Annotated in this window: 47 protein-coding genes and 1 tRNA gene (1 of these 48 running past the window's edge); 28 read left to right on the forward strand and 20 right to left on the reverse strand. The window is 40.2% G+C overall.

The features are described from left to right. Window positions 1-276 precede the first annotated feature (276 nt). The gene (locus tag ACSX1H_RS04460; RefSeq protein WP_439182494.1) at window positions 277-474 is read right to left on the reverse strand and encodes a hypothetical protein; all 198 of its coding nucleotides are present in this window, start codon (window positions 472-474) and stop codon (window positions 277-279) included. 196 nt (window positions 475-670) lie between these two features. Here ACSX1H_RS04460 and ACSX1H_RS04465 point away from each other — a divergent pair, with 196 nt between their 5' ends. From ACSX1H_RS04465 to ACSX1H_RS04480, 4 genes are all read left to right on the forward strand, one after another. After that, window positions 671-1,426 carry a hypothetical protein gene (locus ACSX1H_RS04465; RefSeq protein ID WP_439182496.1) on the forward strand — a complete coding sequence of 252 codons (756 nt, stop codon included), beginning with the start codon at window positions 671-673 and terminating at the stop codon, window positions 1,424-1,426. Window positions 1,427-1,484: 58 nt separating this feature from the next. Then, window positions 1,485-1,676, forward strand: coding sequence for a hypothetical protein (locus ACSX1H_RS04470; protein ID WP_439182498.1), 192 nt, complete (start codon window positions 1,485-1,487; stop codon window positions 1,674-1,676). Window positions 1,677-1,894: 218 nt separating this feature from the next. After that, the gene (locus tag ACSX1H_RS04475; RefSeq protein ID WP_439182500.1) at window positions 1,895-2,368 is read left to right on the forward strand and encodes a hypothetical protein; all 474 of its coding nucleotides are present in this window, start codon (window positions 1,895-1,897) and stop codon (window positions 2,366-2,368) included. Between the two features lie 334 nt (window positions 2,369-2,702). Beyond that, a complete protein-coding gene (locus ACSX1H_RS04480) occupies window positions 2,703-3,158 on the forward strand; it encodes a DUF5675 family protein (protein ID WP_439182501.1) in 456 nt (151 codons plus the stop codon). A gap of 747 nt (window positions 3,159-3,905) precedes the next feature. Here ACSX1H_RS04480 and ACSX1H_RS04485 read toward each other — a convergent pair. After that, entirely contained in the window at window positions 3,906-4,064 is a 159-nt protein-coding gene (locus tag ACSX1H_RS04485) for a CotD family spore coat protein (protein WP_439182751.1), read from the reverse strand. Here ACSX1H_RS04485 and ACSX1H_RS04490 point away from each other — a divergent pair. The 3 genes from ACSX1H_RS04490 to ACSX1H_RS04500 are packed head-to-tail and all read left to right on the forward strand — an operon-like array spanning window position 4,041 to window position 6,208. Further along, window positions 4,041-4,481, forward strand: a complete 441-nt coding sequence (locus ACSX1H_RS04490) for a helix-turn-helix transcriptional regulator (protein WP_439182503.1) — start codon at window positions 4,041-4,043, stop codon at window positions 4,479-4,481. The two genes, ACSX1H_RS04485 and ACSX1H_RS04490, sit on opposite strands and share 24 nt — an antisense overlap. Further along, on the forward strand, window positions 4,474-4,926 hold the full coding sequence (locus ACSX1H_RS04495; protein ID WP_439182505.1) for a hypothetical protein: 453 nt from the start codon (window positions 4,474-4,476) through the stop codon (window positions 4,924-4,926). Before ACSX1H_RS04490 ends, ACSX1H_RS04495 begins: the two co-directional genes overlap by 8 nt. Before the next feature lie 10 nt (window positions 4,927-4,936). Beyond that, window positions 4,937-6,208, forward strand: a complete 1,272-nt coding sequence (locus tag ACSX1H_RS04500; RefSeq protein WP_439182507.1) for a DUF6161 domain-containing protein — start codon at window positions 4,937-4,939, stop codon at window positions 6,206-6,208. Window positions 6,209-6,744: 536 nt separating this feature from the next. Here the strand turns inward: ACSX1H_RS04500 and ACSX1H_RS04505 are convergent. Further along, window positions 6,745-7,581: an alpha/beta hydrolase gene (locus ACSX1H_RS04505; protein WP_439182509.1), complete on the reverse strand. Its 837-nt coding sequence runs from the start codon at window positions 7,579-7,581 to the stop codon at window positions 6,745-6,747. A 15-nt stretch (window positions 7,582-7,596) separates the two neighbouring features. Then, window positions 7,597-9,093: a S10 family peptidase gene (locus ACSX1H_RS04510; RefSeq protein ID WP_439182511.1), complete on the reverse strand. Its 1,497-nt coding sequence runs from the start codon at window positions 9,091-9,093 to the stop codon at window positions 7,597-7,599. 1,118 nt (window positions 9,094-10,211) lie between these two features. Here ACSX1H_RS04510 and ACSX1H_RS04515 point away from each other — a divergent pair. Together ACSX1H_RS04515 and ACSX1H_RS04520 are read left to right on the forward strand one after the other, a co-directional pair. Next, window positions 10,212-10,340 carry a hypothetical protein gene (locus tag ACSX1H_RS04515; RefSeq protein ID WP_439182513.1) on the forward strand — a complete coding sequence of 43 codons (129 nt, stop codon included), beginning with the start codon at window positions 10,212-10,214 and terminating at the stop codon, window positions 10,338-10,340. Between the two features lie 114 nt (window positions 10,341-10,454). Then, window positions 10,455-10,847 carry a hypothetical protein gene (locus tag ACSX1H_RS04520; protein WP_439182515.1) on the forward strand — a complete coding sequence of 131 codons (393 nt, stop codon included), beginning with the start codon at window positions 10,455-10,457 and terminating at the stop codon, window positions 10,845-10,847. A 116-nt stretch (window positions 10,848-10,963) separates the two neighbouring features. On the opposite strand, the gene ACSX1H_RS04525 is transcribed toward ACSX1H_RS04520, so the two are convergent. The 9 genes from ACSX1H_RS04525 to ACSX1H_RS04565 all read right to left on the reverse strand — a co-directional run bounded on the left by ACSX1H_RS04525 (window position 10,964) and on the right by ACSX1H_RS04565 (window position 22,219). Next, window positions 10,964-11,479 carry a hypothetical protein gene (locus tag ACSX1H_RS04525; RefSeq protein ID WP_439182517.1) on the reverse strand — a complete coding sequence of 172 codons (516 nt, stop codon included), beginning with the start codon at window positions 11,477-11,479 and terminating at the stop codon, window positions 10,964-10,966. Continuing rightward, window positions 11,479-12,192: a DUF3800 domain-containing protein gene (locus ACSX1H_RS04530; protein ID WP_439182518.1), complete on the reverse strand. Its 714-nt coding sequence runs from the start codon at window positions 12,190-12,192 to the stop codon at window positions 11,479-11,481. The genes ACSX1H_RS04525 and ACSX1H_RS04530 overlap by 1 nt, the downstream gene beginning before the upstream one ends. Before the next feature lie 21 nt (window positions 12,193-12,213). Beyond that, window positions 12,214-12,726, reverse strand: coding sequence for a hypothetical protein (locus tag ACSX1H_RS04535; RefSeq protein WP_439182520.1), 513 nt, complete (start codon window positions 12,724-12,726; stop codon window positions 12,214-12,216). Window positions 12,727-13,026: 300 nt separating this feature from the next. Continuing rightward, window positions 13,027-15,918 carry a type I restriction endonuclease subunit R gene (locus tag ACSX1H_RS04540; protein ID WP_439182522.1) on the reverse strand — a complete coding sequence of 964 codons (2,892 nt, stop codon included), beginning with the start codon at window positions 15,916-15,918 and terminating at the stop codon, window positions 13,027-13,029. Between the two features lie 6 nt (window positions 15,919-15,924). Next, window positions 15,925-17,676 (reverse strand): FRG domain-containing protein, encoded by a 1,752-nt coding sequence (locus ACSX1H_RS04545; RefSeq protein ID WP_439182524.1) that lies wholly within the window; start codon window positions 17,674-17,676, stop codon window positions 15,925-15,927. A 1-nt stretch (window position 17,677) separates the two neighbouring features. Continuing rightward, window positions 17,678-18,943: a restriction endonuclease subunit S gene (locus ACSX1H_RS04550; RefSeq protein WP_439182526.1), complete on the reverse strand. Its 1,266-nt coding sequence runs from the start codon at window positions 18,941-18,943 to the stop codon at window positions 17,678-17,680. Continuing rightward, window positions 18,933-20,525, reverse strand: a complete 1,593-nt coding sequence (locus tag ACSX1H_RS04555) for a type I restriction-modification system subunit M (protein WP_439182527.1) — start codon at window positions 20,523-20,525, stop codon at window positions 18,933-18,935. The genes ACSX1H_RS04550 and ACSX1H_RS04555 overlap by 11 nt, the downstream gene beginning before the upstream one ends. Before the next feature lie 60 nt (window positions 20,526-20,585). Then, entirely contained in the window at window positions 20,586-21,281 is a 696-nt protein-coding gene (locus tag ACSX1H_RS04560) for a hypothetical protein (RefSeq protein WP_439182529.1), read from the reverse strand. Window positions 21,282-21,310: 29 nt separating this feature from the next. Then, window positions 21,311-22,219 (reverse strand): restriction endonuclease, encoded by a 909-nt coding sequence (locus tag ACSX1H_RS04565; RefSeq protein WP_439182531.1) that lies wholly within the window; start codon window positions 22,217-22,219, stop codon window positions 21,311-21,313. A gap of 494 nt (window positions 22,220-22,713) precedes the next feature. Here ACSX1H_RS04565 and ACSX1H_RS04570 point away from each other — a divergent pair, with 494 nt between their 5' ends. Then, window positions 22,714-23,118: a DUF1761 family protein gene (locus ACSX1H_RS04570; RefSeq protein WP_439182533.1), complete on the forward strand. Its 405-nt coding sequence runs from the start codon at window positions 22,714-22,716 to the stop codon at window positions 23,116-23,118. Window positions 23,119-23,535: 417 nt separating this feature from the next. Beyond that, the gene (locus tag ACSX1H_RS04575; protein WP_143302924.1) at window positions 23,536-23,670 is read left to right on the forward strand and encodes a zinc ribbon-containing protein; all 135 of its coding nucleotides are present in this window, start codon (window positions 23,536-23,538) and stop codon (window positions 23,668-23,670) included. Between the two features lie 147 nt (window positions 23,671-23,817). Here the strand turns inward: ACSX1H_RS04575 and ACSX1H_RS04580 are convergent, their stop codons facing one another. The 6 genes from ACSX1H_RS04580 to ACSX1H_RS04605 all read right to left on the reverse strand — a co-directional run bounded on the left by ACSX1H_RS04580 (window position 23,818) and on the right by ACSX1H_RS04605 (window position 29,291). Then, window positions 23,818-24,468: an AAA family ATPase gene (locus ACSX1H_RS04580; RefSeq protein ID WP_439182535.1), complete on the reverse strand. Its 651-nt coding sequence runs from the start codon at window positions 24,466-24,468 to the stop codon at window positions 23,818-23,820. A 364-nt stretch (window positions 24,469-24,832) separates the two neighbouring features. Continuing rightward, entirely contained in the window at window positions 24,833-25,606 is a 774-nt protein-coding gene (locus ACSX1H_RS04585; protein WP_439182536.1) for a hypothetical protein, read from the reverse strand. Between the two features lie 321 nt (window positions 25,607-25,927). Then, the gene (locus ACSX1H_RS04590) at window positions 25,928-26,200 is read right to left on the reverse strand and encodes a helix-turn-helix domain-containing protein (protein WP_439182537.1); all 273 of its coding nucleotides are present in this window, start codon (window positions 26,198-26,200) and stop codon (window positions 25,928-25,930) included. Window positions 26,201-26,328: 128 nt separating this feature from the next. Then, window positions 26,329-27,507: a hypothetical protein gene (locus ACSX1H_RS04595; RefSeq protein WP_439182538.1), complete on the reverse strand. Its 1,179-nt coding sequence runs from the start codon at window positions 27,505-27,507 to the stop codon at window positions 26,329-26,331. 146 nt (window positions 27,508-27,653) lie between these two features. Beyond that, window positions 27,654-28,910 carry a site-specific integrase gene (locus tag ACSX1H_RS04600; protein WP_439182539.1) on the reverse strand — a complete coding sequence of 419 codons (1,257 nt, stop codon included), beginning with the start codon at window positions 28,908-28,910 and terminating at the stop codon, window positions 27,654-27,656. A gap of 306 nt (window positions 28,911-29,216) precedes the next feature. After that, window positions 29,217-29,291, reverse strand: a tRNA-Pro gene (locus ACSX1H_RS04605). Window positions 29,292-29,465: 174 nt separating this feature from the next. Here ACSX1H_RS04605 and ACSX1H_RS04610 point away from each other — a divergent pair. The 7 genes from ACSX1H_RS04610 to ACSX1H_RS04640 all read left to right on the forward strand — a co-directional run bounded on the left by ACSX1H_RS04610 (window position 29,466) and on the right by ACSX1H_RS04640 (window position 37,016). After that, the gene (locus ACSX1H_RS04610; protein WP_439182541.1) at window positions 29,466-30,038 is read left to right on the forward strand and encodes an RNA polymerase sigma-70 factor; all 573 of its coding nucleotides are present in this window, start codon (window positions 29,466-29,468) and stop codon (window positions 30,036-30,038) included. Between the two features lie 88 nt (window positions 30,039-30,126). Next, window positions 30,127-30,300 (forward strand): hypothetical protein, encoded by a 174-nt coding sequence (locus ACSX1H_RS04615; RefSeq protein ID WP_439182543.1) that lies wholly within the window; start codon window positions 30,127-30,129, stop codon window positions 30,298-30,300. A gap of 60 nt (window positions 30,301-30,360) precedes the next feature. Continuing rightward, window positions 30,361-31,338 carry a FecR family protein gene (locus ACSX1H_RS04620; RefSeq protein WP_439182544.1) on the forward strand — a complete coding sequence of 326 codons (978 nt, stop codon included), beginning with the start codon at window positions 30,361-30,363 and terminating at the stop codon, window positions 31,336-31,338. Between the two features lie 22 nt (window positions 31,339-31,360). Continuing rightward, window positions 31,361-34,024, forward strand: coding sequence for a TonB-dependent receptor (locus ACSX1H_RS04625; RefSeq protein WP_439182545.1), 2,664 nt, complete (start codon window positions 31,361-31,363; stop codon window positions 34,022-34,024). A gap of 4 nt (window positions 34,025-34,028) precedes the next feature. Beyond that, window positions 34,029-34,958, forward strand: coding sequence for a DUF4249 domain-containing protein (locus ACSX1H_RS04630; RefSeq protein ID WP_439182547.1), 930 nt, complete (start codon window positions 34,029-34,031; stop codon window positions 34,956-34,958). Window positions 34,959-35,114: 156 nt separating this feature from the next. After that, window positions 35,115-36,116, forward strand: a complete 1,002-nt coding sequence (gene trxB / locus ACSX1H_RS04635) for a thioredoxin-disulfide reductase (protein ID WP_439182548.1) — start codon at window positions 35,115-35,117, stop codon at window positions 36,114-36,116. 177 nt (window positions 36,117-36,293) lie between these two features. Next, the gene (locus tag ACSX1H_RS04640) at window positions 36,294-37,016 is read left to right on the forward strand and encodes a FadR/GntR family transcriptional regulator (RefSeq protein ID WP_439182549.1); all 723 of its coding nucleotides are present in this window, start codon (window positions 36,294-36,296) and stop codon (window positions 37,014-37,016) included. A gap of 66 nt (window positions 37,017-37,082) precedes the next feature. Here the strand turns inward: ACSX1H_RS04640 and ACSX1H_RS04645 are convergent, their stop codons facing one another. Further along, the gene (locus ACSX1H_RS04645) at window positions 37,083-38,312 is read right to left on the reverse strand and encodes an exo-beta-N-acetylmuramidase NamZ family protein (protein ID WP_439182550.1); all 1,230 of its coding nucleotides are present in this window, start codon (window positions 38,310-38,312) and stop codon (window positions 37,083-37,085) included. Between the two features lie 561 nt (window positions 38,313-38,873). On the opposite strand from ACSX1H_RS04645, the gene ACSX1H_RS04650 reads away from it, so the two are divergent. The 10 genes from ACSX1H_RS04650 to ACSX1H_RS04695 form a co-directional block, all read left to right on the forward strand. Continuing rightward, window positions 38,874-40,031 carry a C40 family peptidase gene (locus ACSX1H_RS04650; RefSeq protein WP_439182551.1) on the forward strand — a complete coding sequence of 386 codons (1,158 nt, stop codon included), beginning with the start codon at window positions 38,874-38,876 and terminating at the stop codon, window positions 40,029-40,031. A 10-nt stretch (window positions 40,032-40,041) separates the two neighbouring features. Further along, window positions 40,042-41,196 carry a dipeptide epimerase gene (locus tag ACSX1H_RS04655; RefSeq protein WP_439182552.1) on the forward strand — a complete coding sequence of 385 codons (1,155 nt, stop codon included), beginning with the start codon at window positions 40,042-40,044 and terminating at the stop codon, window positions 41,194-41,196. A gap of 53 nt (window positions 41,197-41,249) precedes the next feature. Then, a complete protein-coding gene (locus ACSX1H_RS04660; RefSeq protein WP_439182554.1) occupies window positions 41,250-43,157 on the forward strand; it encodes a glycoside hydrolase family 10-like protein in 1,908 nt (635 codons plus the stop codon). A 76-nt stretch (window positions 43,158-43,233) separates the two neighbouring features. After that, window positions 43,234-46,062, forward strand: a complete 2,829-nt coding sequence (locus ACSX1H_RS04665) for an FAD-binding and (Fe-S)-binding domain-containing protein (RefSeq protein ID WP_439182556.1) — start codon at window positions 43,234-43,236, stop codon at window positions 46,060-46,062. A 34-nt stretch (window positions 46,063-46,096) separates the two neighbouring features. Further along, complete coding sequence (locus ACSX1H_RS04670; protein WP_439182558.1) at window positions 46,097-47,950, forward strand: outer membrane protein assembly factor BamB family protein; 1,854 nt, start codon at window positions 46,097-46,099, stop codon at window positions 47,948-47,950. 277 nt (window positions 47,951-48,227) lie between these two features. After that, window positions 48,228-51,326, forward strand: a complete 3,099-nt coding sequence (locus tag ACSX1H_RS04675; protein ID WP_439182560.1) for a SusC/RagA family TonB-linked outer membrane protein — start codon at window positions 48,228-48,230, stop codon at window positions 51,324-51,326. A 10-nt stretch (window positions 51,327-51,336) separates the two neighbouring features. Then, window positions 51,337-53,004: a SusD/RagB family nutrient-binding outer membrane lipoprotein gene (locus tag ACSX1H_RS04680; protein ID WP_439182562.1), complete on the forward strand. Its 1,668-nt coding sequence runs from the start codon at window positions 51,337-51,339 to the stop codon at window positions 53,002-53,004. Window positions 53,005-53,044: 40 nt separating this feature from the next. Next, complete coding sequence (locus tag ACSX1H_RS04685; protein ID WP_439182563.1) at window positions 53,045-53,893, forward strand: hypothetical protein; 849 nt, start codon at window positions 53,045-53,047, stop codon at window positions 53,891-53,893. Window positions 53,894-53,918: 25 nt separating this feature from the next. Further along, window positions 53,919-55,541: a PKD domain-containing protein gene (locus ACSX1H_RS04690; protein ID WP_439182565.1), complete on the forward strand. Its 1,623-nt coding sequence runs from the start codon at window positions 53,919-53,921 to the stop codon at window positions 55,539-55,541. Between the two features lie 17 nt (window positions 55,542-55,558). Beyond that, window positions 55,559-57,671 carry the 5' portion of a phosphodiester glycosidase family protein gene (locus tag ACSX1H_RS04695; protein ID WP_439182567.1) on the forward strand. The gene runs 344 nt beyond the window's last position, so 2,113 of the gene's 2,457 nt are visible here — the first part of the coding sequence; its start codon is at window positions 55,559-55,561; its stop codon lies off the right edge, out of view.

Raw genomic sequence — 57,671 nt, forward strand, 5'->3', positions numbered from 1 at the left:
AAGCGATTCCCGAAAAGCTCCCGATTCAAATGATTGAATTTGAATGCGTTTGATATCCGTTGATACTAACAAAGTTACGAAAATAATTTCCACGATTTGCATCAAAATTGACTAAAAATAATGAGTAGCAATAAGGAAAATCACGTTAAATACTGATTTCTCTGCTTAAGGATGCGTAAGGATGATAATCAAAGGTGATAGCGAGATACATCAAATAGATTCAAATAGGTTGAGATGAAGGAACAGTGCTACCGTTGGAAAAGGGTGAGGGCGTGATTAATCAACTAAATATTCACGGACGAGCCGGGCATCTATGCCTGTATAAAAGGCAAACTCCTCGGTTGTTATGAACTGGTGTTCTTGTTTGCCCAATGCTTTTTTAATATTATTCAGCATACGCCTGCTTGTTTTTTCGCTTTTCCCAGTGATGCGTTGCACATCTTTTGGGTAGATGCATAAACGGGTTAGCTTCATAGATTTTATACTTTTTTACTACTATATCTATACTTCATCATTGCTTGAAGTGTACTTCTAATATACTAAAACAAGTGCTGATTTATGTGATGTTTTCCGGACAAAAGTGCCCTTGTGAGACAAGGCGGACAGCGTTATTTGAATTGCTACATATGGGATTGTACTTTGAGCTTATTAACCCATAAAACATGATGTTATGGCAAGGCAAAAAGGAGTGATTAAGCTGGAAGGGCGCGTTGGTGATTTATCATTTTACAAGAGTGGAGGTCAGTATATGGCGCGTGAAAAAGGAGGCGTGGACGGAGAGCGCATTAAGAAGGACCCGGCCTATGCACGTACGCGTGAGAATGGCGCTGAGTTTGGCCGCGCCGGGAAAGCCGGTAAGGAGTTGCGAAATGCTTTGAATGAAGTATTGGTGCGGGGGTCGGATAATCGGGTTTCAAACCGGTTGGCTGCAGCTATGCTGAAAGCGATACAGGCTGATGCGACTAACCGGCGCGGAGAGCGCACGGTGCTGGATGGTAACCTATCCTTACTGAAAGGTTTTGAGTTTAATGCGGCCGCTCCGTTGGAAACAATCTTGAAACTGAGCCACACAGTTGCTTTTGACCGGGCCGCTGGTACGACGCAGCTGGCTATTGATGCGTTCAATCCGAGTGAAGAGGTGCCACAGGTGGAAGGTGCTACGCATGTGCGTTTTATTCTGGCAACGGCAGCGGTTGATTTTGGTAACCAGAGCTATGAAGTGGATGTGGTGGATGGTGCCGATGTTGAGCTGAGCGCTCTTGAGCAGGCGGCTATCAGCATTGATAGTGCTATCTCCGCAGATTCACCTCATCCGGTGTTTATTGTGGTTGGGGTGGAGTACTACCAGGCGGTGAATGGGCATATGTATCCTATCCAAACAAAGACACATAACCCAATGGCGATTGTGGAGGTGGATAAAGTTTAGGCAGTAGTTGTTAGCCAGTAGGCAGAAGTGATTTACAACTTAATTAAAAGACAGGATTATGAGTGAGGCTTCATTGAATGGTAGCGGACGAGTGGGATTTCTTGGTGGTACAATAATTAGTCTACTGAATGGGATTTCATTTGAAGGAGTTATTGAGACTGTTTTCTATACGTTTCTGGGTACGATCGTGAGTTTTGGTGTATCGTGGCTGCTGAAGTATTTCATGAAGAATCATTTGAAGGGTAGATAGTTGAGGAGTTGATAGTTTAAGGGTTGAGGAGTTGAACTGGTGAATTGATTAACTAGTAGGCGAGCCAGACAAGGGCTGTGTTTGTGATGAAATTTATTGGTTGGCAGAAACGGCTGTTGATAATGTGTGTTGATGGGCCCTTGAATTTTGAATTCAAGGGCCTTTTTTGTGATCGCGAATTGAGCTAATAAAAATGAATTATAACGAATCATTGGGTAATGAAGTTTTTTGAGAAGATGCAGGCATTGTTGGGGAATGGCCTTTTTAAGGATGTGGGCGACCTCATCGACCGGTTTGTGACGACTGGAGCTGAGAAGCAACAGCTGCAAACGGAACTGATGGAGCTGCAACACCGGCATGAAATGGAGGTGGTGAAACTATCTCTGGAGGCGGAGCAGGAATTTAATCAGCGGGTGAAGGAGCTGGAAGGAACGGCTAAAGACCTGCATGAGTCGGGTTGGTTGGGTAAGGTGGTGCTGTTTATGCGGGGTGCTCAGCGGCCTTTGTGGGGCTATTTTGTGGCGTATATGGATTACATGGTGTTTGCCGGGAATTGGTCATTGAAAGGCAATGAAAAACTGGAATCGGCATTGTGGGTCATTAATTTTCTGGTGTTGGGATTCTTGTTTGGCGAACGGGCGGTTAAGAATGTAGCGCCGCTGGTGAGTGAGATGATGAGTAAAAAGAAGTGAGGTTATAACATGCTGCTGTCTTACCAGACAGGTTTTCATTTTTGGCATTGCTCCAAAAACGAAACAAAAAAAGCTAGTCAAATCGATGGGCTTGCGCGCTTTGCCTGCTTGACATTAAATCTATCAAAGTAAGGTCTCGTTCCGCGACAAAGGTCAAGCCCCTTTGATGTATTAATAGGTCAATCAGTCATTCACGCCTCCAATGGCTCTTGCGATTTGACCGGCCACCGCGCGAGAGACTGGCATTGAGAGGGTTCTCCAGCTCCCGCCATGGCGGGACACGTGCGTTGCTGAGGTCAAAGAATGAATTAGTTAATGGGTAAAAATTAGGAATATGGAATTAAAGGTTTTGAGATATAGTAGTTCTAAGGAGAGTACTTTGGGGCTGTTATTTATTGATGGGGTGTTTGCTTGTTATACTTTGGAGGATGAGCACCGGGCTGTTAAGGTAATAGGTGAAACACGTATACCGGCCGGTCGCTACAGAGTTGAGCTGCGCACGTTTGGCGGGCACCATTGGCGGTATCTAAAAAAGTATGGGCCAGAGTTTCATAAAGGCATGCTGCAGGTGATGGATGTGCCTGGCTTTACCGATATTCTACTTCATATTGGTAATGACGATGATGATACGGCCGGCTGTTTATTGGTTGGTGACACGGCGAATAATAACCAGGAGAAAGCGGGTTTTATTGGCAATAGTACGGTGGCCTATAACCGGTTTTATCCGCTTGTGCGGGATGCTATTTTGAGGGGTGATGAGGTGATATTAGAGGTGCGCGATAGGGTATAGGGATGATAGAGGATTTGCGCACCAGCCAGGGTAATATATCTTAATTACCCACCGTTTGGTGAAATGGTTTTGACTTCCGAAATCAGGACTGCTATTGGCAGACTCATTACCCGGTTTTTCCAAAAAGGTTTCATCAGTACAATTTATAAGAATTACACTATGGTTCTTAATAAAAATTCTTTTAATTATTTATTTTTATGAAATCATTAAACGATAATTAGAATGTTTTTTAGAATCAGGAATTTTTATATGAATTAATCACATAGAGTGGAACAAAATCATGCAAAAAACGTTAAAAATAAACCTGTAAGTTGATTTTATGAGAATAGTATGTATATTTGGTGAAAATCTAACTGCAGTAAAATACCATGAGGAACAGCCTGATGAATTAGAACGTTTATTTGATTTGTGGGCTGACCCTGATTATTTATCAACATTCTTCGAAGAGAATGAAGCAGATTTAGGATATTATAATTTAACAATCGACAATGCAATTTCTGATACAATTGAAGAAGCTCAATTACTTAGTGATACATTATTCGACGCAGTTCAAAATGAGCCCATTGAACTAGATGTCCTATTTCGGAACCTGGATAATAACGAAGTCCGCATTCTTTCTTTATCAAAACAAAAAGCCCGTAGAAGGTGGTTAAGATTATATGCAATTAGAATTGATTCCAATGTTTACATGATTACAGGAGGTGCTATCAAATTATGCGAAAAGATGGACGATAGACCCAATACAGCTCAAGAGTTAGTCAAACTCGAAAAGTGTAAACAGTATTTACAGCAAAACGATGTATTCGACATCGATTCATTTAAAGAAATGCTAAATGAATAAGACTTTGAGCTTTTAGTAACATTAGTAGTAACATTAGTAGTATGAGTAAAGCAAACTTGGAAAATTTCAAAAAGCTAATCAGTGATGATAAATCTGGCTGGTTAGAAAAAGCCAAATGGCGCAAAGAAAATAGAGCCTGGTTAGATAAGTCAGCTAAAATAGCTGTGCGCATTTTGAGCGAAATACGTGCTCAGAAACCGGTGAACGGCATGACACAGAAAAAGCTGGCCGAGGCAATGAACGTTACTCCACAATACATTAATAAAGTAGTGAAGGGTAAAGAAAATATGACCCTTGAAACCATTGCTAAAATTGAACAAGTATTGGGTATTAGCCTCATGGAAGTGCCTACTGGCAAAACAACCCTCAGTGTAAAAGCGGCTTCAATTGATAAAGTTGACAGAAATACGGCTGTTACAGTGGCGACTAAAGTGATTAAACTAAATACAGGATTCACAACCCCAACAGGTACCAATGGATAATAAAAACAACGAGGTAAGCTTTGCACTGGCCAAAGTGACAACAGAGCAGTTTGCCACATTCGAAGATAACTTTTGCCCTGATAGTGACATACAGCTAAAGTTAGACTTCCGCTTTAATGCCAGTATTGAAAATCATCTGGTAGGGGTATTTGCGGCCTTTACATTCGCATGCAATGAAAAACCATTTATGACAATTGAAGCAGGTTGTCACTTTGAAATCAATACTGAATCTTGGGAAAACTTATTCGATAGCGAAAGTAAACAACTCACCATTCCCAAAGGTATGATTCAACACTTGGCAGTAATTACAGTAGGCACTGCACGTGGCATACTGCATGCCAAAACTGAGAACACAAAATTCAACCAGTTTCACCTGCCCACAGTTAATTTGGCCGAAATTATTACAGAAGACCAGGTCTTTGAATTGACCGATAACAATAATTGACCCGTAATCAATGACCCTTAAAGAACTCAAGGCTGCTTTAGCTCAGGCTCAAGCTCCATCATGGTACGAGAACCTAACGCTAAATCTGAATTTCAATACTATTGGCATAACACATAACCTGCAAGGTTTTACGGCCATCTACCTGTTCTTTCAGACTCAAAAAAAAGGGTGGGAAGCTTTGGGAGATAAAATACCCACTGTGTTAATTGATTCATCCTCCTTCTTTAAGGATACTCTGAATAATCTTGAACAATTCATCTCATATGCTCAAAGTTATTCCGATAGTCAGCTCACTGGAGTTTGGAATAATGTTCAAAGAAATATTAATTCTAAACAGCCACAACGTATTTTTACTTATAACTGTCCAGAAACAGAGTTTCTAATTAAACTTGACCTGGAGCAACCTGAACATATTCAGGAAGTTTTCAACTTTATCGTTGCCTATAAAACCGGGCATGGCATTTCTCCTACAACGCCTAAAAACTTCGCTTCCTACGCTATCGCCTACGAGTTCATCCAAAAAGACACTTCTAAAATCACCGAACGCCGCAATGCCGAAAAAGCATCCATCACTCGGCTTCGTAATGACTTTAGTAAATACCTGTCCGAATCAGAACAGCAGCTTAACGACTACTTAAAAGCCTCGCAGGAAAAAAGCGAAAACTACGCCAAGGCCATCGATACAACCAAAGAATCTAAAGAAACCGTTTTCAATAATTGGTTTGAGGAAGCCAAGGAGAACCATAAAAACTTCGTTAAAGAGACCGGTGATAATAAAGAGGTCCTTGAAAAAACCTACAAGGAACTACTCAGCTTAAAAGCCCCTGCTGATTATTGGGAAAACAGGGCTACAACACTAAAAAAACAAGGACAAAAAACATTAGTAGCATTGGTTGCCTTAGTCGTTTTGGGTGCGGGACTTTTGTTTACTCTATTACTACTATTACCGGGGGAAACACTTGATAAAATATTTCAAACAACCGGGACAGCCATTCGGTGGTCCATCATTTTTATCACCTTTATTTCATTCCTGGCCTATGGCATTGGCTTGCTGGCCAAAGTAACCTTTAGTGCCTTTCACTTGGCACGCGATGCCGAGGAACGCAAACAATTAACCTACCTATACCTCTCCCTAAAGCACGATGGCAATGTCGATGATAAAGACCGTCAGCTTATTCTACAATCCCTGTTCAGCAGAGCCGACACAGGCCTTTTAAAAGACGATGCATCACCAACCATGCCGGGGGCCAATGGGTTTATTAATAAGATCATCTCACAATAGTATAGGTTTGAGTTGAATTAGTTATAATACATCTAGACTTAAACCCTTAAACCACCTTTTTTTCAGACTGACAAAATCAGTCAAGGTTGAGGGGCGGTAAGCTGCGCTTACTTGCGAATTAAAGGAATTGAGAATGCGAATTGACGAATATAAAGTAAAGAATCAGCGTTGAGCGATGAGTGTTGAGGGGGTAAGTAAAAAGCGATAATTAGAAAGATTTGGAGCCCCGAACCCGCAGGGCCTGACCTTTACTATTTGGCAGGCTGGGAGATTTTTGTTTAAGGATTGAAGGATAGGCAGAGGGCAGAAGATATACTGAATAGGTATTAAGGGCAAGCGCCTGCGATTAGCGTAGGGATGGAAGCGCAATGAGCGAATGAAGTTGACGTAGCGGGACGCTACGCCTAACGAATGAGTGGTTTTGCGCAGGAATGGCGGGTCGAGCCGACTGCGAGTGGAGCAAGGGTGGCAGGATGAGCGAGAGAGACAGGACGTAGCGGGACACTATGTTCCGCTCATTAAACATTGACAGGTAACTAATTATCGGCGAACACAAATTTTATTCCTTTAGTTAGTGCGGCAGGGTACATGGAGTAATGGGTTTCATTTTCGATTATGGCTGTTTGGAAGATAAAGCCGGAATAGTTCCGTTCATTGATGACCTTATTAAAGTCATGCCATGGCTCTGTTATTATTTGGTAATCTAAACTACCTATTGCCGAAAATACGCAGGAGTTAAGTTCTTTATTGCGCGATGCGTATCGGGCTTCTTGTTCAAAAACATCGCGATTGTTCCATTGTAAGGCCGGTCCGGCAATTATATAGTTCTTAAACAAAGAAGGTTTGGCGAAAAGAATATTCGTACAAATGAGGCCACCAAAGGAAATACCAATTAGTGTTTGATTAGTACAGGACAGTTTATATTCATCTTTAATAAATGGAAGTAATTCATCTTCTATGAATCGGATAAACTGAACCCCACTACCAGCTAATGGCCATTGCCCAAAAACATTAGAAGAATCTTTGCAGACAGTATAGTCTCTGGAGCGTTTTTGCCACCATGTAGCTTCAGAACTGCCATAACTGATGCCAATCAGCGCTACAGGTGGTATCTCCTGGCACCAGTTCAGCCATCGGACAATATCATAGGTCATGCCGAATGTCATGTCTGCATCTAAAAGTACTAAAATAGGTAAGGAGTCAAGGGGTGTTGGAGTATCGGGGATGTAAGCTTCAATCAGGAAGCTGTCTTTAACCGCCTCAGACATCAACCAGGTTGTTTGGGTGTTCTTGAGACTCACAGGGCTTTTTTGTCCATACGACCAGGAGCAAAAAAGGCTTATCAAAAGGAGTGTAAGCAGGGACTGTTTCATGATCTACTGATTCAATTAATAGGATAGCTTAATAAATTGATTTAAATCTTCACTCAGCTTTTGTAGCTGGGTTTGGTCGATGTACATCATATGACCAGCCTCATAGTATTTGATGGTGACGTTGTCTTTGGTATTCTCTTCAAATTGGATATGGTCAAAACAATAGGTGGTTACAGAGAAGGGGGTGGCACCATCATAGTAAGCTGCAGCAACAAAAATCTTAAGAAAAGGATTCTTAATCAGTGCTCTACTGATGTCTTCTCCCAAATAGATAGGACGACCTTCAAATCTTCCACTTTTCCAGTGTGCTGATATAGAGCTGTTAAAGGTAATGTATTGACGTTCGTCGAGGTAATTGAGGTCTGTTTTAAGGTATTGGTAAAAAGTGGTGGAGTATGGGCCGTCCATAATTGTGATACTCGGGTCGTACAAGGCATCACTTGTCCAATTGTCTGTTGGGTTAATTGGTCTTGTTAATCGTGAGTCATACCTTCCCATTCGCAGTCCATCTTTTTCAAGAAGTTTGTCGTAGAACATTTTAGTACTAATACGCAAATTCTTACTTTTTAGGTATTCGACATCTAAACCGGTTAATTCAGATAACCTTACTGCCAAGTTATCAAGTTCTGTTTGGGATAGATTATTTCCTTTTATTATTGCCAGGGCTAGTTCATTTTGAGCAAATGCTTCTGATTTTTTGATGGTTGAAAACAGGTCTGGCATTAAATCATCATTTAATTTATTATGGAACCAGGCCGTTGCGGTGTAAAATGGTAAGATGGTCATATATGGTAGCTCATTACCCGGGGAGTCCCAGGTGAGTATATCATTTGTAAACGGGGAAATAAGCATGATGCCATTAATATACACGTTGTATTCGTTCTGCAGAAAGGATGTTACTACGCACGCTCGAAAGCCACCATAGCTTTCTCCAATGATTAATTTAGGTGAGTTAAAGCGATTGTTTTTAGATAAATATAAGCGAATGAACTCGGCCGTGGCCTGCATATCTTCATCAATTCCATAAAATGCCTCCTCAGTAATTGATTTATCCGCCACGCTAAATCCAGTACCGACGGGGTCGATGAAAACTAAATCGGTATTTGGCAGTACAGAATAGATGTTATCGACTAAGTGATAGGGTGGAGGCAGTAGATCACCATTTTTGCTCATCTCCACTCTTTTGGGGCCCAGAATACCCAGGTTTAATCCTAAAGAGGCAGCCCCAGGTCCCCCGTTGAAAGCAAAGGTAACCGGGCGGTTGGCTGTGCTATCGTCTAGTGTGTAGGCGACATAAAATATGGAAGCCAGGGGGTTTTGCTTTTTATCCTTGAGGATAATGGTGCCTGCTGTTGCGGTGTAGTTGTGTGCCGAATTGTCAATAATCAGTTTGTGTTTGGTTTTAATAGTTTGCTCCTTTAGCTCTGGGCTTCTTTTGTCTTCTTGCGCCAGAACTAACGAAAGGCAAAATGAAATAGACAGCGCAAGTAAAGTCCGTGTTACAGTTTTCATGGCAGTATGTTTTAATTGAATGCGAATGAGACTAACAGGGACGAGGCAACAAAATTACGAGGCTATATAAGAGTTGTCAATGCCGAAATTAACTTTGGTGCCCAGCAAGGCCGCACAAGCAGCTATAGTTTGATTTATTTGAAATTAGGGACAGGTGCCTACAGCAAGCGTTTGGATGGAAGCGCAATGAGCGAATGAAGTTGACGTAGCGGGACGCTACGCCTAACGAATGAGTGGTTTGCGGTGGAATGACGGGTCGAGCCGACTGCGAGTGGAGCAAGGGTGGCAGGATGAGAGCGACCAACGGAAGCGGAAAGTGCCATAGCTTGGTAGTGGAGGCACGGAACGAACAAGCCGAGGGCTGGCGGATTTTTTGCCATGAGACGGAGTGAATACGGCGCGTGCGTTTGGGAACTAAGGGGCATGAGAAATTAGAGGAGAGAGATGAGTAGTGAGTAATCCGATGGTTTACAGCTTAGCTATGAGAATGTGGATTGGGTTATATGGTGTTGAAAAGTTGAGGAGTTTAGCGGTTGAAATGGGAACCGAATGCGCCTTATGCGGGTGACGAAGTGGCAGTTTTATGGATGTGAGCTATGAGTAATGAGATGATGTGCAGCTTGGTAATGGAATGAGTAACTGTTGAATTGTGGAATTGTGGAATTGAAAGAAAATGAGTTGAAGCATTGATGGTGATGAAATGTGGAAACTGCTACTGCAGGCACAAGGGAGCGACGAGTGAACGGAGGCCAAAGCAAAAAATGTGACCCCGTAAGGGCTTTGCCCACGGGGCGCAGCAGCCCGATGCCCGCCGCGACTAGCAGGCGAGCCAAACACTGGCAGCGGTTGTGGTGAGGGTTTATTGGAAGAACAGACGTAGCGAGACGCTACGCCCAACGAAGTGGCGGAACGCAAGGCTGTGAAGACAATGTGCCTGAGACACAAGGAGAGCTGCCGTGAGGAAGCCCGTTGGAACTGCAAAGGGCGTGACTGGCTCATTTTTATTTGGATGGGTAATGGGAGAATAATAGCATTGGAACGCGAGGGGACTCGCGCACCAGCATAGGGATTTGGCGAACTGTCGATTTGTGAATTTGAAAAAGGAATAACCATTACCCATGAATAAAAATGACTTTAGTGAGCAGCGCTATTTGAATGCCTTTAAAGCAGACAATGAAAATAGGGCTGCGAAAGCCTGGCACGATACTTTGCTGACGAGGGCTGACGAACACCGATGGACCGGTTGACTCAAAGAGTTACTTAGAATGTGATGGTGATATATAAAGTTCGTAAACGCTTTATTTTCATGTTATAAACATTTTTGTACTGAGATTATAATTCGAAGCATAACTGCATCGAACATGTTTACTGATTCTGGCGGAAAGATAACGACCATTGTGGAGAGTGAATTCGGTGGCGATGAAAGCTCTCCAAATCTATTGGATGCAGAAGAGGATTTTGCTGAAACAAGCAACGAAAATCAGGATAAGGAGCAATTTGAGTTAAGCGAGTATGAAAAAGGCATCCTGGATGAGGTTGTGAGGGAGATGCATTCGGCCACACCACGTCAAATACGCATTTACTATTACCGATATTTGCTCGCAAAGAATATCCTGAGTAAGCTGGAAAAGGAACCTTTAAATGAAAAGGAAGTAGAATATTTAAGCAGGGCACTCAATGGACGTGATAAACTGGAAGGTGTGCCCAAGAATGAACGAATTGAGCAGGTTGTTGATTTGGTTGTGACCTATTAAGGTTTAAAAATAAACCAAGAGTATTTACAAAAGTGTAAAAATATACTACATTTGTGATGTCATTGCTCAGTTGAGTAAAGGACTTGGTTGGCCGCATTACCGTAAATGCGGTTTTTTTATGCGCATTGGTTTCGTTCTTTATTAAGGTAATAGTTGAGGTTTTTATCATCTACACAAAAGCCAGTAATCAAAAAGTAATCGGGTAAGACCTCCTCCAGTATAACCATGTATTTCTTCGCTTTATACCAGAAATACTCGCGTATTGTATCATCACTTTCCTGAAATTTAAAGCATGAAATGCGCTCGTCGTTTCTGTTTTCCAAAATTGGTTTAATCCAATGGATGCGGTTGGCTCTATCGGCTCTGAAAGAACGCTTTTTACCACGTCTGAGATTTTCAGTACGGGTGACGATATGGACAAATTTTTCAAAATAGCGAGAAAAGTGAGCTGGCAAACCATCTTTTCGAGGATTGTAAATATGGCGTTTAACCACTAGTTTTTTACCATCGATTTCAAAGGTATTATCAATGAAATGGTTTTGAAAAACTGCATGCAGTTCATCTAATTTATCTTCCTCATCCTGTGTTAATGAATCGAAGTATGGTTCCAAAGCATCAAGCACGTCTTTCATTACAGGATTTTTTTGCGTGGTTGATGGTCGAATATATTGAATTTTTCCTCCCAAGGTTCGGTGCCCTCATCCAGTTGATAGCCGGACTTATGTTCGAGGTATCTGATGATATCTACTTTAACCGGACTGGCATTGTCAACCAGATGTTGGTCACGTGATTTATAGGTTACTGCACCAATGAAGAAATCTGCCAGCTGGATGAACACCGATTCGTGAGAGCGAATATGTTGGAAGAGCTCAAATGGCGTATCACCATAATGTCTGTTACTAAATACTTCGTGTATTTTTCTCAGTTTATCACGGCCTCTGGTATCTTTTATGTCCAGGAAAACGCGATACCGATCCCATGAGGGCGTGAACCATTCATTATTCAGGAGGAAATAGATGAGCTTATAGTAGAAGTTATCGTGACTTCCCTGGTTAAATTGTTCGTGGTTGAGGTTGTTTTTGTATTTAACGACTACCGTCCGAAAAGCTAATGGCTTTTCAAAGAAGAAATCAATCAGTTCGTGGTAAAACTCTTTTTTTGTGTTGCTGCAGGTGTTCCATTTAAATTCATGGGGTATGCCGTGCTTTTCTTTTAAGGTAATCAATTCACTTTTAAGATCACTGTATTGATTGTGAGGTACCTTAATGAAGCCGATGCTCATGACACTGGAATGGTCATGCTGTAAGTGGCAGCTTTCGTCGATGAATATATCGTAATGGTTCATTTGTTTAAATGATAAAAACTATTAATCCTCTTTCTTTGACAATTTATCAATTTGTTCCTTGAGTTTTTTAATCTGGTCGTCTTTATTAATTAGTTCATACTTTAACTCCAACTCGTTCCAAGTATGAAAAGCTTGGATTTGATTGGCAATGGCAATTAGAGGGCCTATACTAATTATGATGCGATACGAAGATTTACAATCGTAGGCTGTTTCATCAAAGATTTTACTAAATAGTTGTGTTTCGGAATAATAGGAGCGAACTTCTCCTGCGATATCAATTAACTGAAATCCGATAAGATAGAAATCACTACCTATTAAGGGATTCTCAATTGTAATATTCTTGAACTTCCAGGAGCCAAACGTTAATGTGTCGGATTGTTCATTTTGAATAAATTCTACATTGTATATCTTCTTATTATTTTCATTCTTTTTGAGTGTGATCCAAAAGATGAACTGAGCATTTGCTTTTAATGCTGATTCTTTATTTTCATACTCCCTGATATCGCCATTGCTAAAGGCTGCAAATATTGCCATGGGTTTTTATAATTTTGGGATTGGTTGTTATTTAACCAATCTAGTTATAATTACTGTTACATAATTAATACTAAAGCCGTATGGACTCCCGTTTTGACACGGGACAAGTCTTTACTTTTTGTCATTGCCACAAAAAGTAAACAAAAAACTCTAGTCAAAAAAAAGCTTCATCCCGCCGCCCAACGCGCGCTCGCCTTTTTGACAGTCCAACGCTCCAGAGCTGTGTATTTTGAACTAATTTTTCTACTGACTTCAAATTTAACTACTAGCTTCAATACTTACATGAAATACATGTTTCTTTTACGGTCTTGTTATCCCATTAATAAAGGTTTCTACAAAACCGATTATCTTATCTGTAACCCGTTCAGCTACTGTTTTGCGTTCTTTTAATGATGGCCGTTTATTCATCATGTCAATGATATCATCACGGAGCGGTTTCTTTTCGGTAAACATGTAGTTGCCAATTACCTCCTGCAATTTTTCGGCATCCAGGTTTTCTTCCTTACTCAGGTTTTCGATGGCCAAGAGGCGCTCCTTGCTCCAGTAGTTTTCGAATTCATCCTGAATATCATCGACATCCTCAATGAGAGGCAGGTTCTCCTGGATAAAGCGCTCTATCAACTCACGCTTGCTACGCATCCTGGCGTCACCGGTCATGATTTCAATGATAGACTGTTTTTGTTTCTGTTGCTCTTCTTCAGGTGCATCTTTCAATTTGGCCAGCAACTTGAGTATATAGGCGACGTTTATTTCATCGCGGTGAATGAGTTCCAACTCAAAATCGATATCTCCCAAGATGGATACTTTTTCCTTTTGATGGGCTGATTTAGCTTTATCGTATAAGTCGAGGTACTTGCTTTTGTAATCTTCGAAGCTTTGTTCTGGCATGGACAGGTCATCGAACTTAAATTCAGTAAAGGTGACCAGTACATTTTTCAGGCGCATCAGTTCGCGGAATGCTTTAATGAACTCCAATTCTTTTTCCTCATCCTGCAAGTCATTGACGCTATTAACGGTTGGCGCAATTTTGAGCAGGTCAATAAATGCCGTATTGAATTTAGCCACATACTCTTCGTAGGGCTGCATGATGATTTCATCTTTGGCATTGATGTTGGAAAACAGCGAAATGGCTTCATCCGTGGCTTTTTTCAGGTTACGGAATGATACGATGTTACCCTGTGATTTCAGCTCGTTTAAAATACGGTTGGTACGTGAATAAGCCTGAATCAGACCGTGATATTTGAGGTTCTTATCGACATAGAGGGTATTTAGGGTTTTGCTATCAAAACCGGTTAAGAACATGTTGACCACCAACAATACATCAATCTGCTTGTGTTTAACGCGCTTAGCGATGTCATTGTAATAGTTATAGAAACTTTCACTGTTCTTAGTAGTGAATTTTGTTTTAAATTGCTTGTTATAATCCTGGATAAAACTTTCCAGATGGTCCCTGGTATGCTGCGTGTTGTACTTTGCTTTTGGTTCGGCCGCTATGCGTGGATTGTTATCCATATCATCGAGGAACTCATCATCGATGAAATTACCCATGGCGTCCTTATCGTCCTCATTCGCGGTATAGGAAAATATAGTAGCCACATTTAAGTTATGCAGACCCTGTTCTTTTTTCTGCTGGAACAACTTGTAATACTCAACTACCGGTGTAAATCCTGTTTCGTGTTCTACCTGAGAAACTGCAAAAATACTTGTAAACTCGCGGTTGTGCGTTTTACGACTGTGGTTATTGATTATGTAATCGACAATGTTATTGAGGCGTTGCGGGGCATTCATCACTTCGGCCTTATCAATGGCTTCTACATTGATGTCAAAGATTTCATCCTTCTTTTTAAAGGTTCTGATGTACTCTACCGAGAACTTCAACACATTTTCATCGCGGATGGCATCGGTAATAACGTATTCATGCAGCTTTTTATCAAACAGCATCTTGGTTGTTCGCTTTCCAAACTCATTGGTTCCGGCATTTTTTTCGAAAATAGGCGTACCAGTAAAACCAAACATCTGGCATTTGGTGAAGAAGTTCTTAATGTCGTCGTGCGTTTTGCCAAACTGAGAGCGGTGGCACTCGTCGAAGATGAACACAATGCGCTTGTCCTTTTGTGTTTCCATTTTGGACAAGTAGCGCTTTTTACTGATAGCGGTATTGAGCTTTTGAATGGTGGTTACAATCAACTTATTGTCACCTGTCATTTGCTTGACCAGGGTATTGGTGTTGTTGGTGCCATCGATGCTACCTTTGCTAAAGGCGTTAAACTCTTTGGTAGTTTGATAATCGAGGTCTTTACGGTCGACCACAAACACCACCTTGTGCACTTTTGGGTAGTTGGTAAGTATCTGCGCCGTTTTAAAGGAGGTGAGTGTTTTTCCGGAACCGGTGGTGTGCCAGATGTAGCCAAATTTGGTGGTGGTTTGCACCCGTTCAATGATGGCCTCCACGGCATAAAACTGATAGGGGCGGAGCACCATCAGTATCTTGTCGGACTCGTGAATGACAATGTATTTACAAATCATCTTGGAGATGTGACAAGGCTCCAGAAATACATTAGTAAAATCGACCAGTTGGGTGATGAGCTGGTTGTTGACATCGGTCCAGTAAAAGGTTTGTTTAAAGGAACGGGCTTTCAAGGGACTATTGGCGTAGTATTTGGTATTGACCCCGTTGCTGATGACAAAAATCTGGATGAACTGAAAAAGACCATGACCTGCCCAATAGGAATGCCGCTCGTAACGATTGGTTTGGTTAAAAGCTTCTTTTAGCTCCAGGCCACGGCGTTTGAGTTCAATCTGTACGAGGGGCAACCCGTTGATTAGGATGGTGACATCGTAACGGTTTTTGTATTTGCCTTCCATGGTTACCTGCTGTGTGACCTGGAACTGGTTTTGACACCAATGGATTTGATTGATAAGCTCAATGGTTTTTGCTTCACCTTTATCATTGGTGTAGGGCACCCGGTCGCGCAGTATTTTGGCTCGCTCAAATACATTGCCTTTGTTGATGTAGTTGAGTATTTGCTTAAAGTCGTTATCAGAAAGCTCTGTTTTGTTGTGGACTTCTAACTGTGACTTCAGGTTGGTCAATAGGTCACTTTCATCGTTAATGACAACATTTTTATAACCCAATTTAATTAATTGGGCTAACAGATTGTTTTCTAATACTTGTTCGGGTTGGGTTGTCATAATCTGCTAGGACAATATAAACTGATTCAACAAATCCTTTAATTCAATTCTATACCTTTCTCTCTCCATAAGTGGAGGTTGCTCCTCTAGTACATTCAATAATTTGTAATCAGGAAAATCTCTATTCCTCAAGTAGAAGTCGATTACAGATTCAGTTTCTAACTTATTTAACGAATGGAATGACACCATCTTGTTGAATTTCTTTACTCTGTCGTTAGTCCAAAAGTCTTCATATGCAGGTATATCAGGTACTATATTAGATAAGTTACTAGTTTCAGGAGTAGCAATTTTCTCCGGTTCTTTCTTTAAGTCGGAAAGGCGTCGATACTTGTGAGAAATATAGCTGCTTATGTGTGATAGGTCTGGATATACTGAGCCAGCATGAATATTAAGCGTTTCTAACTGCTCAAGAAGGGCAGCTTTACTTTCAGCATCAATAATAATGTACTTTTCAGGTAAGTCATTAATCTTCTCTTTAATTCCATTGCCAGTCCCTATGAAGATAAAATCACCACTTTGATTATTAATTCTTTGGTTCTTAGCGACTCCTTTCAGGTAGCTAATACCTTTTAGAAACTCACTATCGTAAGTTTCATTCTTATAAATCGCTTCCAGGGCATTTAATCTGTTATCCTCAAAATTCAGGAATTTCATTTCATCATTAGGTGAAAAGGTAAAGACAATTCCATCAGACTCTTTGCGTTCCATGTTATTGCAAGCAAAAAATATGGCTACCAAAGGATTTCGTGTGATATCCAGTAAGCGTGTAGGCATGCCGTAGTGTTGCATGGTGATAAGACGGTCGTATACTCCGATGTCATTTTTGAAAGCTTCGGGTTTTAATGAGAGAATATCGTAGTACATATCAGCCTCATATTTCAGATATTTAGGCTCTCTTGTTATACTAGCATTTAGTATCCATGATGATACGGCCTGACCACGGTAATACTCTCCGGCATCATCTTTACTCATAATATCAAGTAACTCTCTTAGCTCTTCTTTTTCTGCACCACCATCCTTTGAGAAAATAAAATGGATTTTTGACTTGTACTTTTTATGAATATAAAGTGAATCGATTTTCTTTCTGAGTGATTGATTATCCTTGCCAGATTGATGTTTGATGATATCTAAACTAGTTGTAATCTCTTGGTATTGTGTCGGTAAGCTATTTCGGAATTCGGAGTATTCTTTATTGTGAATGCTATGACCATTAATTATAACGTACTGAATATAGGTAATGAGGTAATTGTTTCTCTGTATAGGGATGACCTTTTCAAGGTGTTTGATTTCAGTCTCTAACTGCTTAATTTCCTCATTATAAAGCTCATCCTTTTTCTTTAAGCTCGGCTTTTTATAATTGTTGTTTAAAGTCTTTTTATGCTGTTGAAGTTGTTTAGATAAAAGCTCATAAAAAGTGAATTCCTTTATGTATTCATACCTTTGGCTTTGGTCTTTCTTATTTTTATTATCGAAGAGTTTAGCAATATTTTTTATTGTCAGATCACTACGGTGTGAGTACCTGTTTACATAGAAGATGATATCTTCCGAATCAAAAAAGCTATTGCCTAATTCGTTGATATTATCCTTTAGCTCACCACTTAATGTAAAATGAGCAAACTCAAGATTCCCTTCTACCCTAAAATACTCTTCTGACCAGTAAAAGTACTTACGTGGAATGCCCTCTATTTTTAGTAAAGAGTCGAAAAAAACCTGAAAACTTCTATTGATATGTAGCTGTAATTCATCAAAATCTTTCATACTATACAAACATCTTTTGCAATAAGCCTTTTTTAAAGGTTACCGTTTCATCAATTTGATGGCCTACTTTTTCAATGGATTTATCTATTGAATAAAGGAAGTTGGCGATTTTCTTTTGTTCAGGTTTAGAAGGTATTTCCATTTCAATTTCAGCTAACCTTTTGGTTGAAATGCCTAAAACTTTTGTCCCCTGCGCAATACGCATTATGGCTAGCCTCACTCTAAACACTTTCATTAAGTGCCCCGCAAAGCCGATATATATATTATTGTTTTTTTGTCTTGCTAGAAAAGTATGTAGTCCTGCTAATACTTTTTCGGAATTAAGGTTTACTACCTCAATTGCTTTACCAATATCTGCATAATCTTCAGACGCATCAGCAATAATTAAATCACCCTCTTTTAGATAACAATCGGCAGCAATTCTATCTATGTTTTCTTCATTATTTACAAATGGTACCTTTTCTTTTGTGACATCAAAATGGGAATCGAATCGCGTATGAATATCACCGTAATGTACATTCTTTACTCTTCCTGACTCATAGTTTAATTTATCTCTTGAAAATGAATTAGTTGTTTTAAATGAATAAATACTTCCAAACTTCTTCTCCTCCCATTCAGGAAAATCATTGCCGTTATCATCTTTAAAGCGGATGGTTTGTGAAAAGAGTTTTTGCATTATGCCTTTTTTGTAGCGCTCCAGTTCGGCTTTCTTTTTTTGGAGCAGGGTAATGCGTTTATCAACTGAGGTGAGGAAGTTGGCTATTTTGGTTTGTTCGTTGGGTGAGGGAATATTTAGTTTAAGTGTTTTTAACTGGTTACCATATAAATGAACTACAGAATTACCTTGTGCCAAACTTGCAATTTCTGTTCTTTTAGTATTGTTCAAATAATAGGAAAGGAACACACCATTAATTGGTGATTTTATGATATTTAAATCCCCACCTAGTGCGACTCCCTCTTTTAAAACACAGGATGCAGTTGCAATATCAATTTGAGTTTCTCCAGAGGCGGGGATAATTACATCGTTAGATTCACTTAAAACCAACTCATTTACGTCAACATTAGTTTTAGAAACAACCTCGTTAATTACTTCAGAATATACAGTATACAGCTCTCCATATCTAATACATTCGACTACTCCGTTTTCATTTATATCTGACTTAGAGATACCTTTCCCTTTACTAAAAGTCGCAATAGAGCCAAGTTTTTTGGAATTCAAACTCCCCTCAAACTCCGGAAAACGCAGTTTAGGCACATTATTCTCCATCTTCTTTCACTTTAAAAGGTGGAACAATGCCTAGCTCGTTACAAAAGCCGATAATCTCTTGGTTTACGTCTTCCAGGTCGTTATCATAAGCTATCAAACGCTCTGCGACTTCTTTTAAGTCGATTTCTTCTTCCTCTTCGAAGGTATCGACATAGCGGGGGATGTTCAGGTTGTAGTCGTTTTCGGCTATTTCCTGTAAAGTGCCAATGTGGCAGTATTTATCCACTTCCTTTCTCTCGCGATAGGTGCTGATGATTAAGTCAACATCTTCATCGCGCAACTCGTTTTGGTTACCGTTTTTAATATAATGGTCATCACCACTTGCATCGATGAACACCACGTTGTCATCGGCTTCTCTGCATTTCTTAAACACCAAAATACAGGTTGGTATGGAAGTGCCGTAGAAAATATTGGCCGGCAAACCAATGACTGCATCCAGGTAGTTACGGTCTTCTATCAGATACCTACGAATCACTCCTTCGGCCGCTCCCCGGAATAATACGCCGTGAGGCAGTACAGTCGCCATGGTGCCGTTATCGGCCAGCTGGTGTATCATGTGTTGCACAAAAGCATAGTCGGCCTTGGTTTTAGGGGCCAGCTTACCGTATTGACTAAAGCGCTCGTCCGTATCATTTAGTGGGTTATCACCACTTTTCCAATGGGCTGAGAAGGGCGGGTTAGCTACTACCGCTTCAAAACGTTTATCTAAATGCTGGGGGTTTTCGAGCGTGTCCTCTTGCTGGATGTCGAACTCACGAAAATGCACATCGTGCAATATCATGTTCATACGTGCCAGGTTGTAGGTGGTGCGGTTGAGCTCCTGTCCGTAAAACTCACTCACATCTTTTACTTCCTTGGCTACGCGTAGCAACAAAGAACCAGAACCACAGGTTGGGTCGTAGACGGATTTTAGTTTAGTCTTACCGGTGGTCACAATCTTAGCCAATATCTTACTCACCTGCTGCGGGGTATAGAATTCCCCGGCAGATTTACCGGCACCCGCTGCAAACTTGCCAATAAGGTACTCGTAGGCATCCCCCAGTACATCGGAGTCAACTTGTTTGAGTTTGAAATCGATTTTGTCGAGATGATTGAGGATTTTAACGATTACTTCGTTTCTGGCTCCAACGGTCCGACCAATTTTGGTAGAGGTCAGGTCCAGGTCTTCAAACAAAGCATTGAAGTCTTCTTCTGATTCGGTACCCATGGTGCTCTGCTCAATGTGGTTCATCACCGCCTGCAGGTCTTCTATGATGTAGTTGCTTTCGCTCTCGGTATCGGCGTTTCCTTTTTTGGCCAGTTCGGAAAATAACTCTTTGGGTTGCAGGAAGTAGCCCAACTTCAGAAGGGATTCTTCTTTGATGGCTTCCAATGTTTCGGCATCGGTCACATCTTTATAATCCGTTATTTTTTCGCCTTCCAACAGTTCGTTGGCGTATAAATATTGCTTCTCACTCAGGTATTTGTAAAAGATAAAACCGAGAATGTAATCGCGGTAATCGTCTGCACTAATCTTTCCCCTCAATAGGTTGGCGATGCCCCATAATTGGGCTTCCAATTGTTTCTTTTGGTCTTCGGACATATGTTAAGTTGTTCTTTATTTTTGTTTATTGCTCAAAGATAATTAGTGTTAAGGAATGGGCTAGCTCAAGTCAGATAAAGAGTTCCTTCTATTCGTGAAATATTCTTCTACCTCCATTTTAAGGTTTTCTCCAATGCAAATGTCAGTATCATCTATATTTACAGCAGCGCTATAAGAAATATTTACTAAGCTCACTACTCCTATAGAATAAAATATCCAATTGTAATTATTTATTATTGGAGAAATATTAGAAAACCAACCTTCATAATGTAAACTCATTATTGCTAAAACAATACAAGTAAAATAAGCAGTATATAATTCGTCACTTTCTTTCTTTTTTGATTGAAAAATCTGACATAGCCCTAAAAGCTGTTCGTTATTATTGATTAAAGCAAATTCTTCAAGCCTATTCTTTGAAATTAGATGTTTTTGTGATAAATCCTTTCTGCTCGAATGCCAGTGCAGCTTTTTTGTAAGAGTTACTAGAAATATCCTTAAAACTAGATGCACAAATTTGACAGACAGTATAAATACAAAGAAATAAAATATAAAACTAACTATATCATAGAACATTAAAAATGAAAATGCCTCCTCTAATTTTATTTCGTTTAATCTTGGAAGAGCAGTTCCAAATTGCTTGATGATAAAAACATCAATAAAAAGTAGAGCTATCAGAGTGCTAAGCCAAAACTTTGCTTTTAAAAAAGCAAAGTTATCGATGAAAAATATCTTATTAATAAGCGATTTTGTATCCATGTAACCCGTCATTGAATCAAGCTATGTATTTAACTCTCAAAATAATCTGAGTCAATTTCTTTATAAACAAAGGTCTCTTTAGGTGAGATGCCAATGTTGTATTCAATCATTAACTCAGCCAGGCGTTTGCCATCAATAAGGATGAGCGTTCGGTCAATCTTATCAGCGAACTCCTTAGCTGAAGGTGGAAAATCGGAGGTGGTTATGAAGACCCCTTTGCGAGCGTTATGGGCTAGCATGGCACCGGCAAAGTCGCGTACTTCTTTAATGGGGACTGTATTAGCATAGCGCTTGGCCTGGATGTAGATTTTATCCAATCCCAGGCGGTCTTCATTGATGATGCCGTCAATGCCACCATCGGTTGATTTTTTAGTGACCTGAGCGGCTTCGGCACGATTACCACCGTAGCCAATGGCCTGGAGTAAATCTAATACCAGTTCTTCAAATTTATAAGGATCGACCTTGATGAGTTGGTCCGCTAACTGCCTAATCAGCATTCGATTTATTTGCTGATAGGCTTCTTCAAAATTTTCTTTAGGGGTTTGACTATCTGATTCTACAGATTTTACATTACTTTCTCCATTATTCTTTACATTGGTACCTACAAACTCATTAAAAGAGTCATATTGTCTCAGAAATGCAGCGTCAATTTTAGAAGGATTTGCATTTAAAACTTCCATGCCGAGATTGGTAATTTGCACAAAACCTCGTTTTTCTGATTGTAACAAACCGGCCTTTTTGAGGTAGGTATTGGCCCAGCCAACCCGGTTATCAAACAAAGGTTGTTTTCCACTGGGCAACAATTGGCGCCTGTCGGCATTAGATAGCTTTAACTCTATTGAAAGCTTTTCAATTAACTGTCTGAATTTATATGTTTTTTCATCAGCAACACACCTTAACAAAGGTAGCATGATTGATTGGTAGTCAGGTACGGGCATGTGTGTTTTTATTTAGGAATTTAAAAATAGTAAAAAATGGGAATGTTATGTTCGAAATTTTGAGAATTTGATTTGTCTTTGTACTCGTATTTGCAGAATTAAGAGGTATGTTCAGCAAACAGCAATATCAAGCCGCATTAAAGCAGAGAGAAGAAGCAGAACATATTATCGAGCAATATGAGACCACTGATCTAATCCGATATATTCGGTCCTTTGATCTTCTGAACAAAGGTGATTACGTTACTTATGTGGGGGGGAGTTGTGGCAATAATTTAACCCTCGGGAGGCAATACCGGTTAACTTGTAAGCCATGGAATGGACGAATAGCTATCATTAACGATAGCGTTAAACGGATGATCTATCGTTTAAAGAATCGATATTTTGAGCTGTAATATTGAAATAACTACTATTAACTATGCTTCTCTTTTGATATAAGTATTTAATATTCATATCTTCTGTAAGTTTTATTTAGTAATATTTTTAACCTGGATACTATGAAAACTTTAAGAGGTACTATTTTTGGCGGCATTGCTTATTTTTTAATAGGATGGGTGGTATACGGCATGCTGCTTGGTAGTTTTTATGAAGCTAACACCGATGTTGCACTCAATCGGCCAGAAGAGGAAATGATCCTTTGGGCCATGTTCGTCTCCACTTTATTAGTCGCGTTATTTCTAACGATGTTTCTCAAATATGCTGGTGCAAGTCATTGGATGGATGGCATCAAAAAGGGAGGCTTATTTGGCCTTCTGATGGGATTAAGTATGAGCCTGTCTTTTTATTCCATGACAACGTGGTACAGCTCCTTTTGGATTGCCATCGTTGATGGTATTGTAAATGCTATTGTGATGGCCATTATAGGGGTAGTTATTGTATTAACCTGGGGAAAGAAGGAGTAGACTATTGAATCAACAGTTTTGGAGTGGTTGGGAGATAATTGATATATCCTATTACCAAAAGTACATCAGACTTGCTTGAAGTAAGCGACTTCGATTAGCTAAGCTCAAAAATCTTAAGACATGTCGAAGACCAAAAAGGGCAAGAAAAAAGTGCACATGCCAGTACACGCGAAAAAAGTAGGTGGCAAAAAGGTTAAGGTAAAAGAATATAATCGTTCGACGTCCGACTAGAGAAGTGGCAGGGGCGGTTTGCCCTCTAATTTTAAGATAAGACCAGAAAAGGCATATAGGTCTGGGCTTTTAGGTGATAATTACTCGTTCGCACAATTGGCGAGTCTGCAGCCTGTAAAAGCTAAAAAGAAATTATGTCTGGTAGAAGTAACCTACTTTCATTTAATAACTTTAAACTTAAAGAACATGTCTACAACAGGAGAAAAACCAGGAAAAGGGACGTATACGTGTAAGAAGTGTGGTCAAACGGTTGTATTGGATGATAACACAGATACCTTACCACCATGTCCAAAGTGCGGGCATACAGAATACAGACCTTAACTTAAAACAAGCTGACGCAGAGCAGCCAGTGGATGAACCGAGGAGAGTATACTTTATGTACTCTCCTTTTTCTTCACCATATTTGTTGGTTTTACAAATAGTAAGTTTTGCAACTTGAATAAGTTAGGTTTAGGTACGTTTGCCGTGTTACTTTCGTTTATCCCTGCTTTCTTTAGGCCAGATAATCACGTTCATCATTTCCCGTAAGCGGCTGCGCACGCGTTGGCCGTAGAGTTTTTCAATGTCCTGGGCGTTGAGGTTGGTGGTGGCATGGGTGATGAGGCGGTCGGAGATAAAGAGGTCGTAACGGCTGAGGAGGACCTCGGCCAGAACGTTGCATTCAGAGCCGAAATGTTTGATGTTGGTTTCGGCACCCAAATCATCGAGGCAGATGGTGATGGGCTTTTTTTGGCCTGGTGAGAGGGAGAAGCTGCGTTTGCTGTAGCGGTGAATCACCTCATAGCCGTCTTTTTGGAACTCGAAACTGATATCGCGGCAGGCTTTAATGGCAAAACGCTGGTGGGCCTGCAAGATGGTGGGCATCAGCTTCATGAGGGCTGTTTTTCCACAGCCTACAGGGCCAATCATGAGGATGCCTTTGCGGAGGTCGATGCCTTGCTGACTGGCTAATTGGTTATTCCTGATGAAATAGGCGAAGAGTTTTTTGATGATGGGCCTGTCTTCTTCGTACAGGTGAAAGTGTTGGCCATAAAGGGCTTTGCCTTTTTGAGTGATGAGGTCAAGTGATTTTTGGAAATCGTAGTAGATGGTGTTGTTGATGATTTGATAGTGTGACATGGTTGGTAAATTGAGGAATTGGTTAATTGTCGAATTGATGATTTACAGCTTGTTTGAATTGCTTTATCTTATTCCGAGAAATTGATACTTATAGCTCCGGTTTTGCTCGAGCCGCAAGGGCTTTTACTTTAGTTCACAAGTGTTTATTTTGGTGTTCATGATTTCCACTTCGTTTCAATTCTTCCTGCAGTCGAGAAAGTAAACAAAGAGTCCGCCGACTACCGCACTCGCTGACCCATCCCGATTTTCATCAGGAAAAGAAAGAACTCTTCCGATATTCATCGGAATCAAACAGCTTTCTTTTCTCTCTGATTTCAAATCTATGTGTACCCTAGCTGCGTTGCTGAGGTCGGAGAGGGAACTCTCATAGGGGTTCATCGTAGTTAGAGGATGAGGGTGGTGGCGAAATGGGACGTAGCGGGATACTGCGCGCATCGGATATGGAATTATTAGGTGAGCGGTGTTTTTCCCGGAATTGTTCTTTGCGGGTGTCGTTGGCTTTTTTCTCAAACTTTTTAATGTTGAGCATCCAGTTGCGGGCAGCGGCCTTCCAGTCTTTCATGGGTGTTTTACCACCAACGAGCCAGCCGTTGGACTCGTAGTAGTTGAAGAAACGCTCGGCCTCAGCATCAGGGTGGCCTTTTTCGTGGAAGTAGATTTGGATATGCGCTAAAGGGGGAATTTCTGCTTTTGTCCTTTGGGTATCTTCACCAGGGAAGTGTAGCTTCGTTTTCATAGTGATATCACTTTTAGGATTAGACTTTGAATTATTTTTCTCCTTATAGAGTGTGTTAGTTTGTATGTTTATAGAAGGAGTCATTTTTGATACAGGTAGTGAACAGGTAGCTGTGTCAAAAGTGAACAGGTGAATGCGGCTTCCTTTGGTTGGATCAAAGGATGGGTCGTAACGGATAAAGCCATGGTGGTGCAGGTCTCTAAGGGCATTGAGGTATGTTCCGGAGGACCCAATTTTGGCCAGTTTCATGGTTTCAGTTCTTGAGATGCTTATCGGGTTCTCAAATCGGTTTGTATTCCACATTCTGAACAATACCAGGTAAAGGCTTATATGGTATGGTTTAAAGCTTGTTATCTGATCCATCAAGGCGAAAACATTAGTTTGATGCTTGATGTAGTTCATGGGGTTAGTTATTAGTTTTTAGGCAGAAGGCAGAAGTGATTGATGTCGCGTTGTGCTACCGGACGGGTTCGCTTGAGCCGCGAAAGCTTTTCCTTTAGTTCACAAGTGTTTATTTTGGTGTTCATGATTTCCACTTCGTTTCAATTCTTCCTAGAGCCGAAGAAAGGAAACAAAGAAGACCGCCGCTAAGCTCCTCGCTGACCTTTCATGTTTCATTCACTGAATTAAAAGAACTCGCTACGCTTCTAACAGCTTTTAATTCTCCGCTCATTTCAACAGAAAGGAGCCCAGCTGTGGAGCTAAATGCGGATTTGTAACTGTTCAATAGGAGCTCTTATTTTGGAGGAGCATTTTTTGAATGTCCTGGTAGTTGTAGTAGTAGATGCCTCCGATTTTGGTAGCCGGCAGGTCACCGCTGATGCGCATGTTGGTCAGGGTGTTTGGCGATATGCGGAGGATTTTCAGGACTTCTTTTGTTTTGAGCCACTGTTTGTTTTGGCTTACATCCTGCGATGAAAGCAGCTTTTTGATTTCTGAAAGTAGTTCTGTTTTAAATTCTTTCAGGTCTTCGATGGTTAATACTTCTATTGACATAATTCTGATGATTGATTTTGATTGACAACAAAGGAAAGCAATCAGGTATTATGAAAATAGTTATACTGCTTATATAAGGTGTGTATAAGGGTTGCAGATTATCAATTAGTTAGGGGTATTGAAATCGGCTAATTTTTATTTTTCTGAATGTAATTGAGTATGTCCAAAACGTCATCTTTGACGGCCTCCCACGAGGAAGGAAGTGGGGAGTAGAAGTTGTTGCTGATGTTTTGGATGGAAATATCTTCGCTGCCTTTGGATTTAAAATTTTCATTAAAGAGCCTGAATAATGCCTGTTTGCTTGTCGGTTTCAGGTGGTTTGTATCCACTAAAATTTTTAATAAACATCCGAGTTGGGCCACCGAAGTGTTTAAAGTATGCTTTGACTTTTCAGCTTTCTCAGCTTGACTTTGTACTGTGCTTAACGGGATTATGTTGTCGGGAAGGATGAAGTTAATTTCCGCTTCCAACCAGGCGATAAGCGTTTTTTTAATTGTTGGCTGGCTTGAGCGATAGGCCATCTTCTTAACTGTTCTGGTTTGTCTGACACATTTCAGGAAATGCTTTAAGGTGTAGAGCTGATCGTTAACCGTTATCTCACTTTGATATTTCTCTTTTATGAACTCGGTCATGAAGTTAAAGGCCTTAGTGGAGTTAAGGTTGTAGGAAATAATTTCTTTACAGTAGATGTCAGCCGCACTTTCATAGCTAAAAAGTGGAAGGTTTATTGCGTATAAGCGCTTTATCCATTTGTATATGTAATTTTTATCCGAGAAGCTGTAAGCATCCTTTTGATGTGTGATAAATTCGGTAAGTGGCTGTAGGAGGATGTCAGTGGTTTTTGTGTTAACACCTTGTATCTCAAACGCTGATTTGATTTTATCCAGGTGCTTAGTGAACGTGCTCTTATGAATCTGGTAATATACTTCGGGCATATTGGAGCGGTTATTGAAGTAATCAGCAAACTGGTCATTGATAAAAGTGAGCGCTTCCAAAAGGCTACTTATAATTGGCTTATGCCATGATAGCTGGCATTCTAATTTTGAGTTGCACGTGCACTTTTTATTTTGAACCTGGTCGACCAGGCGTGTCAGGCAAGATTGATAGAACCGTATCAGGTTATTCATCTTTTTATCGGAACGTAATCTGGAGGACTCGGAGAGTAGGTGGTCCTTAATGGTGTCAGTCAGATTTATAATGTCAGCCTTAAAAAACATTTCATCTGGCGGGGTGTGCCTGATTAAACATACTTTGGGGTTGCCAATACTGGTTACAAGGCGCTCAATCTGGTTAAGAATATAGGCCATTGGTTTTTAAGGTAAATGTTTAGCTCAAATAAAATCAGCTTCGGATAAGAGCCGAAACTGATTCTACTAATTTAATAAATTTGAAGTAAAAAGAAACCTTATGTTGATAAAAATGAGGCGTTTTGAATGGTTTAGTGTCATTTGATTCAAGTGCCAAGGTACTTTTTATCACTCACCTTCGGGCTTAGCTTTTCTTTAAGCACCAGCATGTCTTCACTAATCTTGCTTTCTATAACTTTAGCATATACCTGGGTGGTGGAGAGTTTTGTGTGGCCCAGTATTTTGCTTACTGTTTCGATGGGCACTCCGTTTGATAATGTTATTGTTGTTGCAAAGGTGTGCCTGGCAATATGAAACGATAGATTCTTCTTAATCTCACACAGGTCAGCTATTTCTTTCAAATAGGTGTTTAGACGCTGATTGGAAATAGAGGGGAATAGTTTGTTTTGGTTGATAGCTTTGGGGTTATCTTTATATTTATCCAAGATAGCCCGTGCGGCAGGCAGAAGCGGAATGTGCACCGGAATATCTGTTTTTTGCCTTTTAGTATATATCCATAGGGCGCCATCAATGCCTACTACCAGGTTATTTCTGGTCAGGTTATGTACATCGATATAAGCCAGCCCGGTATAACAAGCAAAGACAAATAGGTCTTTGGAGAACTGGATGCGATTGATGCTGAAGTGCTTTTCTTCTATGCGTTGCAGCTCCTGAGCGGTTAAGAAAGCGCGCTCCACCTTTTTGAAGGTTAAGCGATAGTTGTCAAATGGGTTTTTCTCCAGCCAATCCAATTTAACGGCCAAATTGATCATTTTACGAAAGCGCTCCATGTGCTTCATGATGCCATTGTTGTTTAACGGGCGCTGATGGTCAGTGGGTTGATGGGCCCTCAGGAAGGCTTCAAACTCAGTTATGAAACGATAATTCAGTTCTTTTAATAAAATATCCTCCCGCTTTTTTCTTTTTTGAAGGAAGGATTTGAGGTACCTGGCGGTGGTCAGGTAGTTTTTGAGGGTCCCCCATGTTAAGATGTCTTTTTGTGACTCGGCATGGTAATCAATTAGATATTGCAGGGTGATGTCTTCTTCACTGTAGCCAAAGAATAGTTGCTTAATAGAGTGAGCGCTAAGAAGCTTTTTGTTGAGAAGCAGATTCCGGTAAATAGTGGTCAATTCGCTACGTACACTTTCCAGGTATAAATTTGTTTTTCGTGCTTCAGCGGTTGTTGAAGTGACTCTTTCCTTGGCTTTGCTCCAGTGTTTGGTTTTTACATTTGTTTTAAGAGAAAACTCTGTTCTGTGGCCATTGACCGTTAAGCGGGCATAGACTGAGGATTCTTCCTTGTTGCTTTTTAGTGGTCTGGCCACAAATAAAACTCTAAATGTCTGTTCTTGTGTGTTCATTGGTTTGATTTTGTTGTTGATAAATATGTGTTTTAAAACGCTTTTAATTAGCTACTTAGCTAATATCAACAATCAAAATCAATCATCAGAAAGGGTGAAAAACTACACTTTAAATCGCTGTAACTTTCACTGCCATAGGTTTTTGTAAAATCAATCGGGAGTAAATATAAGGAAAAAGAATTTGACTCCCGAATGACTCCCGAGCAAAGCTCAAAAAGATGATTTATTATGAATTTGCATAAAAACACAAAAGCCTGTAAATCAATAGATTTACAGGCTTTTGATGAACAATAAAAAGTGTGTTCGTCGGGATGACAGGATTTGAACCTGCGACCCCTGGTCCCCCAGACCAGTGCGCTAACCGGGCTGCGCCACATCCCGCTGATGACAGTGCAAAGGTAATTAAAAACCCAAATTGAGCAATCAGATTAAATTAAAAAAAACAAAAAATAGAAACCGGTAGATCAGATTTAATTTATAAACTCATCAGTATTAACCGCGAATTGCTATTTTTGTTAGCGCACATTCGACATCACAACATAGAGAAAAAAACAGGTGAGTGAAATTGAACTATTAAAAGGAATTGAAAAAGGGGACGAAGCTGCTTATAAAGAACTGTTTCTTGCATATTACACGCAATTGGTTGTATTTGCCCGAAAAGTAGTGGTGGATGATGACTTGGCACGCGAGCTGGTTCAAGATGTGATTGTTAACTTTTACGAAAAGCGGGGGGAGATAAAAATACACTCATCGCTTAAGGCGCACCTGTATCAGTCTGTTCGCAACAGGTGTTTAAATCAAATTAAGCATAGCCAGATACGCAGAGACCACCATGCTCATATTTTTCAGTTGCAGAAAAATGATGAAGCCTATATAGATAGTATGCTTGAGGAAACTGAACTGGAGCAGAGGATAAATTCAATTATACAAACACTGCCCTCTCAGTGTAAGCGCATTTTTGAAATGAGCCGGTTCGATGGACATAGTAATCAGGATATTGCCGATCAGTTGGAGTTGTCAAAAAGAACTGTTGAAACACAAATAAGTAAAGCTCTTAAGGTATTGCGTAAACAGCTGGCAGGCTACTTGGACGTGTGGTTGATTCTGTTTTGGCTTTTTTTTAAATAAAAAATGCAGGAAATAATACGTGTGCAGGAAAGGAGAGTTGTCACACTTAATGACACGAAGTATTTGTAACCTTTAAAGGGATAAAAAGATGGAATTCGTATTTCAAATATTAGCTGACTTGTTATCACCAGTTGACGAAAAGCAAGTGAAGGCAGAAGTAAAGCAAGCACAGGAGAAAACCGCTAAAGAGAGCGTTGTTGAGCAGGTGGAAGAAGTAGAAACTGAACAGCCAAATATCTTTGGTGTTATGGACTTTCATTAATCATTTGCAGGTAGATAAATAGGTGCCTGCGTATTTAATGAAAACACTAAGTAGTACAATATGAATGAGCTAAATAAGCATATGGATGAGTTGATTGTGAGATGCCTCTGCGGTGATTTATCGCCGGAGGAGGAGCAGGCATTGCAGGCTTGGAAGGAACAATCAGAAGCGAATGCTGAACTCTTTCGTAAAATGGAAAAGGTTTGGATGCACGCGGGTGCATTAAACGCTTTTCGCTCTGTTGATGTTGATGCAGATTTTGAGCTGTTTAAATCAAAAGTAGGTTTGGCCCCTAAGGTCGTTAAGCACTCTTTCCGTCAGGTGATGAGAAGAGTGGCTGCAGTAATGATTCCTGCGTTGGCATTAGTAACAGCCTATACTTTATATCAAACCATGCCGGGTTTTGGCAAATGGGAAGCCTTCAGTACTGATGAGCAGGTTGAGACTATTGTTTTGCCCGATGCATCAGAGGTTTCTTTGAATGCCAATAGCCATTTGGTTTATGAAAAAGATTTATCAGGCGAAACCCGAAGCTTGAGGCTTAAAGGTGAAGGATATTTTAAGGTGGCTAAAAATCCGGAACAACCCTTTTGTGTTAAAGTGGGTGATGCAGAGGTGAAAGTTTTAGGCACCGAATTCAATATTGATGAAAAAAAGGATGAAGGTGTAATTACGCTTTCTGTTACCGAGGGCTTAGTTTTATTTTCAACCTCTAACATGGCGGTGGAGGTAGCAGCAGGCGAAACGGCCGTTTTTGCCGATGGTGAAATCGATAAAAGAACATTGAAATCATCCAATTGTATTGCATGGAAAACTGGTCAAATAAGTTTTAAGCAAGCTCCTTTGCAGGAGGTGTTAGAAACAATAAAGGATCATTTTACAGAGCTTACAGCCATTGAAAATAAGGCCTCCAATACAGAATTACATATCACCACAAGCTTTATCAACCCATCGTTAGAAGATGTGTTGGTAGAATTAAGAATTCATTTCAAGAAAAAATTTGAGATTAATGATAACAAATTGGTCATCTCTGATTAATTTCGGAGGTGATTAGTTTATTATGTCAGTAATCTTAAGCCATACTCATAAAAGCACATTATTACTTTTGCTCATTCTTTTGGTATCAACCCATTTGAATGGGCAAAACGTTTTATATACCCCGGTTGAATTTGCATCAGAAACAGGTTCCACAAAAAGTTTTCTTTCCGAAATAGAGGCGCAAACGGATATTGTGTTTAGTTACAGTAATCAATTGTGCTTTGAAACAGAAGTGCAGCTGCCCGTTCGATTTGGAACTGTGAGGCAGGTATTAGACGCTTTGTTTATTAACTGTCCTTCGAATTACATTGTTAGAGGTTCAAAAATAATTATTCAGCCAATAACGGAAGACTCTGAAAAGTTTGTTATTAAAGGATACGTTATTGATAGTAGCTCCAAAGAGGCATTGATTCAGGCAAATGTATACGAACCGGAGTTACTTTTAGGTACCATGAGCAATAACTTTGGGTTTTTTAGCATCGTCATGCCTAAGGGGTTTGTCCATTTAAGTAGTTCGTATGTAGGTTATAAAAATAGTCACCAGTATATTAATCTGGAGCAGGATACGGCTATTTATTTTTTGATGGAGCCTAAAGATGAACTGGATGAGATCGCAGTGGTGGGCGATAGGGTTCCGGGGCGTGTTAAAAGTACGCGAACAGGTACAATCGATGTGCCCATTGAACAAATAAAGAAGGTGCCGGTGTATCTTGGAGAGGTGGATGTAGTGAAGAGTATTCAACTACTGCCTGGCATACAGAGTGGAGGTGAGGGGTTCAGTGAGTTGTACGTTAGAGGCGGTGGCCCCGATCAGAACTTGGTGCTCATGGACGATGTGCCTATTTATAACGTAAGTCATCTGCTTGGCTTTTTCTCCATTTTTAATGCCGATGCTGTTAATAAAGTAAGGGTGATAAAAGGAGGCTTTCCGGCACGCTATGGCGGACGTTTGTCATCGGTGGTAGATATACGCATGTATGATGGCAACAACGAGGAGTTTAAAGGGGTTGCGAGTATAGGGCTTTTATCCAGTAAAATAGCAGTAGAAGGACCTTTGATAAAAAATAAGTCATCGTTTTCTGCTTCATTGAGGCGTACATATTTCGATGTTTTAACAAGTATGTGGCAATGGAAAGAGGCAGATAAAAGTCGATACTATTTTTACGATTTCAATACAAAACTGAATTACAAGCTCTCAGACCGTGACCGCCTATATTTTAGCGCCTACTTGGGGAAAGATCAGTATGGGATATCCTATAACGAGCAGCACATACCAATTGGATCGGGGCAGGAGACTGGCGGTGAGCAAACCGTTAAAACGTATGATGAGAGTGATATTGGCTGGAGAAATTATGTTGGAGCCGTCAGGTGGAATCATGTTTTTGGCAACAAAGTATTTGCGAACACAACTATTACCTATAGCGACTATCGTTTTTTTATCGATCAGACTTTGAATTACATGTCGGATGGCAGCTGGAGTAAAGGGAGTAAGAACTATTATAGTGGGATTCGGGATTTTAGTGCCAAAATAGACTTAGATTATATGCCCTCGCCCAAGCACTATATCAGGATGGGAGCGAGTGCCATCAACCATGTATTTTATCCGGGTATCGATGTTGTTTTACAGGAGTTTTCAGGAGGGGTGCCTGTGGATACTGCCTATGGAGGAACTGAAATGTACCGTTCTGAGTTTCGACTTTACATGGAAGATGATTTTCATTTGCTGCCCCGTTTAAAATTGAATATTGGAGGGCACTTTTCTCTTTTTCAAACAGATGGGGGTAAGTATTACTGGTCGGCCGAGCCCCGGTTATCTGCTCGTTTTCTGATGCGCGATAATTTCTCAGTGAAGCTGGCGTATAGTCAAATGACACAGTACATGCACTTACTTCGGACCGCCACAGTGGCAATGCCTACTGATTTGTGGCTACCTGTATCGGAGAAAATTGCACCCATGCGGGCTGCTCAAAGTGCTTTGGGCTTTGAGTATGAGATTAACAAAGGCTTTAGTGTATCATTAGAATTATATTATAAAAAACTGGCCGATATTCTGGCTTATAAGGAAACAACAGGATATTTTGATTTTGCATCCGACTGGCAGAGTAAACTAACTGCCGGAAAAGGGCAGTCATACGGTTTTGAATTATTATTACACCGTAAGTTAGGAAGTTTATCTGGCTGGTTTGGCTATACTTATTCTAAATCGACCAATAAGTTTGATGAGCTAAATAATGGCAAAGCTTTTCCCGCAAATTATGATCGTACGCACGATGTTTCTTTGTATACAACCTATAAATTATCAAAAAAGGTGGATGTGGGGTTCACCTGGACATTTGGGTCAGGTAGCCCAATAACACTGCCAGAAACGAAGTATTACGCCCCTCAACTACCTACGACTGTGAGTGATGCAGAAGGTGGAAGTAATCAGCTAATTAATGAGAGGAATGGGTATCGGATGCCCAACTTTCATCGTCTGGATATCGGATTTAATTTTAAGAAAGAAAAACATTGGGGAACGCGCTTGTGGAGCCTTGGCTTAATGAATAGCTATGGCCGGCAAAATCCCTTCTTTTTGTATTTTGCCGATAGCGAAAATCAGCAGACTGGTGAGTTGGAGCGTTCATTAAAACAGTTTAGCTTATTTCCAATCCCAATACCCTATGTGCGTTACACTGTAAAATTTTAGCCGGATGCGAAGGATTTTGTACATATTACTGGCGTTATTGCTAATTGCATGTGAGAAAGATATTGAGATAGAGTTAAATGCTCAGTCTGATAAACTGGTGATGTACACATTTATCTATCCCGATAGTACTCTTAATTTTCACTTAAGTAAGAGTCAGAGTATACTATCGCTTGAGGATTATCAGCACGTTGATAAGGGCAGATTTCAACTGTTCGTAAATGACGATTTTCAAGGTGCTTACATTCTGCCATCGGATACCATTTGGAGCTCCTGGCCCGAGTTTAATTTCGAACCTGGCGATGCTGTTCGAATTAATGCCTATGAGTTAAATGGAGACACTGTAAAAGCTCAAACATATATTCCAAAAGCTGTTGAGCTAGCAGCTATGGATACTGTAACAATTGTGCGGGATGTGCCTGATAATGGCATTCAGAAGATGTTAAAGGTAAGCCTGAGGTTTGAGGATCCGCCAGGGGAAAATAACTACTACCAGGTAATAGCTGTGCGCGAAGGATGGGGTGATAGGGCCGGAGAACCTTATTTTACTCAGGAAACCATTGTTTACGATAAGGATGACGCTGTTTTTACGCAGGGGGAACAAAGTGGAAGTTTGTTGCCTGGGCTCGACTTTCAGGGCCTTTTTACCGATGGTGTAATTGATGGAAAGGCCTACACGTTTACCCTTTACATTCCCACAGATGATTTGTTTTTTGATTACTATGAAGATAAAATTCGTATTACCTTTTATCTTTATCACCATACGTCAGATTATTTCAGTTATTTTCGTTCCATTATCCTAGCCGATGGTTATGAAGGTTTTTATGAAGGCCTGCCTGTTTTTGAGCCGGTTAAGATTTATAGTAATGTGCAAAATGGGCTAGGTTTGGTTTCCGGAATGAACTTTGATAGTGACTCGTTGGTTTTTGTCAAGTGATTCTCTTTTTATGCACTTGGCAGGTTCGTGTAGGATGCGTGTGCCTGTCATTTTAGCGTGTGAAATGTCATATTTATGAAACGGCATATCTTTTGAGGAGAATGGCTAAAATTTGTAGTTTTACCGCTTATTGAAAAAAATTAATAATTAGATATTATGGCTCTTTTTGAAAAAATGGAAAACCTGGATGCCCCTCAGAATGAAAACAAAGAGATGGGTGAGGCAGAAAAGGTAAAAGTGTTAATCATTGGTTCTGGTCCGGCTGGTTACACGGCTGCAATATACGCTGCAAGAGCTAACTTAAGTCCTGTTATGTACGAAGGTCTGCAGCCAGGTGGTCAGTTAACAACGACTACTGAGGTTGAAAACTTTCCTGGTTACGCCGATGGAATAACTGGTCCTGAAATGATGGAAGATTTAAAGAAACAGGCTGCTCGTTTTGGTACCGATATTCGTTTTGGTATGGCAACAGCAACTGATTTGAGTAAGCGACCATTTAAGGTAACCATCGATGGCAACAAATTGGTTGAGGCCGAAGCTTTAATCATTGCAACCGGTGCAACAGCCAAATACCTTGGTATACCTGATGAAACAAAATACGCCGGTTCGGGAGTGTCTGCCTGTGCAACATGTGATGGGTTCTTTTACCGTGGAAAAGATGTCGCTGTTGTAGGTGGTGGCGACACTGCTCTTGAAGAGGCTATGTATCTGGCGGGCTTGTGTAATAAAGTATACCTGATTGTTCGCCGCGATGTTTTCAGAGCTTCAAAGGTAATGCAGGAGCGCGCTCTTAAAACGCCAAATATTGAAGTGTTGTGGAAGCATCAAACCAAAGGCTTGTTTGGCGATGGTGTAGTAGAAGGAGCAACTTTGGTGAAAAATATGGGCACGCCAGAAGAGGAAGAAGTGAAAATTAAGATTGATGGGTTCTTCCTGGGTATTGGGCACAAGCCTAATTCTGACATTTTTGCCGATTATATTGATACCAATGATGTTGGTTATATTAAAACGGTTCCAGGTACATCCAAAACAAATGTACCTGGCGTATTTGCATGTGGAGATGTGCAGGATGATCAATATCGTCAGGCTGTAACAGCCGCCGGGTCTGGTTGTATGGCAGCAATTGATGCGGAGCGCTTTTTAGCCGAACAATCATAAAATTTTTAAGATAATCGATAAAGAGGGAATAGCACGGCTATTCCCTTTTTTTATGACAAATTTAGTGGTACCTTTCAAGTACTAGAGTTAAAAAAGTGATGAAGCACCCTTTTGTGGTGATGAAATTTGCAGAAATTATCCTAGATTTGTATGATGTATTAAGAAGAAGTTATACTGATGGACGATATATTTGGAAAGATAGGTACAAGTCAAACCTTAAGTCAAAAGATAGAACGGAAGATTGAGGAAGCAATTCGAGCTAAGCGTTTGATCTCAGGTACCAAGTTGCCTTCAGAAAAAGAGTTGTGCGAAAGTTTTGCGGTGAGCCGAACAGCACTTCGGGAGGCTTTGCGCCGATTGAGCGCACGTGGCTTAATTGAAATTAAAAAGGGAAGTGGGATGTATGTGTCTGAACTAAAGATTGAGGATGCAATTAAATCCTTAAACCTTTATTACGACATGAAGTTTGATTCTAGCCTTATCAGGCAGATTATTGAAGTGCGTCGCATATTTGAGCCGGAGATTGGCCGTTTGGCAGCTACCAATCGGAAAGATGAAGATTTAAAGGTTTTGCAGGATAATGTTCGGGAACTGGAACTGTGTAATCCTGATAATACCCAGCTTGAAGTAGACCTGATCAACCGCTTTCATATGAATATGGCCAAGGCAACAGGTAATCCAATTGTAATTATTTCAATGGAGCCGATTTATTCACTTCTGCCACGTCTTAGAAATATGATCTATGCCAATATTGAAGGCGAAAAAGAGTATACTTTACGTTTGCAGAAAGAAATATTAAGTGCTTTAGCAGATAAAGATAGTGAGCGCTCCTATCAATACACCGTTGAGTTGCTGGACCGGAACATGGAAATCTATGATAAGTACTTCAAAGATGTTTAATTTTTTAGTATTCCGTATAAAAAATAGGCTGTCCGTTTTGCTTTTTGGGACAGCCTATTTTTTTTGTTAGTATAGAAAGTACTTACTTGCTTTTCGTTTGAAATCAGCAATATCCTTATACCACATGCGCTCAATGTCTTTTACCAGCCAGCGCTTAGTGAAAGTAAGTCTCACTTTATCGCTGCCACTAACTTTATCGAACATATTCAGGCGCGAAGGCTCGCAAAGTTCAAATACGTTGTATGAAGGCCATAGCTTATGTGCTTCTTGTAATACATAAAACTGAATTAGCGATAAGGGTGCTTTTTCATAATTCGTAAAGTGCACCTGAACGCCATGAATCAGCTCACCTTTAGATACACTGTAATAGGGTTTGTAATGAACGGGTCTGAAATGAACGCCTTCAATATTTAGTGTATTCAGATTGTTTGCCAGGCTGTCAGCATCGATCCATTGTGCGGCAAAAACCTGGAAAGGGAGAGTGTACCCAACTCCTATACTCACCGTGTAGAGCTCTCCTAAAATACCACTCACCGGATAGAAACTGGATGAATGGGCATGCGGGATGTGAGGAGAAGAGGGTACCCAGGGCAATCCGGTGTCTTCAAAGGTCATGCTTCTCTGCCAGCCGTCCATCTCTACGATGGTCAGTTTGCATTGGGCCTCGTTTTTAAGAAGCTTTTCACCATTTAAAAATCGGGCAAGTTCGCCAACTGTCATGCCATGCACATAAGGAATAGGGAATTGACTGACAAATGAAACAAATTCTGGTTCAGTGACCAGACCTTCCATTTTGATTCCGCCCAAGGGGTTAGGGCGATCCAATACAACTATTTCGATGTTGTTCTCTGCTGCCGCCTCCATAGCTAAACCAAGAGTGCTTATATAGGTGTAAGAGCGTGAACCAATATCCTGAATGTCATATACTAGTACATCCACACCTTTCAGCATTTCAGCTGTCGGTTTCTTATGTTTTCCATGTAGACTGTATACCGGAACATTTGTTTTTGGGTCGGTAAAGAAATTCACCTGGTCGCCGGCTGAGTAATCTCCGCGCACACCATGCTCAGGGCTGTACATGGCAACGAGGTTTACATTTGATGCCTGATGGAGGATGTCAATTGTTGATTCAAACGAGCTGTTGATGCCAGTTGGGTTGGTGATGAGACCTATATTTTTGTTGCTCAGTTGTTTGAATTTGTTCTCCTGTAGTACCTCTATTCCAGTTTTTACTGTTTGTGAGAACAGGAGGCTGTTGATTGATAGCACAATGGCTAAAATGAAGACCTGTTTCATGTTGTTTTCAAGTTAAATGTTAAAATATGTTTGATAAGAATTTGTTTCATCCTCTGTCTGTAATACGTAATACAAATATAGTTTCTAAATTTTATTTTACCATATGCGTATGGTGCGTAAGTGCATAATAGAGTGTCTTCTTTGTTATTATTTTGTGTGTTAGTATAGTGTCTTATTTATTGAGGGAGTTCAATCAAAGGCACTGATAGCAAGTAATGGTATGATTTTGGGTTTTAATCTGAAAAGTGCAAAGTTGCACTGAATGGTACGTGGAATAGAGGTTTTTTTGAGTTTTGTTTGAATATCTGAATGTAAATTTAGTTTTGTCTGATTTATCGTATTTGTATCCTTTGGGATAAGACTCTAGAAGTAAGGGGTTTTATATGTTGTTGTTTATAGAAGGTGTTGACCTTCTGTGTGGTAGTACCAGTATAACTGTTCACTGTATGAGTGATGAAACTCAGATTTTGAATGTATTATTAAAATGCATAAAGTGTTTGTTTTTGTTAAAACAATTCATATTTTTGGCATGTGTAAGATGTATTACAACATACCTAATGTATGAAGCTGCTACTTTCCAATTTGGTAATGGTCATTTTATTTCTTTTTGTTGCTTGCGGGCATATAGAAAGTGAACTCTATGATGTTATTAATGATATTGAAAAAAAATGGGTGCCCGATTCTAGAGTGGACCTTTTTGATGTGCAATTGAAATTTCAGTCTGGCCAGGTAATCGTCAGGGGCGAGACGACGATACGTGACGCTAAAGCTGAATTAATTCAACGTTTGCAATCAAGGGGAGTTGAAATAATAGATAGTATAGAAGTGTTGCCTTCATCTGGGGTGTCAAAAAAATGGGCGGTGACCACTCTAAGTGTTGCTAACCTGAGAGATAAGCCACGATATGCAGCTCAGCTCGTTTCACAAACCATTATGGGTACGCCAGTGAAGGTGCTTAAGCGAGGTTCAGATTGGAGTTTGATGCAGTCGCCCGATCGCTATATTGCCTGGACTAATAATTCGTCGCTTAAGTTTATGGATGAGCTTGAATTTGCACAATGGCGCACGAGTGAGCGTGTGTTGATTAAAGAAGATTGCTGGTTGTTGGATGATAATAATCAGCGTGTAGCTGATCTCGTCAAGGGCAGTTTGGTTGCATTTGAGGGGGAAGAGTCAGCAATTGCATCGCTTGTATTGCCCGATGGCAGGAGCGGAGGCGTTGCTCATGAAAATATCGCTTGTTTCAATGCTCACCGAAGGTCACTATCCATAACAGCTAACCTTTTAGTTGAAACGGCCAATACATTTATGGGACTGCCCTATTTATGGGGAGGAACATCCTCAAAGGCAGTTGATTGTTCTGGGTTTTTAAAGAATATCTACTTTTTAAACGGATATATTTTGGATCGTGATGCATCGCAGCAAATAAAGCACGGGCGTTCTGTATCATTAGCTATAGATTCGTTGATGATTGGTGATCTGTTATTTTTTGGTGTGCAGGAAACAAAACAGGTAACTCATGTGGGTATGTATGTTGGCAATGCCGAATACATTCATGCATCTGGGCGCGTTAAACTAAATAGCCTGGATTCATTACGCGAAAATTACAGTAGTTATCTGAAAGAGAGTTGGCTGGGTGCACAACGATATATAGGTGAGGAACAATGTGAAGGGATTATGGCAGTCAGTAGCCATCCTTGGTATGTGATAATCAATTAAGCCTTTAGCAATGAACAGCAGAAGAATTTTATTAAAGAGTACAGGTTTACTTGCCGGAGCTGCATTAGTAGGCGGTTCACAGGGGGCATGTACTCCATCCAATTCCAATATGAAGAGATCTTTAAGTGCCCGAATGACGTTGCGCTTTAAAGCCTACGATTTGCTGTTGAAACATACTTTTACCATTGCATCCAATTCCAGAACGACCACGCCGGTGATGTTGGTTGAAATAGATTATGATGGAGTAATAGGCTATGGCGAGGCGGCCATGCCACCTTACTTAGGGGAGTCGCATGAAACAGCGGCTCATTTTTTATCGAAGGTAAAGCTGGACAAATTCTCAAGCCCGTTTCTGATCGAAGATATTTTGGAATATGTGGGTGGATTGGAAGCTGGCAATTATGCAGCCAAAGCATCGGTTGATATTGCTTTGCATGACCTATTAGGAAAGCTCACAGAACAGCCTTTGTACAGACTGTGGGGACTTGATCCCTTAAAAACACCGGATACCAGCTTCACAATTGGTATTGATACGCCAGAAGTAGTAAAGGAAAAGGTGAAAGAGGCGGCTCCCTATAATATACTTAAGGTTAAATTGGGCAGGGGGAACGATAAGGAAATGATTTCAACGATTCGCACGGTCACCGATAAGCCATTGTGTGTAGATGTCAACCAGGGTTGGACAGATAAACATGAAGCGTTAGATATGGTGCACTGGCTAAAGGAACAAGGTGTGGTATTTGTTGAACAGCCAATGTCTAAAAGTAAAGAAGCCTGGGATGATATGGCATGGTTAACAGAACATAGCCCGTTGCCAATAATTGCCGATGAAGCTCTGCAAACGGTAGATGATGTTCTTCCGCTGAACGGGATTTATTCCGGCATCAATATTAAACTAATGAAATGTGGAGGATTGCGAGCAGCTCAAAAAATGATTACGCTGGCACGCGCCATGAACATGAATGTGATGATTGGATGCATGACAGCAACATCCTGTGCAATTTCGGCGGCATCGCAATTATCACCGTTGGTAGACTGGGCTGATCTGGACGGTAATTTACTCATATTCAATGATGTGTTCGAAGGAGTGAAGGTGATTGATGGGAAGGTGACACTGAATGAGGGGCCGGGGATTGGAATCCAAAACAGAAGGGCTAATTGTTAAGAAATGATTTTTCTGAAAATATTACTGCTGATTATAAGAAAAAATAATTTAATATGAATCGCAAACAACTTTTTAATAAACTAATTCTGTTGTTGATATGTCCATTCTTAATGCACTGCTCTGGAACTCGACATTTAAATGATGAAGTAGCAAGGAATGAAACAAATGAGTTGCCAGCAGTGTCACGAGAGTTTCGAGCTGCATGGATAGCAACAGTAGCTAATATTAATTGGCCGAGCAAGCCTGGCTTAACCGTGCAGCAGCAAAAAGATGAGGCAATTGCACTATTGGATTTTCTAAAGGCCAATCATTTTAATGCAGTTATTTTCCAGGTTAGGCCGCAGTGTGATGCCTTATACTCTTCGGAGCTGGAACCATGGTCTTATTTTTTAACCGGCCAGCAGGGGGAAAGGCCAAGTCCATATTATGATCCTCTTGAATTTTGGATTGAAGAAGCACATAAAAGGGCATTAGAATTTCATGCGTGGTTTAATCCTTATAGAGCACACCATGTAAGTGGAGGCGAAGTTAGTAATAGTTCTATTGTAGAAACGAACCCTGAGTTGGTTACCCGACTTGACAATGGGTATTATTGGATGATTCCAACAGAGAAGGGAACACAAGATCACTCATTTAATGTTGTTATGGATGTTGTTCGTCGTTACAATGTTGATGGAGTGCACTTTGATGATTATTTCTACCCTTATCCTTCGTACCATAATGGGAAAGATTTTCCTGATGATCTAAGTTGGCAAAAATACCTTGATGGAGGAGGTAAATTAAGCAGAGGGGATTGGCGAAGAGATGCTGTTAATCAATTTATGGAACGGATATATAAAGGAATTAAAAATGAGAAGAAGCACGTTAAGTTTGGCTTGAGTCCATTTGGAGTTTGGCGTCCTAATAATCCAGAATCGATTAAAGGATTAGATCAGTATGAAGTGCTTTATGCTGATGCGAAATTATGGTTAAATAAAGGGTGGGTGGATTATTGGACTCCTCAACTGTATTGGCCAATAAACCAAATGGCTCAAAGCTTTCCGGTGCTAGTAGGTTGGTGGAATCAGCAAAATTTGAAAAAAAGACATTTTTGGCCAGGAATCAGTCCAAAAGCAAAAAATGGTAGCAGTGAGGCTGATGAAGCATTTAATCAGATAATGGTTACCAGGGGGATGCTTTCAGAAAGTCCAGGGATTGTTTATTGGAACATTAATTCCTTGTTAAAGTCATCGGAGTTGGTTCAAACCCTCAAAAAAGGTCCCTATAATAAACCGGCACTTGTTCCGTCATCTTCATGGTTAGGGTCAAAACTGCCAAAAATGCCAGATGTGGAGCTAGTAGAAGCTAATGATAGTATCCTGATAAAATGGAAAGAGGCTGATAATACAAGGGTTGCATCTTGGGTAGTTCATTATAAATACGGGAGTCGTTGGGAGTACGCTATTATAGGGCGTCATAGTCAATCGTTACTGCTGCCATCGTATAAAATCAAAACTGCGATTAAAGATGATATTAATTCGTGCACAAAAGTGGATGAGTTGGCAGATTTGCTTTGTCAGGTGTCAGTGCAAGTCGTGGATTTGTTTGGAAATACAAGTGTGCCAATGTTAGTTACAGTAAACGATTTGAAACTTGACTTTGATGCGCTAAAGGTTTTTGCAAAAGAACAACAGGAGAGCAAACGTTCATTAGTAAGTCCAAAAGAGAAGAAGACCGTTAGTCTTGATTTAAGTCTTATTATGCCCATCGAAGCAGAAGAGGTCACTGTTATTTCAGGAGCAACTCAGCAAAGAATAAAAATAGGAGAAAGTAAAGTTATTCAGGTTGATTTGTTACAATCAGAAGACTTAGAACTCGTTTTTGACCCAAAAACTTTTAAAGTTAATTATGAGGATGTTCTTGATGGCTCTGTTTATGTAGTTGCTGCCGGAGATGCACATCAAAAAGATGAGGAGCTTTAAAAAGTAATATCCAGGATTGGGAATATTCAATTATGATTATTTGATATAATAAAGAAGTTTTGAAAAGGTTGAAAGGATGAGTCGGAATAGCAAAATAGCGGTGTTTAAAAGGGATGTTAATTCGGTGTTGAATAATGCTCAGGTATACGATCGTTACATCGATCGTTTTGCCAAAGGTACCGATGCTGGTTTTTATCGCTTGGTTCCGCAATTGGTTGTGGTAGTTAATAACGAAGATGAATTGCGGTCAACGCTGAAAGCTGCCTATGCTAATGCTGTGCCAGTGACATTTAAAGCCGGGGGAACCAGTTTATCTGGACAGACCATTACCAATTCAGTGCTTATTGAGATTGGTCCCGAGTTTAATCGCTTAGAAATTTTGGACAATGGTCAGCGTATTAAGGTACAGCCCGGCGCTCGTGGTGGCTTTGTGAATAACCAGCTGGCCAGGTTTGGCTATAAAGTTGGACCAAGCCCGGCCTCTATAAATGCCGCCAAAATTGGGGGGATTGTAGCCAATAACGCCAGTGGCGCCAGTTATGGAATTGTAACCAATAGTTACAACACGGTTGAAGCCATGCGTATTGTAATGGCCGATGGAACTGTGCTGGTTACCAACGATGAAAGCAGTCGGGCTCAATTTCGACAATCGCACCATGCCTTGTTGCTGGAGCTGGCGGCTATCAGGCAACAAATTCTGACCAATGGAGGCATTCATGATAAGATCAGATCAAAATATGCACTGAAGAACACAACCGGTTATGGTATGAACTCTTTGGTTGATTTTGAGGATCCCATTGATATACTCATGCACTTGATGTTTGGCTCAGAAGGTACTCTTGGCTTTATATCGGAAGTAACTTTTCGAACCATCAAGGAGCATCCGCATAAAACGTGTTCACTTATATTTCTGCCTGATATTAGAGAGGCAGCAAGGTGTATTATTCCTTTAAGAGAGTGTTCGGTGAGCGCGGCAGAGTTGATGGATAGGAATGCGCTTAAGGCTGTAGAGGATGTGGATGGCTTGCCTGCTTTTTTGAAAGAATTACCTGATGGTGCGGCAGCTTTATTAGTGGAGACAGCCGCAGAGACAGCCGCTGAACTGGAGAAGCAGCAAAAGGAGATTGAAGATAAACTTGCAGCGATCCAAACCATTTACCCAATCAGCTTTACAAATAACAAAAAAGATTACGCAACCTACTGGAAGGTACGCAAAGGGTTATTTACATCTGCAGCAGCTACCCGGCCAATCGGAACAACCTGCATTATCGAAGATGTGGCCTTTCCCGGTGAAGTGCTTGATGAGGCTTTGCCGGCTTTGCAACTGCTTTTAAACAAGCATCATTACAAAGGTTCGGTGATGTGGGGGCATTTACTGGATGGAAATATTCACTTTTTGGTGATGCCCGATTTTGATCAGGACTGGCAAATGGATAATTACAAGTTATTTATGCATGAATTGGCAGACTTGGTGGTTAATCAATTCAATGGCAGTTTAAAGGCCGAGCATGGTACCGGACGAAATATGGCTCCATTTGTAGAATTTGAATGGGGCAAAGAGGTGTATGGCTTAATGAAACGCCTTAAAAAGGGCATTGACCCAACTGGTATCTTAAACCCGGGAGTACTGATTAATGAGGATGCAGAAATATACACCAAGAACATTAAAGCTTTACCGCAGGTACATCCGTTAATTGATACCTGTATTGAATGTGGCTTTTGCGAAAGTAGTTGTCCTTCGCTCGACCTGACCTTGACACCGCGTCAGCGGATCTCTGTTTACAGAGCGCTGAATACGGGCGAAGCAATTGGTTCTAAAAAAGAATGCCAATCAGTTGCTAAAGCTTTTCGGTTGAAGGGCGAAGAGAGTTGTGCAACAGATGGCTTGTGTGCGGTAAATTGTCCGGTAGGAATCAATACGGGTAAATTGATTAAGGAGTTGCGTTTTGAGTCCAAGAGTAATCTGGCAGATGCAAGCGCTTCATTTGTAGCGAAACACTACGGAAGATTTAATGGTGCTGCCCGAATCGCGCTAAATACTGTAGGGGGTATTGCAAAAATACTGCCCGATGCGGTGATGGAGAGCGGGGCTATGCTCATACATAAAGGATCGCGTAGAACCATCCCTCTGTGGAATAGAAGTATGCCTCTTGGTGCTCCTAAAGTCGATGTTTCGGCAGGTAATGCTGGTGCTGATAAGGTCGTTTATTTCCCGGCTTGTATCAACCGAATGATGGGGAATGATGCGGGTACACATGATAAGGAAGCTTTAACTGCGGTAACAAAAAAGTTGCTCAACAGGGCTAATTATAACGTCATCTATCCCGAGAATCTGACAAATCTATGCTGTGGAATGGCTTTCGACAGTAAGGGGTTTCCAAAGCAAGGGATGATGAAACTCAAAGAGTTGGAAAAACAACTGCTAAAAGCATCTGATAATGGGCGTTATCCGGTTTTGTGTGATATGAGTCCCTGCTTATTGCGCATGAAGGAGCTAATGGATAAGCGATTGAGCTTGTATGAGCCGGTTGAGTTTACGCTAAAATACCTCAAAAGCCGTTTAAATTTTCAGCCTCAAAACGAAACCGTAATGGTGCACGCAACTTGCAGTAGCATAAAAATGGGAATGGATGAGCAGCTGGAGGAGTTAGCGCGGATGTGTGCCAAAGAAGTTATAAGGCCGCAGAAAACAGGTTGCTGTGGTTGGGCCGGCGATAAGGGGTTTTCATTGCCAGAACTGAATAAGTCGGCATTGAAATATTTGAAGGATGAAGTACCCGAAAATGCGGTAGCCGGCTATAGTACTAGTCGAACTTGTGAAATTGGATTGACTTTGCATAGTGGCCTTAGCTACCAGTCAGTTTTATACTTGGTTGAAAGGGCTACCTGTAATCCAATGGTATAGGTCTTCTAAATAGAAAATGTTAAAAATTATCATTATGAAAATAAATGTTGGGGTTTTAAATACCTGCAGACTGTCATTGTATCTCTTTGCACTTTTATCTTTTTTTGCTTGCAGTTCAGAGCAGACAATACGTTACGCCCTGCTAACTGATTTGCACGTTGAGTTAGGCAATAATAATGAAGCCGTTTTATTAGAGGTGGTAAAAGAAATTAATAATGGGCAATTTGATTTTGTAGTTATATCGGGGGACTTGACCAATATGGGATCAGACGCTGAGCTAGGGGCTTTTAATGCATGTATTCAACAATTAAATATCCCTTATCATATTCTTCCCGGGAATCATGAGACGAATTGGTCAGAGACTGGTGGAGCCACTTATCAGAAGTTATTTGGGGATGATCGCTTTTATTTTGAACATGAGGAAGTGGCTTTTGTAGGTTTTAATACCGGTCCTTATATGAAAATGGGGGATGGTCATGTTAAAAAGGAGGATATTAGATGGTTACAAAAAATATTAGCAGAAAATACTAAGCCAGTAGTTTCTTTGGCACATTATCCAATTGCTGATGGGTTGGATAATTGGCTAGAAGTCAGTGAGGTTCTAAAATCCAATGGAGTTGTACTGGCTCATTGCGGGCATGGACATAAATTGAAATTATTAAACTTTAATGGGATACCTGGTGTAATGGGGCGTGCATTAGTTGGTCGTGGGGAAGAAGATTACGGATATACAATTGTTGAATTGAATCAGGATTCTGTTAGCATAAAGGAGAAAAGACTCAATAGTCCACCAGTTGTTTTTAGAAAATGGGGAATTAATGAAACGGCTTTGCTTGACACCTTAACCGAACCGAAGAACACAATTGCATTTGAAAATAGTTCAAAAATAGCCTCTAAGGTTAGTGAATTATTCGATGATGATGCATCTGTAATGGGAGGCTTTTCATACACTAACGATAAGTTAGTGTGGCTTACGTCAGAAGGAGTGTTGAAAGTTTTAAATACTAATAAAAATAAAATTGTGTGGGAAAAAGAATTGGGCAAACCCCAATATTCAACTCCAGTACTTCATGATAGTCTAATTATTTGTGGCACTTCGCAGGGGCATATAATTGCTTGGGATATCCTAAGTGGTCAAGAGTTATGGAGAGTTGATGTTGGAAGTCCTGTCTTTTCAGAAGGGCTTATTCGTGAGGAGAGTTTATATATTGCTTGCGGTAAGAGTGGTTATTATAAAATTGATGTTACAAATGGTCATATTATATGGCATTTTGATCAATTGGAGGGATTCGTTCAGGCAAAGCCTTGTGTAACCAATAATGAGGTGGTATTCGGAGCATGGGACAGACACCTATACTGTTTGGACAAGTTTACAGGTGCCCTAAAATGGAAATGGAATAATGGACATGGGGCGGTTTTATATTCGCCTGGTAATGTTGTGCCTGTGGTTGCGAACGAAAAAGTATTTATTGTGGCACCAGATAGGTATTTTACTGTTTTGAACTTAGAAGATGGTTCGGTTCAGTATCGAACAAACGAACATAAGGTGAGAGAATCGATGGGTATATCTACTGATAAAAAAATGGTCTATGCTAAGTTGATGAATGATTCTATTGTTGCTTTCCCAACGCATGGTAAGACGCATAAAAGTTTGTGGACCGCTAATGTTGGCTTTGGTTATGAGCATAATCCGTGTCCGTTAGTTGAAGTAAATGGTGTAGTTTATGGAGGTACCAAAAATGGAGAGCTGTTTGCGATTGATGCTTCTACTTGCAAGGTTTTATGGCGTTATAAGATCTCTAATTCGGCAATAAATAAGTTAATGTTTACTGGGGGACTAATTGCAAATACAATGGATGGAAAGTTTATTAAGTTCGATACTAATTAGTTTCCAAAGTTTTAGTGATTAACTCAAATGGTTCCAAGTGAGAAAAGAGGAGGTGGGTTGAATGTGAAATGTGTATGATATGTTATAAAACACTTTTATTGCGCAATATTAGCTAAGGTGCGGTTTTACAGTAGTTTGTTTGTAATTGTGTATGTCAGAAACTGTTTGATTGTTAGAATAAAATGGTTAAAATTGTATTACAATGAGTGATGTATGATGTATTTCAAATATTAATATTTAATTAATTGATAATAAGTCAAATCTAAATCAAAGGTTAATGAAAAAAAGATGGAAAGATTGGACAAGATCAAGCTTTAGGTTTCTAAAATTAGCTTGCTTGGGCCTGAGTTTATTTTGGTTGACTAGTCAAAATGCCATGGCCAAATTAGATGTTGTTGAGTCGACCAGCTCGTCGACGATACAACAAATACAGTTGATAAAGGGTAAAGTGGCAGACAGTAAAGGAGAACCTTTGCCTGGAGTGAACATTGTTATCAAGGGAACTACCACAGGGGTTATTTCAAATTTAGATGGTGAGTATTCGCTTGAAGCGCCTATTGGTTCAACAATTGTTTACTCATTTATTGGTTTCCAGACCAAAGAAATTATTGTCGGAGCAAACTCCGAGATTAATATTACTCTGGAAGATGATTCGATGGGACTTGACGAAGTTGTTGTTACGGCGATGGGTGTTAGTTCCGAAAAGAAAAAGCTGAACTTTGCTGTTCAGGGAGTTAAGTCAGAAGTAATTACAAGGGATAAACAGGCCAATTTTGTTCAGGCACTGGATGGAAGAATTGCTGGTGTTTCCCTGACAGGACAGGGTGGTTCACCTAACGCGGCATCCCAAATGTATATCAGGGGTGTTTCTTCGTTCAATACAGGTCAAAATAACGAGCCTATTTTCATTTTGAATGGTATGTATGTGTCTGGTGGAGCCACAAAGGCTGCAGAGATAAACCCCTTAGATATTGAGAGTGTTACTGTTTTAAAAGGCGCTGCTGCTGCGGCTTTATATGGCTCAGATGCTGCCAACGGTGCGATTGTTATAAATACAAAAAGTGGTAAAGAAGGAAAACTGTCTGTACAGTGGAATAGCTCTTTGCAGGTGGAAGAGGCATACCGGACTCCCGAAATACAAGATACCTACTTAAGAGGAGGTTTGGGAGTATACAGAGAGCAATCCAAAGGGGGCTGGGGTCCACTAAAGCCAGAGGGCATGCCAGCTTTTGATAATGTAGACAACTTTTTGCAAACTGGTTTATTTCATAAGCATGATGTTTCTCTTTCTGGGGGATCAAAAAAGTTCACCTCATACTCTTCAGTAAGCTACACTGATCATGAAGGTATCGTTCCCAACGATTACCTTGAGCGGTTGGGTATTATGTCCAAAACAGATTATAATGTTCGCGACAATTTAACAGTGTCTTTATTGGTTAATTTATCCAATAAGAAATCACGTGGTGCCGGAAAAATGACAAGTGTGTACACATGGCCTATTGATGATGATATAAGTAATTATAAAAATCCAGATGGAAGCATCCGTTGGTTATACGAAAATACCAATAGTAAATACTCCTCACCTTTAAATCCTTTATGGGGTAGAAATGAGGATAAGGCTGAGAGCAAAAGTAACAGAACTTTAACACAAGGTTCAATTAACTGGGAACCTATAACTAACTTAACCCTTACAGGTCGGGTTGGATATGATGTCACTAATAGTGAAAGTTTGAGTGTTATTACTGAGAGGTGGGCACTTGAAGCAGGAGAAAAACCAACAGCAGAAGCATTGCCTTTCCTGGGGCAAATGTGGTATAAGGATTATCGAACAGAGTTAATGAATTATAACGCTCTAGCTACTTATTCATATGACATCAGTAAAAAGCTTAAATTGGATGCTTTGGTGGGTGTTGACTTTTTGAGAAAACGAACAAGAGAGAATCATCAAGGTGGGTATCATTTTGTGCTTCCTGGCTTCCACAGTATAAATAATCTTGGAGCAAAAGATAAGGGCAACCAGGAAATGTATCGTACCGAATATGATAAGTATGGAGTGTTTGGTGAGATGAAGTTGGATTATGATGGCATAGCGCATATCAGTTTTACAGGTCGTAACGATAAGTCAAGTTCGTTGGCAGTTGGAAAGAATTCTTATTTCTATCCTTCCGTGACAGGCGGTGTTGTATTCACTGAGTTATTCGATATTAACTCACCACTGATTAGTTTCGGAAAACTTCGAGGAAACTGGGCACAGGTAGGAAAAGATACGACACCATATAAGAACTATAGGGTGTTTAAAATGATGTCTCATCCAGACTGGGGATTTGGTGTTGACCCAACGGTTGCGAGTAATCCATACCTAACCAATGAGTTAACCACATCGTGGGAGATTGGGGCTGATTTCCGTTTATTTAATGATAAAACTCGCTTAGACGTTGCCTATTACAATACAAATGTTGCTGATCAGATTGTTACAGTGAGGGTTTCACCGGCTACGGGAAATGTTCTTATGATTAGAAATGAAGGTGAAATTATTAACAAAGGTATTGAGGTTGTTTTGGACCAGGTGATCCTGCAGCGTTCAGATCTCAAGTGGAATATGGCCATAAACTTTGCTTCCAATAAAGGACGTTTAGGCGATATGCCAGACGGTATAAAAGAGGTGTATCACCACGCTGGACAGGTAGGGGATATTCGTCCTAGTTCATATGTCAATGGACCTGTGTTTGCGATTAGTGGAAAGGATTATTTGCGAACAGAGAGTGGAGCTGTTATTGTGGACGAAGAAGGATATCCTTTAATCGATCCAAGTCCATCTCTATTACTTGGAAACCGGGAATCTGACTTTAGTCTGGGTATTGATAATCGTGTAAATTATAAAAACTGGAGTTTTTCAGCCTTGATTAATATGCAGGTAGGAGCCGATGTGGTCAATGGAACCCGCCGAACTTTAATGTCTAATGGCATGGATGGTCGCATGAGTGACTACCGGAATAGAGAGATAGTAGTTGATGGGGTAGTAGAGCAGGCAGATGGTAATTACGTAGCAAACACAAAGCCAGTTGTTTACGATCAGCTATTTGTTAATAACTATTATACGAATGTGGGTTCTAACTTTATAGAAGAAGCATCATTCGTGCGTCTTCAAAACGTAACAGTTGGGTATGATTTGACACGTCTTGTTAATAGATATGGGATTGGAAATTTAAAACTGTCTTTAACTGGACGCAATTTATTGTTATTAACAGATTACTCAGGGATAGATCCTTCAGTAAACCTGACTGGTAATGCTGGTGGAGCCGGCACATTGGGAATTGATTACAATGGTGTGCCAGCAACACGCTCAATTCTGTTTAATATTAGTGCCACTTTTTAAATAAAGAACGATGAAACTAGTTAGAATACAAAATATATGGCTGACTTGCTTGAATAAAGTAGCAAGTCTTCATCCGAAAACTAAGCGAACGGTTACCACAATAACTTTAATAGGTGGATTATTGGGAGCCACAAGCTGCGATGATTTCTTAGGAGATAATGTGAATCCTGATAAGTCTGTTTATGCTACAAATGACTTGTTGATGCCAACGGTACTATTCTATTCAGCATTGCAAGATTATGATCACGCCGAGTATGGCACATATCTTAGTCAGTGCCTCACCACTGGTGGGCGAAGCCAAACAGGGGCATATGCCTATCGAAGTGGATGGGAATTTCTTGGAATGAACCGTCATCCGCAGTGGCGCCGTCATTTCTTTGATGTTGGTTCTAATCTGGATGTGCTTTTGAGACAAGCAGAAGAGGAAGGTTCTGCAAACTATCAAGCTTTGGGTGGATTACTGAGGGTAATGTCGAACCAAAAGACAACCGATGTTTTTGGAGATATGCCCTTAACAGAAGCTTATGGAGCCAGTGGAGCACCAAAATATGATCCGCAGGAAGATATTTATTTATGGATGAGCAGCGAGATTGAACGCCTTGAAAAGCTGTTTGAAAGTGAGGAGATAAATCAACCAGATAATCGTCTGATGGATGAGCGTGCGGATCGAATATTTGCTGGTGATATGAGTAAGTGGAAACAGGTGTTATACGGTGTAAAGGCCAGATTATTGTTGCGTAACCTACCTAACCTTAATACCGATGCAGCTACCTGTCAGCAAATAATTTCAGCTGCCGAAATGGCCTTACAAGGATGGTCTGATCCGATGTATCAATTTGACGGAGGAACTGTTGTTGAACATAACTGCATGTGGGGAAGGACTAACAAAGGGGTTAATGTATGGGAAAGTCGTCAAAATGATCTTCTTTCAGCTGTTCCTACTGCCTTCTTTATGGAAGACATTATGGCATATGATATTGAGAATGATACTTGTCCAGATCCGCGTTTGCCTTATTTAATGCTAAAGCGTGGAAACATGGAAAATAATATTGACACAGTCTATAGATATTTAGAAGCTAATTATGGCATGCCAGCTACTCATAATCAGGAGTATTATCCAGATTTACACGAATCTGTTCTAACAACAGATGCATCGGCCATTTGTTTGTTAACAGAAGGAGAGCTGCATTTTATTATTGCAGAAGCTGCCTATTGGGTTCAAGATCTAAATAAGGCGCATCAGCACTTTATAGAAGGTATACGTTACCATATGAACCGTTTGGGCGTGCCTGTTGAGCAAATTGATGCATATGTGTCTAACTCAGACTTAGTACCTGGAAGTTCTAATATAACATTGAAGGATATTATGGCTGAAAAGTACAAGGCGATGTATCTGCAGCCTGAGCAATGGAATGATTTAAGACGTTATGGTTACAGTAACAATAATAATGGGATTACCTATTCGACTTTTAGAGGAGAAGAGGTAATTTATCCGGAGCTACGCCGACCATATAACCTTTATGAGCCATATTGGGGCCAACCAAACACCTGGATACAGAGATTGAACTACGATCCGGAAACAGAAGAGAAGTATAATAGAGGTGAACTAGAGCGCTTAGGAGCCTTCCGCAATCATGAATGGTTAAAAAAACCAATGATTTGGGGACGTGCTAATTAGTGTACTTTTGTTAAATAAAATGATTCAAAACCTTTTACAAATGAAAAAGAGTTTTCTTAAATATTTATCTTATTGTTTGGTTGGTTTTTTGCCGTTAACATCCTGTGAGATTAACGACCCAATCAACGACTTAGTAAAAACAGGTGATAAAGCGGCCAATGTGTACATGGAAATACCATTGGATAAAGTCAGTGCAGGTAAGAATGTTGAATTTTATACAGAGTATTGGTCTGAGGATGATCAGTATAGCAAATTGGAAATTTGGTATTCAATTCATATGCAGCTTAATTATAGTTTAACTGCCCCACTAACGAATTACACCTTTTCGCTTGATTCGACAGAACTTTCTAGGGAATTACAACTAATTCAATCTTTTGAGCATAGCACTGATAATTATAATGCGGAAAAATATGCCTATGTACTTGAAGATGGTTTTCCCATTAGTTATACTCTGTCCCCTTCTTCAATCAGTAAATTACTGGATTATGATGAAACGCAAATTCAACGATATTTTCCGCAATCTGTGATCGATCGCTTTTATGTTGGTTTTTTTGAAACATTAAACTATGATTTGTTATATGAGTTGCTTGTGGATAAATATACTATGCTTACAGACGTTGAGTTTGAAACACATTATGATGTTCAGGAGGTTGAAGACCCAAATCAAGCAGGACAAACTATCGAAATTAAAGTGATGAAACCGGAATCTGCTGCTGTACTTAGTGGTATGGTGCGTGAAATCCCACTGCAGGATTTGGTGTTTGAACCATTACATCTTTTTTACAATATGAGTTTTTCAAAGTCATATGAGCTAAAAGCTAAATTTCGAGTAGTTAATGGTTTGGGTGTTCAGAATTTTTCTGAGGAAAAAAATGTAACTGTTTTATAATCCAACAAGTCTATATTATAGAATTATGAAAAAATTTAATAAGTATATAATGGCACTGCTGGCAATAGCTTCTTTGTTATGCACAGTAGCTTGTGAACAAGATATTGATGTGGAGGAGTTTCCCCCAAAGGATATTGAGTTTAGTTACCATTCAGAGTCACTGCATTATGTAATTGGAGAGGAAATAACCTTTAATAATGAGTCGGTTGTAGGAACAAGTTGGCAATGGAATTTTGGAGATGGCACGACTTCCTCTGATGAAAATCCGGTGCACATATACCGTACTCCGGGAACCTACAAAGTAACCTTAACAGTTGATGAAAAGCATACCATCGAAAAATCGTTAATGATTAGTGATATTGTGCCAATTATAAGCTATCAATCTACTGATCCGGTTGTTGTTTTTAATCAATCAGAAGTTCAGTTTGATGTTTTTGTTCTAAACCCAGAAGAGTTGGCTGTAGAGTATACTTGGAGCTTTCCAGAAGGAACAACAGGAGAAGCTATTGGCCAGAACTTGACATCAGGCGAGAAAAGCCCAAAGGCGATGTTTGGAACTTTGGGTAGTCAGGTTGTGAGCTTAACGGTTAAAATTGGAGAAAAGGTATTAGATCCTGTTTCTGTAAATGTAAAGGTTTACTACAACGAGCCAGTTAGAACGCTTTATTATGCTGTCAAAGAGGGTAATATAATGGCTAACAAACTCATACCAGGAATGTCTTTAGCCGTTAATAAGCCTTTCGATTATGGATATCGTTCTGGTAAACACCCGCTTAGTTTGCAGTTTGAAGGAGATAATCTATATGTTTTTGATGCAGGAACACGAACTGGGTATACCGCCGGTAATGCAACCCTTGGTGACGGAGAAATATTTATTATGTCTCATGATGGAGCGCGTCGTGAAACAGTAATCGAAAATTTTGGTGGAGATACTTATAATGACTTCTATTATGGATATGTTGATCAAACTGATATTTACTGGGCAAACCGTCGAGAAGGAATTTTCAGAATCAACAAGGAAACCAGAAATAAGAAGTTTTCATTAGATGAAATAGATTACTTTGTTAAAAACGCTTGGCTAGGTTATTATGGTAAAGGAATTGGCTGGGGACATGTAAACGGACCAATTTCTATGTTGGGTGATGTGTTTTATTGGGGTAAAAACTCAAACGGGAAAGGAATATTCCGTTTTAAAGAAACAGATATCTCAACTAATCCGGATGAAGTGCCTGTTGAAGGTGCTATTGCCAATAATTTCAGTATTCGTGGATTAGCTATTGACGAAGTTAATGGCAAGGTGTACTTCTCAGATTCCCAATATATAAAGTTTTTCCGTTGTAATCTGGATGGGTCAGAACTTGAAGTTATTGATGGTTCACCTGCTGATACAGAGGGAGGCCAATCTGAGCTGCTCTTTATAACAGGAATTGCAGTAGATGTTGATGAGAATGGAAATGGTTATGTATACTGGGCGTACCGTGGGCCTGATGTTCCTGAAGGAGAAAATCCTGAAGAATATTATGCGACTAACCCATTGCATAAGTCAGGTATTAAGCGGTATAGTCTGAATGATCCTAATGCTCAGGTAGAGTATTTTGTTGAAGACGTAGAAGTATATGGTCTTGCTATAGACAACACTATGCGATAAGATAATCTATCCGAATTATGAAAAAAATCTTAGTATTAATTTTATTATCCCTTTGGAGTGGTGCTGCCTTTACACAAGGCGGTATCACCCTGCAAGGGGTAACCTATAGGGTTGATACCTTGGTTCATAAACACGATGTTGGACTAGGGGCAAATCATACCTATTTTCGTTTACCAGATCTGCCGCTTCAAGTATCAGTGCTTGAAATTCCAGCTAAAAATCCTTATTTATCAATTGAGTCCTGCTTAAGTTACGATACAATTAGAGGAATTGAGCCTACTTCAAAAATGGTGGCAAGAAAATCAACTCCAGAAAATTACATTTTTGGGGCAATTAATGGTGATTTTTATAACACCAGTGGTGTTGATAAGGGCTTAACTGTTGGAGGGCAATTGATCAATGGCCAAGTTGCTCTGGTGCCACACAGTTCAAGACCCAATGTAGCTTTTAGTGGCAATAACGATCTTTTTTTAGATGTTATGAAACTTCAGGGAGAGGTTGTCATTAACAATCAAACAAAACTAATAAATGGCATTAATAAGGCGAGAGGAGCAGATCAGCTGATATTATATAATGCTTACGGTGGAAAAACAACTGATACTAATGATTTTGGAGTAGAGGTGGTTGTACAACCTGTAAGTGGAGAGTGGAGTGTGAATACACCTCTTTTGTGTCGAGTAGAGTCCATAGCGGATGGGGAAGGGAACCGATTGCTTGAAGCCGGAAAAGCAGTGCTTTCTGGGCATGGTTTAGCAGCAGATTTTTTACGACAGGTGTCTGTTGATCAGGAAATAACGCTTAATCTAAAAGTGCAATTGGCTAACGATGTTGATGCGAAGCCAATACTAACCAACTCAATAGGAGGTGACCGCATAATCCTTTCAAAAGGGCAAGTTCAGGAAAACAACTGGAAAGAACTCCATCCTCGCTCAGCTATTGGCCGAAGTTTAGATGGTAAAAAAATAATTTTAATGGTAGTTGAGGGCCGTTCAAGTGAATCTATTGGTGTTTCAACAAAGCAATTAGCTGAACTGATGTATCAGTCAGGGGCAAGTGATGCCTTCAACCTCGATGGTGGAGGCTCATCAACACTTGTAATAAGAGGGGATGTAGCTAATGTAACTTCAGATGGATATGAACGAAGCGTAGCTAATTCTTTATTATTCAGCTCTTTAGCCCCTAAGGGGCAAGCCGTTAAGATGCAGTTGAGTGCTCAACATATGACTATTCCTTTTGGACAAAGCAAGCATATAAAGGCGAGTACTTTTAATGAATATGGAGATGTGGTTGATTACCTATCTGCTACTAATGTCAGTTATAGGATTGAAGGTGATATTGGGACTATTAATTCAGATGGTGTTTTTCAAGCGACGGGGAATGCTGAGAAAGGAATGATAATTGGTGAATGGGGTAATTCATCGGATACTGTTCATGTTCGTTTGACAGGAATCGAGTCATTGTACTTTGAACCTGCCCAATTGACAATAGATCACTTAAAAACATATAAGTTTAAAGTATTTGGTCTTGATATAAACAATAATGTAATCGAATTAGATAATAAGCTAATCGGGTTCAGATCATTATCCCCACATGTGGGAACTGTAAATGATGATGGTGTTTTCAAAGGAATTACAGATGGGCAGGTTGTTGTTGAAGCTTATACTTTAGATGAACAACTTAGTGCAGTATGCGACATTAATGTGGAGGTTGCTAAAGGCACAGTTTTGTTGGATGGTTTTCAGCAGCCGGAATCATGGACTACTACATCAAGTTGGCTTAATTGGGTAAAGCTTGAAAGAGGGACTTGGTTAAATGATCATGAGGAGATCTTGAAAGTATCTTATCAAATGACCTATCAAAATAGAACTGCAAGTATTACACTAAGTAGAAATTTTCCAATTTATTCGATGCCAGATTCACTAGCTTTGGTTGCTACAGGAAATGGTGTTAGCTCATCAATCCAGCTAAATATTGAACATCCGTCAGGGGCTTGTGTTGTTCCTCGTTTTTCAGGGCAAGATATGTTGAAGCATAGAGCCCCAATTGATGTGACAAATATTGCTCAAGAGTATTATCCATTGAGTTTTAACTCTATAGTATTAAAGGTAGAGCGTAACAGTAGTTATACCT

Origin of the sequence: Carboxylicivirga taeanensis, from assembly GCF_051851475.1 — a bacterium.
Classification (GTDB): Bacteria; Bacteroidota; Bacteroidia; order Bacteroidales; family Marinilabiliaceae; genus Carboxylicivirga; species Carboxylicivirga taeanensis.

Bases quoted from the DNA above. Each gene is read 5' to 3' on its own strand.
- ACSX1H_RS04460 (WP_439182494.1), bottom strand. From the start codon at position 474: ATGAAGCTAACCCGTTTATGCATCTACCCAAAAGATGTGCAACGCATC.
- ACSX1H_RS04465 (WP_439182496.1), top strand. From the start codon at position 671: ATGGCAAGGCAAAAAGGAGTGATTAAGCTGGAAGGGCGCGTTGGTGAT.
- ACSX1H_RS04470 (WP_439182498.1), top strand. From the start codon at position 1,485: ATGAGTGAGGCTTCATTGAATGGTAGCGGACGAGTGGGATTTCTTGGT.
- ACSX1H_RS04475 (WP_439182500.1), top strand. From the start codon at position 1,895: ATGAAGTTTTTTGAGAAGATGCAGGCATTGTTGGGGAATGGCCTTTTT.
- ACSX1H_RS04480 (WP_439182501.1), top strand. From the start codon at position 2,703: ATGGAATTAAAGGTTTTGAGATATAGTAGTTCTAAGGAGAGTACTTTG.
- ACSX1H_RS04490 (WP_439182503.1), top strand. From the start codon at position 4,041: ATGAGTAAAGCAAACTTGGAAAATTTCAAAAAGCTAATCAGTGATGAT.
- ACSX1H_RS04495 (WP_439182505.1), top strand. From the start codon at position 4,474: ATGGATAATAAAAACAACGAGGTAAGCTTTGCACTGGCCAAAGTGACA.
- ACSX1H_RS04500 (WP_439182507.1), top strand. From the start codon at position 4,937: ATGACCCTTAAAGAACTCAAGGCTGCTTTAGCTCAGGCTCAAGCTCCA.
- ACSX1H_RS04505 (WP_439182509.1), bottom strand. From the start codon at position 7,581: ATGAAACAGTCCCTGCTTACACTCCTTTTGATAAGCCTTTTTTGCTCC.
- ACSX1H_RS04510 (WP_439182511.1), bottom strand. From the start codon at position 9,093: ATGAAAACTGTAACACGGACTTTACTTGCGCTGTCTATTTCATTTTGC.
- ACSX1H_RS04515 (WP_439182513.1), top strand. From the start codon at position 10,212: ATGAATAAAAATGACTTTAGTGAGCAGCGCTATTTGAATGCCTTTAAA.
- ACSX1H_RS04520 (WP_439182515.1), top strand. From the start codon at position 10,455: ATGTTTACTGATTCTGGCGGAAAGATAACGACCATTGTGGAGAGTGAA.
- ACSX1H_RS04525 (WP_439182517.1), bottom strand. From the start codon at position 11,479: ATGAAAGACGTGCTTGATGCTTTGGAACCATACTTCGATTCATTAACA.
- ACSX1H_RS04530 (WP_439182518.1), bottom strand. From the start codon at position 12,192: ATGAACCATTACGATATATTCATCGACGAAAGCTGCCACTTACAGCAT.
- ACSX1H_RS04535 (WP_439182520.1), bottom strand. From the start codon at position 12,726: ATGGCAATATTTGCAGCCTTTAGCAATGGCGATATCAGGGAGTATGAA.
- ACSX1H_RS04540 (WP_439182522.1), bottom strand. From the start codon at position 15,918: ATGACAACCCAACCCGAACAAGTATTAGAAAACAATCTGTTAGCCCAA.
- ACSX1H_RS04545 (WP_439182524.1), bottom strand. From the start codon at position 17,676: ATGAAAGATTTTGATGAATTACAGCTACATATCAATAGAAGTTTTCAG.
- ACSX1H_RS04550 (WP_439182526.1), bottom strand. From the start codon at position 18,943: ATGGAGAATAATGTGCCTAAACTGCGTTTTCCGGAGTTTGAGGGGAGT.
- ACSX1H_RS04555 (WP_439182527.1), bottom strand. From the start codon at position 20,525: ATGTCCGAAGACCAAAAGAAACAATTGGAAGCCCAATTATGGGGCATC.
- ACSX1H_RS04560 (WP_439182529.1), bottom strand. From the start codon at position 21,281: ATGGATACAAAATCGCTTATTAATAAGATATTTTTCATCGATAACTTT.
- ACSX1H_RS04565 (WP_439182531.1), bottom strand. From the start codon at position 22,219: ATGCCCGTACCTGACTACCAATCAATCATGCTACCTTTGTTAAGGTGT.
- ACSX1H_RS04570 (WP_439182533.1), top strand. From the start codon at position 22,714: ATGAAAACTTTAAGAGGTACTATTTTTGGCGGCATTGCTTATTTTTTA.
- ACSX1H_RS04575 (WP_143302924.1), top strand. From the start codon at position 23,536: ATGTCTACAACAGGAGAAAAACCAGGAAAAGGGACGTATACGTGTAAG.
- ACSX1H_RS04580 (WP_439182535.1), bottom strand. From the start codon at position 24,468: ATGTCACACTATCAAATCATCAACAACACCATCTACTACGATTTCCAA.
- ACSX1H_RS04585 (WP_439182536.1), bottom strand. From the start codon at position 25,606: ATGAACTACATCAAGCATCAAACTAATGTTTTCGCCTTGATGGATCAG.
- ACSX1H_RS04590 (WP_439182537.1), bottom strand. From the start codon at position 26,200: ATGTCAATAGAAGTATTAACCATCGAAGACCTGAAAGAATTTAAAACA.
- ACSX1H_RS04595 (WP_439182538.1), bottom strand. From the start codon at position 27,507: ATGGCCTATATTCTTAACCAGATTGAGCGCCTTGTAACCAGTATTGGC.
- ACSX1H_RS04600 (WP_439182539.1), bottom strand. From the start codon at position 28,910: ATGAACACACAAGAACAGACATTTAGAGTTTTATTTGTGGCCAGACCA.
- ACSX1H_RS04615 (WP_439182543.1), top strand. From the start codon at position 30,127: ATGGAATTCGTATTTCAAATATTAGCTGACTTGTTATCACCAGTTGAC.
- ACSX1H_RS04620 (WP_439182544.1), top strand. From the start codon at position 30,361: ATGAATGAGCTAAATAAGCATATGGATGAGTTGATTGTGAGATGCCTC.
- ACSX1H_RS04625 (WP_439182545.1), top strand. From the start codon at position 31,361: ATGTCAGTAATCTTAAGCCATACTCATAAAAGCACATTATTACTTTTG.
- ACSX1H_RS04630 (WP_439182547.1), top strand. From the start codon at position 34,029: ATGCGAAGGATTTTGTACATATTACTGGCGTTATTGCTAATTGCATGT.
- trxB (WP_439182548.1), top strand. From the start codon at position 35,115: ATGGCTCTTTTTGAAAAAATGGAAAACCTGGATGCCCCTCAGAATGAA.
- ACSX1H_RS04640 (WP_439182549.1), top strand. From the start codon at position 36,294: ATGGACGATATATTTGGAAAGATAGGTACAAGTCAAACCTTAAGTCAA.
- ACSX1H_RS04645 (WP_439182550.1), bottom strand. From the start codon at position 38,312: ATGAAACAGGTCTTCATTTTAGCCATTGTGCTATCAATCAACAGCCTC.
- ACSX1H_RS04650 (WP_439182551.1), top strand. From the start codon at position 38,874: ATGAAGCTGCTACTTTCCAATTTGGTAATGGTCATTTTATTTCTTTTT.
- ACSX1H_RS04655 (WP_439182552.1), top strand. From the start codon at position 40,042: ATGAACAGCAGAAGAATTTTATTAAAGAGTACAGGTTTACTTGCCGGA.
- ACSX1H_RS04660 (WP_439182554.1), top strand. From the start codon at position 41,250: ATGAATCGCAAACAACTTTTTAATAAACTAATTCTGTTGTTGATATGT.
- ACSX1H_RS04665 (WP_439182556.1), top strand. From the start codon at position 43,234: ATGAGTCGGAATAGCAAAATAGCGGTGTTTAAAAGGGATGTTAATTCG.
- ACSX1H_RS04670 (WP_439182558.1), top strand. From the start codon at position 46,097: ATGAAAATAAATGTTGGGGTTTTAAATACCTGCAGACTGTCATTGTAT.
- ACSX1H_RS04675 (WP_439182560.1), top strand. From the start codon at position 48,228: ATGAAAAAAAGATGGAAAGATTGGACAAGATCAAGCTTTAGGTTTCTA.
- ACSX1H_RS04680 (WP_439182562.1), top strand. From the start codon at position 51,337: ATGAAACTAGTTAGAATACAAAATATATGGCTGACTTGCTTGAATAAA.
- ACSX1H_RS04685 (WP_439182563.1), top strand. From the start codon at position 53,045: ATGAAAAAGAGTTTTCTTAAATATTTATCTTATTGTTTGGTTGGTTTT.
- ACSX1H_RS04690 (WP_439182565.1), top strand. From the start codon at position 53,919: ATGAAAAAATTTAATAAGTATATAATGGCACTGCTGGCAATAGCTTCT.